This is a genomic window from Oceanococcus sp. HetDA_MAG_MS8, from assembly GCA_019192445.1.
Lineage (GTDB): Bacteria > Pseudomonadota > Gammaproteobacteria > Nevskiales > Oceanococcaceae > MS8.
Genome location: JAHCMK010000001.1, coordinates 403,186 through 460,856 on the forward strand (window position 1 = coordinate 403,186; position 57,671 = coordinate 460,856).

Consider the following 57,671-nt stretch of genomic DNA (forward strand, 5'->3'; position numbering starts at 1 on the left):
TGTTTTTATGGGCATGGGTGAACCCCTTGCCAACTTTGAGCATGTGGTTACGGCCATCCGCGTTCTGCTCGATGACCTGGGCTACGGCTTATCCAAACGGCGGGTCACGGTGAGCACCTCAGGACTCGTACCGTTCATGGATCGACTGCGCGGCAGTGTAGATACTGCTTTGGCCGTGTCATTACACGCGCCTACAGACAGCATCCGTGATGTCATTGTCCCGATCAATCGCAAGTACCCTCTGGCTGAGCTGATGGCGGCGTGCAAACGCTATACGGCGAATCGCGAGCGCCAAACCCACATCGTTTACGAGTACGTGATGCTCGATGGGGTCAATGACGGCAAGGCCGAGGCACTGGCGCTGGCCAAACTGCTGCGGGATATGCCGGCCAAGGTCAACCTGATCCCCTTCAACCCTTTCCCCGGCACGACTTACCAGCGCTCGGCTCCTCAGGTGGTGACTGAGTTTTCCCAAATTCTGCGTGAGCGCCGCATTGTGACCACCGTACGCAAGACCCGTGGTGATGACATTGCTGCGGCATGCGGCCAGTTGGTGGGTGAGGTCCGTAATCGGCAAAAACGTCGCCTGAGCGACATTCCTGTTGTTGTGCAGTGAGCATGTGGCGTTGCTGGCTTTTCCTGCTCGGCCTTTGCCTCAGCGCATGTGTGACCGAGGGTCCTCAGCTACCTGACCCTCGTCCCAAGGATGCTGCACGCTTGAATGCCGATCTGGGTTTCGGTTATCTCAGTCAAGAGCGTCCTGACATTGCCGCACTAAAGTTTGAGCGTGCCCTCGAACTAGACGTAAGCCTCGCCCCAGCGCACTACGGACGGGGACTTATCCTCCAGCGGCAAGGTGCGACCGTGGAAGCACGTAATGCCATGGATCAAGCTCGGCGTTACCTGGGTAAGGACGAGGCCAAGCTGCGCTTTAGTCTCGCCGATTGGTACTGCGACAACGACAGCCCGGACATCAGTCAACAACTGCTGGCCCGCGGCCTTGCTGATGCCCAGGCGGACGCTGTTCTGCGCTGGGGGCGGTGCTTGCAATCCCAGGGGAACATGGCGGCGGCGGAGGACGCTTTGCTGCGAGGCTTGCAACAACGACCTCAGTCGGCACAACTGGTACTGGGGTTGGTTGCAGTGACTGTCTACCAACAAGATTGGCTGCGCGCCAAAGACCTATTGGCACGCTATGAAGCTCTGGCACCTCTGACAGCGCAAAGTGCTGTACTCGGTCAGCAGATTCACCAGGCACTGGGGGAGATGGACCTGGTGCGAGAATACGCGCGGCGGGCCGAGGAGCTTAGTAGTGCTGGTGCTGGGTCTGGTCGCGAGGGGCGCCGCAATGGAGGGTCACGTGGCTACTGATCAGCACCCGCATGAAACTCCAGGACAGCTCTTGCTCCAGGCTCGCGAAACGCGTGGCCTGCGCATCGAGGATGCCGCGCGTTCCGCCAATCTATCCGTGAGTATGGCGCAGGCCCTGGAGAGCGATGATTACGCCGCGCTGGGCCAACCTGTATACGCGCGCGGCTACTATCGGCGCTACGCACGCGTGGTGGGCTGTGAAGCCGAAGAGGTCGTGCGTTGCTACGAAATCATCAATGAGGTGCCCTCCGCAGTTCCTCATATTCAACAGCGTCCTAGTATTCCCTACGGTGCCAAGACTGCGCGACCAGGCCTGCGTCTGCCGTGGTTGTGGGCGGTTTTGCTGTTGCTTCTTTTAGCCGGGATTGGGTGGCTGGGGTCTGGGTCGAACACCAAGGGCTCTACAGACCAGCCACCGGTGACCGCCGGCGTAACCACTGTGCCGAGCGCTGCGCCGGTCACTACGCCTGTTCCATTACCCGATCAAAGTGCGCAGAGACGCCCGCCAACCGCCGATCTCAGCCAACTCAAACTCAGTGAAGAGCTCAGCACAGCGCCGTCAGCTGAACCAGCGCAGTCCAGTGCAGATTTGACGAGTGCTCCCCCGGGACTATTGGAAATTCGTGTGGGACCACAAGCTGCGTGGATTGAAGTGCGTGATGCGCGTGACGAGCGCTTGGCTTACAGAGTGGCGCAGCCAGGCGAGCAATTGCGCCTGCAAGGCGAACCTCCGTATCGCATTAATCTCGGGCGCGCCCATACTCTGGAGCTCCGACTGGGCGGCAAAGTCGTCGATCTACAACCGGTTATCGACTCTGCGGCACGTGCTAGAGCTACCATAACCGAGGGTGGGAAATTGATAGCGCCATGAAGTACGCACACACTATTCATCGCCGTAAGTCCAGACAAATTCACGTCGGTTCTGTTCCGGTTGGAGGTGATGCGCCAATCAGCGTCCAAAGCATGACCAACACGGACACTGCAGATGTGGCGGCCACGGTGGCGCAAATTCGTGCTCTGCACAAAGCCGGAGCCGACATCGTGCGTGTCTCGGTCCCCACCATGGATGCTGCTGAGGCTTTCGGCAAGATTCGGGTGCAATCCCCAGTGCCATTGGTGGCCGATATCCACTTTAACTATAGAGTGGGTTTAGCGGCTGCTGAGCAAGGCGCGGATTGCTTACGCATTAACCCTGGAAATATCGGTTCCGAAAAGAAGGTGGCGGAAGTCATCGCGTGTGCGCGGCACCACAACATTCCCATTCGGGTGGGAGTCAATGCGGGGTCGCTGGAAGGGGACTTACAAGAAAAATACGGTGAGCCCACCCCCGAGGCTTTGGTGGAGTCGGCCTTTCGCCACATTGACATCCTCGATCGGCATGATTTTCAAGACTACAAAATCAGCCTCAAAGCCTCTGAAGTCTTCATGACTGTGGCGGCTTATCGCTTGCTGGCTGGGCAGATTGAGCAGCCCTTGCACTTGGGTATCACCGAAGCGGGTGGTCAACGTGCTGGTGCAGTCAAATCGGCCATCGGGCTGGGCATGCTCTTGGCCGAGGGAATTGGCGACACCATTCGAGTTTCGCTGGCAGCCGACCCTGTGGAAGAGATTAAAGTGGGCTGGGATATCTTGAAGAGTCTCAGTCTACGGACACGCGGAATCAATTTGATTGCCTGCCCGAGTTGTTCACGGCAAAACTTTGATGTGGTCAAAACCGTCAACGAGCTTGAGGCGCGGTTCGAGGATATTGATGAGGCCTTGGATGTGGCCGTCATTGGTTGTGTGGTGAATGGACCTGGCGAGGCGCGTGAGGCCGATATTGGCATTACCGGCGGCTACCCCAACACGGTTTTTCAGCACGGCGAAATTAGCGGCAAGCTTAAAAACGACGACTTAGTGATAGGACTGGAGGATCTGGTGCGCCGAGAAGTCGCACGCCGTCAATGCGGGAGCGATGATTCCTGATGGCACAACGTATTCGCGCATTGCGCGGTTTCCCAGACATTGGGCCTGAAGATACTCCTGGCTGGCGCCAGCTCGAAGATGCCTGCGCTCAGGTCCTAGACCGCTACGCTTTCGAGCAAATTCGACTGCCGATCCTAGAGGCAACGGAGCTTTTCGCCCGCAGCGTCGGCGAGGCCACGGACATCGTGGAAAAGGAGATGTTCAGCTTTGTGGATCGCGAGCGTCACTCTATGAGCTTGCGCCCGGAGGGGACCGCCAGCGCGGTGCGCTTGGGGATTGATCTGGGGTTGCTGCATAACGCTCAGCGCCGTCTGTGGTACATCGGTCCCATGTTTCGGCATGAACGCCCTCAAGCGGGGCGCTACCGGCAGTTCCATCAAATTGGCGTGGAGTGCTTCGGCATTGCAGGCCCCCTGGCAGACATCGAAGTCATCGCTCTGTCCGAGCAGCTTTTGCAGTCCGCAGGTGTTCGCTCGGCCGTGCAGCTTGAGATCAATACCTTGGGCAGTCAGGCTGCGCGCGCAGAGTATCGCGGCGCATTGCAGTCATGGTTGCAAGAACGATTCGATGACTTAGACGCCGATAGCCAATCTCGCGTTGAGCGAAATCCGCTGCGGGTCCTAGATTCTAAAGTTCCACAAACCCAGGCATTGTTAGTCGATGCGCCAAAGCTAGTGGATTACCTAGACGAAGACTCGCTCGCGCACCATCGCGCCGTGCTCGATGGCCTTGAGGCGCTGGGTATCGACTATGTGGAGAACCCGCGCTTAGTTCGTGGCCTGGACTACTACAACCATTGCGTTTTCGAGTGGACGACCACCGAGCTTGGCGCTCAAGGCACTGTATTAGCCGGTGGGCGCTATGACGGCTTGGTGGAGCAGCTCGGTGGCGGGCCGGTTCCGGCCTGCGGCTTTGCGATGGGCTTGGAGCGAGTTCTGCTGTTGCAAAAGGCTTTGGACGTCGCGCCGGTGCAGCGGCAGTTAGATATTTATATCTGCCACGAAGGTGTACTAGCGCAGCCAAGGGCGCTGACCATGGCCCAAGACCTACGAGCACTGGGGGCTAAGGTCTGCATCGATGGCGCCACGGGGCGACTGAAACCACAGCTCAAACGCGCTGCTCAGTCTGGTGCTGCCATGCGCGTCGTCATCAAAGATCAAACAGCCGATTGGTCGGTGTTGGAGTCAGAGCCAGCGCCTGCGCTCAGAGAATATTTTGCTAAGCAGGGAGTCGCAGGACCACCTGCCGCTTAGGTAATTTGTAAAAGGGTATTGTCATGGACATGGAACAAACGGATCAGGAACAGGTTGAGCAGCTCCAGAAGTGGTGGCGGGAGAACCGCTTGGCTTTACTGGGTGGGCTGGTTGTCGGTATCGGCGGCTTGCTTGGATGGGAGCAATTTCAAAACGCCCGTTCTCAGGGCGCTATGCAGGCCTCCCAAGCCTACGAAGCTGTGAACCAGGCGATTAGCAAGGCTGATGTGCAGGCTGCGGATGCCGCCTTGGAACAATTGCGCAATGAGCATGGTCAGTCGGTCTATGTCGCCCATGCTCATGCCGCCCGCGCCAGTTTGGCCGCGGACAACCAGAACTGGGAAGCAGCTATAGATCACCTTGAGCAAGCGCTGGCCAGCAAGCCCGGAAAAGCACTTGAAGCCGTGCTGAGCTTGCGCTTGGCACGGGCGCAATGGGCACAGGGTGATGCACAGGCCGCTCTGACAACGCTGGATGACGCGGAGTTGCCAAGCAGCGCCTCGGCATTGGCAGACGAGTTGCGCGGCGATATCGCCTACGCTCAGGGGGATACTGAAACGGCTCGCAGCGCTTGGGAAAGCGCCTTGGCTGCTGGCGGCCAGGCTACCGCAGGGGCCATCAGCAACAAACTGGCTCGGCTGGGTAGTAAGTCCTAATGCGTCTATCGCTGGTCGCTCTCATGAGCGTGCTGGCTTGCCTCGCTGCCTGTGCGAGCAAGCCACGCTTTGAACCGTCGCCACTCAAGAAGATTGCCGAGCCCGAGGTCGTACTAGATAGCGAATGGACGGCCAAGGTGGCTTCAGTGGGCATGTTCAACGCCCTGCGCCCTTTGGTTGCGGCGGGTCGGGTCTTTATTGGCGATCAAAAAGGTGGGGTCCACGCCTTTAACGCGCAAGGTGAGCCGCTGTGGTCGGTTGCTACTGGCTTAACCCTGGCTGCTGGTCCTGCTCTGGTCGACGGTCAGCTGATTTTCGGCAGCCGTGACGGAGATTTACTCTCCCTCGCCGCCCTGGATGGTGAAGAGCGCTGGCGCCTGCGTTTATCCAGCGAAATTTCCACGGTTCCCGCTGGTGACGCGGAGTTGCTCGCGGTGAAAAGTGAAGATGGCCGTATTCACGCGCTGGATCCTAGCGACGGCAGCACCTTATGGGTGGTCCCGTTAACCGTGCCATCGCTTACATGGCGGGGGAACGCCCCCCTGGAAGTGACAGCAGATGCGGTCATAGTCGGGACGTCGACTGGCCGCCTTAAGGCTCTTGCGCGGGCCGATGGGGCTCCATTATGGGAGCAGGTGATTGCGGAACCACGCGGCCGATCCGAAGTTCAACGCCTCGTTGACGTAGATGCTCAGCTACTGCTGGCTGGCCCAGTGATCGTTGCCATTAGCAGCGGCGGAAACCTTAGGGTATTGCGACGTGAAAACGGGCAAACCATTTGGGAGCGCGCTGTTGGTGGTTTTGTGGGTGCCGCGCTGGATGAGAACTGTCTGTACGTCGTCGATGGGGATGATGCTATTTCCTGCTTGGACCCACGTTCGGGAGCGGCGAGTTGGAGTCAAGAGCAACTGAGCTATCGCCGACTATCCAAACCCATGGCTTGGAAGGGCAATGTGTTAGTGGGCGACTACGACGGTTACGTGCACGTGCTCAGCGCGGCGGATGGAAGCATCGTCGGGCGTGGGCGCATGGATCGTGCAGGAATTCGCTGGCTGGGCGAGGGTCCAGACACCGGCTTACTCAGTTTGTCTTCACGCGGTAAGCTGCGGGCCTTCGATAGCGCCCCAGCGAATCGATAAGCACCAGAATACACATTCATGCATGCACCCTTGGTAGCCCTGGTCGGGCGCCCGAATGTTGGCAAGAGCACCCTGTTTAATCAGCTCACCCGCAGTCGGGATGCCCTGGTTGCCGATGAACCGGGATTAACGCGCGATCGGCGTTACGGTTTTGCGCGCTTGGGGGCAGGGCACATTATCCTCGTGGATACCGGCGGTATTGTCGTTGAGGCTGAGACGCAGTCTTTAGAGGCCGCTATCGTCAAGCAGAGCATGCTGGCCATTGAAGAGGCTGATCTGGTGCTGCTGGTGGTCGACGCGCGTAGCGGGCTAACCCCGGCCGATGAGTTTGTGGTGGCCGCCTTGCGCCAGCGCGGCCGGCGTGTGCTGCTTGTGGTGAACAAATCCGAGGGTTTAGACCTTGCCACTGCTGCCAGTGAGTTCTTCAGTTTGGGATTTGAAGGCCCAATCGCGACGGCGGCGGTCCATAAACAGGGTGTAGAACGCCTGCGTGATGCGATACAGGACTTGTTGCCGCAGGGCTGGGATCAAGGCTTAGACCAGGCGCCGGGTGCTGGCGATGATATCCGTCTAGCCCTGGTGGGCCGACCCAATGCGGGGAAGTCCACCCTGTTCAACCGTTTGCTACATGAAGAGCGCTCAATTGCTTCTGATGTTCCAGGGACGACCCGCGACACCGTCGAGGTGCCATTGACCTGGGAGGGGCAGCAATACACGCTCATAGATACCGCCGGGTTGCGGCGCCGTGGCCGAGTCCAGGAACGGATAGAAAAGTTTTCCGCCATCAAGACCTTGCAGGCGATTGAATCGGCGCATGTGGTGGTAATGCTGTTGGACGCGCGTGCTGAAGTGTCTGCGCAGGACGCCCGCATACTGTCTGAAATTGCGCATGCCGGAAAGAGCCTGGTGCTTGGCCTGAATAAGTGGGACGGCTTGAGCGCGGATGAGCGTGGACGGTTCGAGTCTGAGGTAGAGCGCAAGTTATCTTTTTGTGATTACGCTGCTGTGGTCCACCTCTCCGCTTTGCATGGCTCTGGGTTGGGCGAACTCATGCAGGCGGTGCATACCTCATCGCAGGTGGCCTTTGTCGATTTACCAACGCCGGCACTCACCGACACTCTTGCAGCCATGGTGCGCAAGCATGCTCCGCCCCAGCTCCATGGACGGCGGCCCAAACTTCGCTATGCCCACCAAGGTGGTAAGAATCCGCCGCGCATTGTCATTCATGGCAATCAAGCCGAGAAGGTGCCTGCGAGCTACAAGCGCTATCTGATCAATGGATTTCGTGAGGCTTTTGAGCTTTGGGGGACGCCATTGGCCCTGGAGTTTCGTTCAGGTTCCAACCCTTATGAAGATCGCCCCAATAAGCTCTCGGATCGGCAGATCAAAAAGCGCCAACGCATGATTCGGCATCGCAAGTCACGCGACAAATAATGTAGTCGACGTCGATATTGACGGCGTCATTATGCGTTTTAGGGGGCAAGAAATTACGACAGACGGCCGGTGTCGTAATCTTTAACCTAAGCTCAGACAATCCGAGGAGACACAGTCTATGCATGCTCATTCGCAGCATCAGGTATGGGACCTACTCATCTGTGGGGCGACGGTTTTCGATGGTTCACATCTTGAGCCTGAGCGCTGTGATGTTGCTATTCACGGCGGCCGCGTGGCGGCGATGGGCAAGGACCTCAACCGGGACAGAGCCCAAGAAGTCGTCGACGCGGAGGGCTTATGGCTACTTCCGGGGATGCTCGATATTCACACCCATTTGGACCTCGAGGTCGAGCTGGACCCCCGCTTACCTGAAGTGGTCCGGCATGGCACTACGACTGTGGTGATGAGCAATTGCTCCTTGGGCGTGGCATTTGGTGCCCAGCGTCGTAATGGGGAAGACCCCATCGTGGACTGCTTCGCCAGAGTCGAGAACGTGCCCAAGCCGGTTCTGAAGAAAGTCGTGGACCAAATTGATTGGCAGGACACCCAGGGGTATCTGGATCATTTTGAACGCTTGCCCCTGGGGCCCAATGTGGTTCCGCTGATTCCGCATTCAATGCTGCGGGCCGAAGTGATGGGATTGGCAGGCTCAGTAAGCCGACAGCCCACCGAGCTGGAACTCCAACGCATGGAGCAGCTCTTGGACAAAGCCATGCAACAAGGCTATGCCGGCTTTTCCACAGATGCCTTGCCGTTTCACTATTTATCCAACGACCCCCATCGTAAGGTCAAAATTCCGACCCAGTTTGGTAGCTACAAAGAACTGCGTCGTCTAACCAGTGTTGTGCGTCAGTACGACCGTGTTTGGCAAGCGACTCCCCCCAAAGACAGTCGTTTGCAAACCATGCGTAATTTCTTGCTGAGTAGCGGACGACTGTTCGGGCGGCCTTTGAAGACCACGGCAGTTGCGGCTATGGACGTGGTCTCCAACCGCAGTATTGCGCGGATGGCCTTGGTGCTCACCCGCTTGATTAATTCCGCCTTGCTCCAGGGTCGGTTTCGACTTCAAGCTTTGGCGGCCCCGTTCAAGGTGTATGCCGACGGCATCCATACGCCGCTGGCGGAAGAAACACCGGTGATGCGCGAACTCATCGAGCCAGATTTAGAAGATCGAGCAGGACGCATGGCTTTGTTAGAGGACCCGGCATACCGTGCCCGCTTTAAACGCGAGTGGTATGCCGATAAGCGTGGTGTTTCCCTGGCCAGGCTTAAGCGCATGCTCGGCATTATGGATGACACCCTCAGACGGGACTTGGCCGACATGATCCTGACCGATCGGCCTCACCCCCAGTGGCAGGGGCTGAGTTTGGCGGTGATCTACCAACGCTATCGAGACTGGAAAAAAACAGGCCTAGCGCAAGGAGAAGACGCCAAATTGTTCACCCTGTTGGGGGACGATATCCGCGATGACGCCGATTTCTTCATGGATATGTTGAAGGCCTTCGATACCGACTTGCGCTGGTACGTTGTGGCCGCGAACGACCGGCCCGCCATGCATCGAAAGCTGCTTTTTCACGATGCGATTTTCCCAGGGTTTAACGACTCAGGTGCTCATCTGACCAACATGGCTTATTACGACGGAAACCTGCGCGGCTTACAAGCCGCCCAGCCTCAAGGTTTGCGTGCTGTCGCGCGCTACGTAGAACGGATGTGTGCGGAGCCTGCAGACTTTTTTGGCTTGCCCGTGGGCCGTATTGCAGTAGGGGCCCAGGCTGACCTCGTGTTGTTAGATCCTGCACAGCTGGCTCAGTATGACAGCGAAGCAAATACCCAGCTTGTGCACCGCGCCGAGTTCGACCATGAGCAAATGGTGAATCGCTCGGATGATGTGGTACGCCGTGTATGGATTGCAGGTGAGGTGGCCTGGCAGGATGGCAGCTTTGGTCCGGCTTTGGGTCAGCAGTCCATGGGGCGTTGCTTCCGCGTGGGTGTGCAGACACCCCCGCAGCCCAGCGAAGTGACATCCAAGGCTGCCTGATTGGGGATTGCGCGCGTTGGGCCCGCCTAGATGGCGGGCCTGCGACGAACTTCTGTTAAGGGAAACCTGAGACCTGGCGACTATTCGTCGTGGCCGATTCGGGCGCGGGCCATACGATCGGCAATAACGTTGGTCGGTAAGCCGTCCTTATCAGACTCAGTAAACACCGTGGTGAGTGTCTGCCCGATATTATCCACGCGTTGATCCACGTCGGCTTCGGTCCAGCCAGATAGGTGTTCTCCGCATACGTTAATGATGCCGCCTGCGTTGATGACGTAGTCCGGTGCGTAGAGAATGCCGCGATCGAATAAGGCTTGGCCGTCTTCGTCACGCAATAACTGATTATTGGCGCCGCCGGCGACAATTTTCGCCTCGAGTTTTGGAATGCTCTCTGGGTTGAGCACGCCCCCCAGTGCACAAGGTGCGAATACCTCGGCGGGCACTTCCAAGATGGCGTCCACGCCGACGACTTCCGCGCCAGTTTGTTCGGCAATGGCGGCGCTGCGTTCCGCTGAAATATCAGCGATCGTGAGGCGCGCGCCTTGCGCCGCCAGGAGTTTGGCGAGATTGCCACCAACACCGCCCAGGCCCTGAATACTAATATGTCGACCATCAAGGTCACTGTGCCCATGGCGATGCGCCAAGGCGGCTTTAATGCCGGCCAGAATGCCGCGCGCGGTCTTGGGCGAGGGGTTGCCGCCAGCGGCTTGTTCGACGCCGGCTCCTACAGCACGGGGAAGTCCGGCCACATGTTTGGTGGATTGGGCGATGGCGGCCATGTCCGCTTCGGTGACACCGACGTCTTCCGCGGTAATGTACTGTCCGGCCAGCCCTTCAATGATGCGCCCAAAAGCCGCAAACAAAGCCGGAGATTTGTGCCGTGCAGGATCACCGATGATGACCGCTTTGCCTCCGCCTAGGGGCAGTTCAGCCATGGCATTTTTGTAGCTCATGCCGCGAGACAGGCGCAATACATCTGTAATGGCTTCACCAACCGCTTGGTAAGGCCACATTCGGCAGCCACCGGCGGCAGGGCCTAGACGTGTGGAGTGCATGGCAATAATGCAGCGCAATCCGGTTGCGGCATCCGTACCAAAGTGCACGACTTCGTGTTCGTCGAATTCAGGGTGGTCAAACATCAAATTTGCGGCGGTCTGTGATGATCAATGCGAACCAAAAAAGAAAGCGGCGCTGGTCGCCCAGTACCGCTTCTTGCTTCATATTGTGGCGAAAACGGGGCCGCGATGCGACCCCTCACTGGTCGATTCGACTTACTCGTCTGAGGTCATGCCCAACAAGCTGAGTAGGCTCACGAAGATGTTGTAAATACTCACGTAGAGCGAGATGGTGGCCGTGATGTAGTTCGTCTCACCACCATGCACAATCTCGCCGGTGTGATACACGATCACCGCGCTGGAGAACAGCATGAACAAGGCGCTGACGGCCATCGACAAGGCTGGGATCTGCAGAAAGATATTGGCGACCATGGCAATCATGGCTACGATGCCCAGCGCCAGTAAACTGGCCCCCCAATTGTTGAAACGCTTGCCAGAGGCCAAGGCGTAGGCGGATAGGCCCAAGAAGATCAGACCGGTCCCGCCGATGGCAGTAAGCACCAATTGCCCGCCGTTCGGAAGGAAGTTGAGGTAGGCATTCAGCATCGGGGCCAGGGTCAAGCCCATAAAGCCGGTAAACCCGAATACCGCAGCAAGGCCCCACACGCTGTTTTGCAGCTTATGCGTCAAAAACATGAGCCCGTAGGCGCCGATGAAAAATCCAAGAATGCCGATACCACCGAAGTTCATCTGCATACCAACGAAGGTACACAGCGCAGAGAAGAGCAGGGTCATCGACAGTAGCAAGTAGGTGTTGCGCAGCACCTGGTTTGTGGCCAGGACGCTGGAATTCGCCGCCGTCGCGTGGTTGTAAGGCGTTTGGCGTGCAGGTTGCATAGTCAATATCCTTGAGTCGTGTAATGGTGAAGGCAGTAGCGCTTGGACTATAGCCTGATCCTTGGAGTTCCGTGCAGGCTTAGGCTAAGCGCTTGCTGGTCTCGCTAGAATCGTCCAAATCGCGAGAGCGCAGCCGAGTGCGAATGCTATTGAGTACACCGCGGAGGTCCAAGCCGGCTTGGCTCAACAACTCTTCGCGTTCTCCATGTTCAATGAATTGGTCCGGTAGACCCAAATTCAAGACCCGAACCGCGTCGTGCTGGGATAACACCACCTCATTCACAGCGCTTCCCGCGCCGCCGCACACAGCGTTGTCCTCAAGGGTCACTAAGAGGTCACAGCGGTTACTCATATCCAAAATGAGTGCTTCATCCAAGGGTTTGATGAAGCGCATATCCACAACGTCGGCGTCCAACATATCTGCGGCTTGCAGCGCCACTTCAAGCAGGCTGCCAAAGCTCAGTATGGCGACCCGTGGGCGATGGTGACCCCGTGCCTCGCGTACAACCCGGGCTTTGCCCACCGTTAAGGGGCGGGGGAGCTCAGGCACACTGGCGCCTGGACCGCAGCCGCGTGGGTAACGAATGGCAGTAGGACCGGCATGGGTAATGCCAGTTTCCAACATCCGTGCGCACTCAGCTTCGTCAGACGGCGCCATCACAACCATATTCGGAATTGCCCGTAAGTACGATAAGTCGAAGACACCATGGTGGGTGGCGCCGTCGCCGCCGACCAGTCCGCCACGATCCACCGCAAAGGTCACCGGTAGGTTTTGTAAGGCCACATCGTGAATAAGCTGATCGTAGCCGCGCTGAAGGAAGGTGGAGTAGATGGCCACCACCGGATGTGCGCCCTCGCAGGCCATCCCCGCCGCCAAGGTCACTGCATGTTGTTCAGCGATGCCTACGTCGATGTAGCGGTCGGGGTGTTCTTGTGCAAAGCGCACCATTCCGGACCCTTCGCGCATGGCGGGGGTAATACCAAAGACTCGCGGGTTGCGTCGCGCAGCACCGCATAACCAATCGCCGAACACTTGTGAATATGCCGGAGGCTTAGGGCTGGTTGAGCGCGGCCGTTCGCCGGTCACCGGATCGAACTTCGTGACGGCATGCCAAGTAATCGGATCCGCTTCGGCCGGCTCGAAGCCTCGGCCTTTCACGGTAAGAACATGCACCAGCTGTGGGCCGCCTGCATCCTTGGCTGAGCGAAGTGCCTCTTCAAGAGCTTGTAAATCATGGCCATCTACAGGGCCGTTGTAATGCAAGCCCAAGGCACTGAAGAAGGTTTCAGCGTCGCTGTGGTGATCAACCTCGCGTTGCGCGCTGGGGCGCTGGAAGGCACTGTCACGCAGCGTTTGCGTGGGCGCGGCAGCTTGCAGCCGCTGCACCAGCCTTGCCGACATATCCCGCAGCCCGCCCACGTTTTCAGAAATGGACATGTCGTTGTCATTGAAAATCACCACCACATCTGCGCCGCAGGAGCCCAAATGGTTTAAGGCCTCGAAGGCCAGTCCAGCGGTCATGCCGCCATCGCCGATGACGGCAGCGCACGCGCGGGGAAGCCCCAAGGCTTTGCTGGCCATAGACATGCCAGCCGCTGCGCTTATGGATGTGGATGAGTGGCCTACGCCGAAGGTGTCGTACTCGCTCTCGGCTCTATTCGGGAACGGTGCCAATCCACCGAGTTTGCGAATAGTATCCAATGCACCGCGCCGGCCGGTGAGGATTTTATGTGGATAAGCTTGATGGCCAACATCCCAAACGATGCGGTCATTCGGAGTATCGAAGACGCGATGTAGGGCAATCGTGAGCTCCACAGCTCCGAGGTTTGCCCCGAAGTGCCCACCCACACGGCCCAGTGTTTCGACCAAGCAACGTCGCACTTCAGCCGCCAATTCGGGCATTTTCTCCGCGTCCATCGCGCGCAGATCTCGTGGATTGTAGATACGACCTAAAAGTTGGTAATGCGCGCTATTAGCAGCCATGAGTGCCCTTCATGGGAGATGTCTTCATTATGACAAATACGTGGTGCCCCGCCCAGTGGATTACGCCTAATGGATAAGAGACTTATGGCATGGCTATGTGTATAAAGCCGCGGAGATGAAATGCGGAGGCCCTTACGCCGCAAAGTCATGTGGCCCCAAATGTGCGCCCGAATGGGCTCAGTGCGAACGCCCTATAGCCCACTGCGCCAACTCCCTCAGCCTGCGGTCGTTCCCCGGCAGCTGAGGAAGGCTCTGGATGGCAGACTCAGCCAACTCAACGGCCAGAGCCCGGCTGGCGTCCACGCCTAGACAGGCCGGGTAGGTGGATTTATCCCTGGCCAGGTCCGCACCGGCGTTCTTGCCGAGGGTTTGCGTATCGGCTGTTTCGTCCAGAACATCGTCATAGACCTGATAGGCCAGCCCGAGATTGAGGGCGTAACGTTTAAGGTTGGCGCGGTCATCTTGGCTCGCTCCGGCGATAATGGCAACGCCTTCCAGGCAAACACCAATCAGGGCGCCGGTCTTGCGCCGGTGGATATTTTCCAGTGCCTCGACCGGGAGGTTTCGGCCTTCAGCTTGGAGGTCTAAGACTTGGCCGCCCACCATGCCTAGATGACCGATTGCTTTAGCCACTGCAAGGTTGAGATCCAGACGTTGCTGTGGGTCGATGGCCTGCAAAGCGGGTGCAGCCAGTAGATGCTCAAAAGCCAGGGCATGCAGAGCGTCCCCTGCTAGCACGCCCATGGCATCGTCCCAGAGCACGTGGACGGTAGGCTGACCCCGGCGTAGGGCATCGTCGTCCATGGCGGGGAGGTCATCGTGCACTAGGGAGTAGGCATGAATGAGCTCGATGGCGACAGCCAAGGGGTCGACCAGTGCGGGTGCAATGGACAAGGCTTCAGCAGCGGCGTAACACAGCGCAGCTCTATACCGTTTGCCGCCATTCAGCGCCGCGTGGCGCATCGCCTTATGCAATTCCTGTGGCTGGACGTCGACACCCGGAAGGGTGGTGTCGAGGCAATGCTGAATGCGCTCGGCATGTTGGCCCAGCCATGCGTCTAGATTCATTGCGGTTCGGCGGAAGCGTCCGTGACCTCGCCGCTAAGCTCGTCCAACTTAGACTGCGCCTGCGCGAGTAGCTTCTCACAAGCCTGGGCATGCTCTAAGCCTTGCTCGAAGGCTTGCATGGCCTCAGCCAGTGGAACATCTCCTTGCTCTAAGGTTTTGACCAAGCCTTCCAAGGCCGCAAGCTCGCTCTCGAAGCTTGCGGCATCACTTTTGGCTGAATCAGTTTGTTGCGTCATGCGCGGAAGTTTAGCAGGCGCGGCGGGCCAGGCATGGGCGGTGATTCGGTCGATGGTTTTTCACTACAGAATGGTGCCAGCAAGTGAGTGTTGGCATGGCTCTGACGGCGACGACACGAGGCTGGCCGATGCCGCTGGCATGCTCGCAGCTGGCGTTTGCGCCTGCGACGCGGGTGCCTAACGCAGACTCGGTGCCACGATTCCCGTTATATTTCGCCGCCATGTCCATGCTGCAAGAAAGTCCATGAGTCTGGATAACTCCTATGACGCGTCCGCGATTGAATTACTCGCCGGTCTCGAGCCCGTTCGCCGACGGCCTGGGATGTTCACCGACACCAGCCGCCCTAATCACCTTGCCCAAGAAGTCATCGACAATTCCGTCGACGAAGCACTGCAAGGCCATGCTAGTCAGATCTTGGTGGAAATCCACGCCGATGGTAGCTGCGCGGTGCAGGATGACGGTCGCGGCATGCCGGTGGATCTACATCCGGAAGAAGGAGTGCCCGGCGTTGAGGTGATTCTGACCAAGCTCCACGCGGGCGGAAAGTTTTCCGGGAAGAACTATCAGTTCTCAGGGGGCTTGCACGGCGTTGGGGTCAGCGTGGTGAACGCCTTGTCGGAAAAGCTTGAGGTCACAGTGTGGCGTGGCGCGCAGGTGCATCAAATGCGCTTTGCAGACGGGGAAAAGTCCAGCGATCTGGAAGTGATTGATAGCTGTGCCAAAAGCCGGAAGGGCACCCGCGTCCATTTCTGGCCAGACCCCAAATATTTCGACCAGCCAGCGTTCTCATTAGCCCGTCTGCGGCAAGCACTGAAGGCTAAAGCGGTTCTTCTTCCTGGCTTAAAAGTCACCCTGGTCGATCATATTCATGACGAGAAGGAGGAATGGCTTTATCAAGATGGGCTTGAGGCCTATTTGCAGTCCAGCCTGGAAGGTGCGGAATGCGTGCCTGATGCCCCCCTCAGTGGCAGCATGCAAAGTGAACATGAAGCGGCCGACTGGGCTGTACAGTGGTTGGCAGAAGGACACGATGTTGTTCAGGAAAGCTATGTCAACCTGGTGCCAACAGCGCAGGGTGGCACCCACGTCAACGGCTTACGCACAGGTTTGACGGAGTCCCTGCGAGAATATGCCGACACCCGCAATTTACTGCCGCGTGGCTTAAAGATCGCGCCAGAAGACATTTGGTCAGGGCTGTGTTTTGTGTTGTCGGTCAAACTGCGTGAACCGCAGTTCGCGGGGCAGACCAAAGAGCGCCTGTCCTCGCGGGAGTGCGCCGCTTTCGTCGCGGGCGTGGTCAAGGATTCAACCAGCCTGTGGCTGCACAAGCACCCGGAAACTGCGGATTCCATCGCGCAGAGAGTCATTGCCAAGGCGCAGAGCCGAATCCGCGCGGCCAAAGCGGTCACGCGAAAGAGAATCGTCAGCGGTCCAGCGCTCCCAGGGAAGCTGGCAGATTGCGTAAGCTCGGACCCCGCACGTACCGAACTGTTTTTGGTGGAGGGCGACTCCGCCGGCGGCTCTGCTAAACAAGCCCGCGACCGCGAGTTTCAGGCGATTTTGCCTTTGCGCGGAAAAATCATGAACACCTGGGAATTGGACGCACCGACGGCTTTGGGCTCTCAAGAGATCCACGATATATCCGTGGCATTGGGAATGGACGCCGGCAGCGAATCCTTATCGGGTTTGCGCTACGGCAAGATCTGCATCTTGGCGGATGCGGACTCTGATGGTCTGCACATCGCTACTTTGCTCTGTGCCTTATTTACCCGCCATTTCCGGCCATTGGTCGAGGCTGGGCATGTGTATGTCGCGATGCCACCCTTGTTTCGTATCGATGTGGGCAAAACCATCTTCTACGCCTTGGATGAGGCTGAGAAGCAGGGCGTGCTGGATCGTATTGAAGCGGAAAAGATGCGTGGCAAGGTCAGCGTCACGCGGTTTAAGGGCTTGGGTGAGATGAACCCATTGCAATTGCGCGAGACCACCATGGCCCCAGATACCCGCCGGCTGGTTCAGCTTCGGCTGGATACTGGCACCCCAGTAGAGCCCATGCTGGATATGTTGCTGGGCAAGAAGCGCGCGGCGGACCGACGAGCTTGGCTGGAAAACCGAGGTGCTGAAGCCAGCCCTACGGCTTAGGCCGCAGATCGATTTAGTGAAATCAGGCAGCGCTGCCTGGTCGCCAACAGATAGGAAATTGGGCTTATGGCCGTTAACGACATCCAAGAAAACGCCGAGCATGCTGCTCTGGCCAGCTTTGCCGAGAAGGCTTACCTGGACTATTCCATGTACGTCATCCTGGACCGGGCCCTGCCGCATTTAGGCGACGGGCTCAAGCCAGTGCAACGACGCATTGTGTTTGCTATGAGCGAGCTATCCTTGGGCAGCTCTGCCAAACCCAAGAAGTCGGCACGTACCGTGGGTGACGTCATCGGCAAGTACCATCCCCATGGGGACTCCGCTTGCTACGAGGCCATGGTGCTCATGGCGCAGCCCTTCTCCTGGCGCTACACCTTGGTCGATGGTCAAGGGAACTGGGGGGCACCTGATGATCCCAAGTCCTTTGCGGCCATGCGCTACACCGAGGCCAAGTTATCGCGCTATTCGGAGGTGCTCCTAGAAGAAATTAAGCGCGGTACTGTGGACTGGGCGCCAAACTTTGATGGCACCTTGGACGAGCCCATGGTGCTGCCCGCGCGCATGCCGAATGTGCTGCTCAACGGGGCTCAGGGCATTGCTGTAGGCATGGCTACCGATATCCCGCCGCATAACCTGCGGGAGGTTGCCAAGGCTTTGATTCATCTGCTCAAGCATCCGCAGGCGCGTTTGGATACCTTGATGCAGTACATTCCCGGCCCGGACTTTCCGACCGGAGCCGAGGTTGTCAGCAGCCGAGAGGAGCTGGTGAAGATGTACACCAGCGGTAACGGCAGTGTCCGGTTGCGTGCGCGCTACGAGCTTGAGGATGGGGATGTGGTCATTACCCACTTGCCCTGGCAGGTCGGTGGATCCAAGGTCCAAGAGCAGATTGCGGCCCAGATGCAGGCTAAAAAGCTGCCTTGGTTGGAAGATGTACGTGACGAGTCCGATCACGAGAACCCCACGCGAATCGTGTTGGTGACGCGCTCTAAGCGAGTCGATATTGACCAACTGATGAGCCATCTTTTTGCGACCACGGATTTAGAACGGAGTGTGCGGGTCAACCTGAATATGATCGGCACTGACGGTCGTCCGGGGGTCCGTTCACTCCAAGACATTCTTGAGCAGTGGCTAGATTGGCGTCGAGGCATTGTGCGCCGACGTTTGGAGTACCGACTCAAGGAAGTGCTGGACCGCCTGCATATTTTGGATGCCTTGCTCACGGCATTTCTCAATATTGACGAAGTCATCCACATCATTCGCACCGAGGAAGACCCCAAGGCCGAATTGATGGCGCGCTTTGGGCTATCAGAGATCCAGGCTGAGGCGGTACTGAACCTGCGCCTGCGGCATCTGATGAAGCTTGAGGAGATGAAGATTCGGGGCGAGCAGGATGCCTTGAATGAAGAGCGCAAGACCTTAGAGCATCAGCTAGGGAATGCGGAGGCGCTGCGCGAGCTGATGACCCAAGAGTTGCAAGAGGTGGCCAAGACCTACGGAGATGAGCGGCGCTCCCCCATTGTCGAGCGTGAACCTGCCAAAGCGCTAGACCAAGCGGCACTGGTGCCCTCGGAGCCCATCACAGTCGTGGTCTCCAAAGCCGGCTGGATCCGTGCTGCCAAGGGATACCTGAATGAACCTGAAGGCCTGTCCTTCCGCAGCGGCGATGAGTTTTTGGCGGCGAGTCGGGGGCGCAGTAATCAGATTCTTGCGTTGCTGGATGCCTCTGGCCGTAGCTACTCCATCCCGGCGCGCGGGCTACCCTCGGCGCGCGGGCAAGGAGAGCCCCTGACGGCGCAGCTGAACCCCACCGATGGTGCGGCTTTTGTGGATGTGCACTTAGGTCCAGCGGAAGAGTTTGTGGTGATCGGCAGCCGCGCAGGTTATGGCTTTATTACCAAGGTTGAAAACCTCCAAACTCGCAACAAAGCGGGTAAGGCTTTGTTGACCGTTCCCAAGGGCAGCCATGTCTTACCACTCTTGCGAGTCCCGCCGGGTGAGGTCAATGGGCGCCTGCTTGCCTGTGTTTCTGCTGAAGGGCGGCTACTCGTTTTTGCATTATCCGAGTTGCCTGAACTGGCTCGGGGTAAGGGCAATAAACTCATGGGGGTTCGCGGGGATGACAGCATTGCGCATTGGTTACTGCTGGCTCCAGAGCAGGGCCTGGTCATTCAGGCCGGGCGTCGTTCCTTCACGCTGAAAGCGGCCGACTTGGCCGCGTTTACCGGCAGCCGTGCTAGCCGAGGGAGCCTCCTACCACGGGGCTTGCAACGCGTCGACGCCTTAACGGCTTTGGGGGAGGCTGAATCAGCAGCGGCTCTTGACTCCGAGACTGACTGACCCCATACCGCTCTTAGATATCTAGGCACATTTAGAGCTGCAAACATGACACGCATCGCACTGTTTATCGGCACCAACCTCGCTGTGATTATGGTGGTTGGGGTTTTGTCCTCTTTGTTAGGAGTCGATCAGTACCTCACCCAGAACGGTCTCAACCTAGGGGCCTTACTGGTGTTTTGTGCCTTGTTTGGATTTACCGGGTCGTTTATCAGCTTGCTGCTGAGCAAGCCCATGGCAAAGATGACCACCGGTGCAAAGGTGATTGCCAAGCCGAGTAATGCGGCGGAGGCCTGGTTGCTACAAACCGTCGCCCGTCAGGCGAGGCAGCTGGGCGTGCAAACCCCTGAGGTTGCGGTGTACGACTCGCCGGATATGAACGCCTTTGCCACCGGTGCCAGCCGCAATAATGCTTTGGTTGCAGTGAGCACTGGGCTGCTGGCTCAGATGCAGCAAGACGAGGTCGAGGCGGTGCTGGGCCATGAAATGGCGCATGTGGCGAATGGCGACATGATTACCATGACATTGCTGCAGGGGGTGCTCAACACCTTTGTGCTGTTCTTGTCCCGCGTGGTTGGTTTCATGATTGATAAGGCCGTGTTTAGGAATGAGCGCGGAACGGGTATCGGCTATTTCCTCACCGTGATGGTGCTCCAGGTGCTGTTTGGCATCTTGGCTTCAGCCATCGTGGCTTGGTTCTCCCGTCGCCGTGAGTTTCGCGCCGATGCCGGCGGTGCGCATGTTGCCGGCCGTCGCAAAATGGTCGATGCACTTAAGCGCTTGCAGGGACGCAGCGAGCAGGCGCCTGGACAATTACCTGAGCAAATTGCCGCGTTTGGAATTGCTCCCAGTTTTGGGGCTTCTCTGCGTGCCCTGTTTGCGACGCATCCACCCTTGGAGCTGCGCATTCAAGCCCTGCAGGCCGCTGCCACGTCTTAAGAGGGCATGTGTTCCCCGTTGAACACAGGCCTTGCTGGCTTAGCCACTGAATGGGGTCGCTGCGAACTCGCGAGGACCGGACGCTAGGCTAGGTTGACGGTCGAGCGATGGTGGGTAGGCTGCTGCCTGGCGTGACTCACCTAGTCGTCGCCTGCTTTAGCCAGCGAGGATCAGGCCTAAGCAACCGCCTTAAATAAGATCGGGCTGGGGCGCCCAATGGCGCTACCAAAGGCCAAGTCTGCGCCCAGTTTTTCGGCATGCTGCTGCATGTTGGCGCTATCCACATCCAGCAGTATGCTGCGCGCCTTCTGGCTGTCCGCGGCGCGGAAAATGGCCTCCATCCCGATGGCAGCCGCTTGGGAGTCCTGTGCTTGGCGCATGAGTTGGGCCGAGACCGAAATGGAATGCGGCTTCAGCGCTTCCATGATGCTCATTGCCTCGAGGTTCAGGCCAACCTGATCAAGCAGCATTTCACAGCGCAGACTGCGCACCATTTGTTGCAGTCGGCGTGGGTCCGATTGCAGGGCTTGTATTTCCTGCAAACGAATGCTGATCAGTATTTGAATGGGGCTTGGGCCGGCGCTTTGCGTGAGGCTGAGGAGTTGCTCGGCTACGGTATTGTCGTTCTCCAGCAGACTTTTTGCGCTCAGCGGCAGAATGACCTCGGCTGGGGGCGTATCTGTCACCTGCGTCAAGGCTTTACGAACTTCCTCAATAAGCCAGATATCCAGTTCGGCTCGCCGCCCCAAGCGATCCACCACCGGCATAAAGTCATCGGCATCCAGCCAGAAGCCTTCTTCGTCCTCCAGATGCGGAATCACCCTAAAGACGCCGCCGTCAGCGGCATCGCCGCGGAGGCTTTGCGCATGCTCTGTAATCAGCTGGAATCGGTGCTGCTCAAAGCCGCTTTGAATGAGGGCATCCCACTGCGCGGCCGAATGGCTGCGCAAGCGCTGAGCACCATCGGCCGGATGGAGGAGTTGGAAGACGGCGGCGTCTAGGTCTTCTTCTCGATGGCCTGGCGCCACCGAAATTTCTTGGCTGTCCAGGAGCAGGCGCACGCGTTGGCCAGAGCAAAAAACCAGCGCGCTCTCCAGGCCTTGGACGAGTTGGACTTTACGCTGTGTGCTCAGGCCTTGAGCGGAGTACACCACATACTGGCCGGCCCCCTTATTCAGCAGATATTCCTGCTCTTCCAGCCTTTCGCTGATGCGACCCTCAACCTGCGCATAAAAATCCGCAAAGGCCTCAGTATCCGCAACATTCAGGCTGCCCTCCGCAGGCCGTGCCCGTAGGTACACCCAACGCGCTGGTGCTGTGAGTTGGGCTAAATGGGCGCGCATGTGTTCGCGCCTGGTTTGCGGCGGGGGCAATACAGTGGCGGGCTGCGCGCTCTGGGCTTGCTGCGCTTGCAGAAGAATCAAAGTTTCGGTCGCCCCATTCGTCTTGGCCGTGCTCAGAAGCAGCGATGTTGGTTGGGATCGACTAAGAAGTTCGCAGTGATGTTCACGGCAGTTGTCTGGCAGCTCATCCAAGGCCACTGGCGTACTCTGACTGCCCAAACGCAAAGAAATGGTGTTGGCGGGCTGGTTAGCCTGCGCCTGCAGCAGCGTCTGAGCGGCTGCATTGATGTGCCGGATGTTGCCATCGCGCCCAATAATCAGAGCAGCCATGGGTAGCTGATGCAGCCAGGTCTCGCCGGCTGCATTGTCTTTGGGTTGCGTGCCTTTTTGGGGCTGCATGCCACGCAGGCGTAACTCTCGGTTACTCTCCAACAGCTGATTCAAGGTCGCTGCAATACGGCCCCAATGGCCGGGTAAAGTCTCGTCGAAGTCGGGCAGGGGGTTGGCGCGATCTAGCTGGTTCCCCAGGCGCGACAAGGGGCGCGATAGTCGGATGCTGGCAATGAGCGTAAATAGGATCAAGCTCGCACTCAGAGCCGCTAGACCTGCCCACAATGGCATGTGTTCGCGTGGGTCGAAGGCAATGGGGGCCGTCGACGGTACGGGGTACATGAGGCTTAAGCGCCACGGAACACGTGGTAAAGCTTGGCTCACCACACACCAACTCGCTGTGCATTGGGCATGGCTGATGAGCTTCTGAGAGTCTATGGTGTGGGTGCTGAGACGCTGGCGGGCGCGGTCTTCACTGCCATCTATACCCCGTCGCAGCAGATCTTGGATGAGCTCAGGTTGGGGGTCATTCCGCTCACTATGCTGGCGCAGACTTTGTTCGTCATTGAGGTAAAGATGAGTGAGTATTTGGCTCCATTCCTGACGCTGTTGGCTCATGGATGCCAGGTTGCGACTGCTGAGCGACCGCCCTTCTGCGGAGGCGTGGAGAACCTCGCCAGCGGCATTACTAACGATCAGGCCATGCCGACTCGGTAGATCCTCGTAGATTAATGCCGTGGCAAAACTCAGTCGTAAGGTCCCCTGCCAGATGCCCTGGGCGTTGAAAACTGCCCGCGTACAACTAATGACGGGTTGCTGAGTTTGTAACTCACTTTCAACGCTAGACCATAAGCAACGCGTGGCGGCTAAGGTGGGTGCCAGGGCGTACCAGGCGGCCTGGGTGGGTACCCGTTCAATCTGTTGGCTCTGGGCACTACTGCGCCAGGCGCCATCGCTCAGAAAATAGTAACCCACCGGGCGCCTTGAGTTCGCTGGCCACCAGCCCACAGCGATTAAGCCGCTCTCGGCCAAAGGAGCCGCATCCTGCGCGAGGATGGTGTTAGGGGCGGGGCCGTTGGCGCGGTTACGGGCGGTGGCACTCAGCAGATCGGAAATCAGCTCAGCACTATTCAGGCGTGACTCCAGCAGCTGGGCAGCCGCCTGCAGCTCAGCCTGCTGTTGGTCTTGGGCTTCATTGAGCTGGTTGCTTAAATAAACCAGAAACCACCAGGCGGAAAGCCCGGCTAAGCCCAGCACCCAGCACAACACCCATACTGGCAACAGCCGAGGACCGCTGCCGTGGGTACTTGTGTTGAGCTTCTCGTCTACCAACTTACTCAGGCTCCCTTAGGCTGGAGACCAGATCATAGCGACACCGAAGACTTTACGGCGGCTGAGCCGAGCCCAACCCCTGGGTCTCAGGCGCTGCGGGGTGAATCTGGACGACCTGTCGGTTGTGGCGACGGCGGCGCAAGGCTGCTGCGGCTTCTGACTGAGGCCTAAGCAAGCGGGTAGGCTAGGGCGCTGGCAATGTGTTTGTGTCCCTGGCTTAAGCGCACAGTAACCGGCCCACCCGCTGCAGGGCGTTAACCAAATCCAGCACCTCGTCTTCGGTGTTGTAGGCGGAAAAACTAGCGCGTACGGTGCCGCGCACGCCCAGGCTGCGCAACAAAGGCATTGCGCAATGGTGGCCGGTACGCACTGCAATGCCGTTTTCATCCAGGAGGGTGGCGATATCTTGTTCGTGGGCACCATCCATAACAAACGACACCAGAGGAAGCGTGTGCTCCCTTGGGCCCAAAATACGAATTGATGGGATTTTCTCCATTCCATCTCGCGCCACATGCAGAATTTGGTCCTCATGCGCGCAAATGGCGTTTAAGTCCCATTCCTGCAGAAAGCGGATAGCCGCAGCCCAACCTATAAATCCGCTGATGTTGGGCGTGCCGGCCTCAAACTTCCAGGGTATATCTGCGTAGGTGCTTTGCTCGAAGGCGACCTCTTCAATCATGTCGCCCCCACCCATCCAGGGCGTCATGGCTTCAAGGAGCTCTGCTCGGCCCCAAAGCATGCCGGTCCCTGTGGGACCAAACATTTTATGACCAGAGCAACAGAAAAAGTCTGCGCCGAGCTCATTCAGGTCCAGGGGCTGGCGGACGGCAATTTGCGCCCCATCGACCAGGACCAGGGCTCCTTGAGCACGCGCGATCTGAATAAGCTCGGCAACCGGCAAAATGGTGCCGATGGCATTGGACGCGCCCGATATCGCCAGCAGTTTTGTGGCGGGGGTGATGGTGTCGCGCGCGACATCGAGGTCGATACGGCCATCGGGAGTCGCTGGGATAACGCGAAGCTGCGCCCCTGTTTGCTGGGTGACAATTTGCCAGGGGACGATATTGGCGTGATGCTCCAGCGCCGAAATGACAATATCGTCACCGGGCTTCAGGTGTCCACGTGCCCAACATTGGGCCACGATATTGATCGCTTCAGTGGTGCCTCGGGTGTACACCACCTCCCGCTCGGGGACACTGAACCAATTGGCTAACTCGGTGCGCGCGGCCTCGTAGGCGGTCGTTGCGCGGGCAGATAGGGTATGCAGCCCGCGATGGACGTTGGCTGTGTCGCGGTCGTCATACTGTCGAACGGCGTCCACAACAACTTGGGGCTTGAGTGTGGTCGCGGCATTATCGAAGTAGTGCAGCGGGTGGCCGTTCACTTCCTGACGCAGCGCCGGAAAGCAGCTGCGGAAGCTCTCCACATCAAAACTCATGCTGTTACCTCTGCAGCAAGCGCATCACCAAGATGCTGCATGGTCTGATTCAGCGCCGGTTCAATCGCTTGTTGTAGATCTTCAGGCCACTCGCTCAGCAGCGGCCGCGCAAAGCTCTCAAGTAATAGCTTGCGCGCAGTGAGCACATCCAAGCCTCGGCTGCGTAAGTAGTGCAGAGCGGTTTGGTCCAGCTCACCACAGGTTGCACCATGCGCACACTGGACCTGGTCGGCGAAGATTTCCAGCTCTGGGCGCATGTCTGCTGCCGCTTTGGCGCCAAGTAATAGACTTCGGCAAATCTGAGCGGAATCGCTGTGCTGTCCTTCCGGCGCGACATGCACCATGCCAATCGCCGAACGCCGAGCGCGTCCAGCAAGAGCATTGCGCAGGTCCAGGCGGCTGACCGTGTTCTCGGCGCCATGCTCAACCCGCATATCCAGAACGGCTTTACTGCGTCCTCCGAGCAAGGCCAGTCCGTTCCAGTGCACCTGTGCGCCCTCACTGCGGAGTTTGGCCACCACGCGATTGCGGTGCATACCCTGACCAAGAAGCAGTTCATGAACATGAACCTTGGCGTGCTGCTCAATCTCAAAGCTCCAGTTATCAAAAACTGTTGCAGACGGGCTCCATAACGGCAGGCGATAAATGCTGAGCTGGGCGTCGCGGTCGACTTTCCAGTGGATCTGCCGCTGACCTTGCTCGCTGGCATCACTCAGCAGCAAGACTTCTGCGTGGCAGCCTGCGGGGACTCTGAGCGTGTAAGCGTGCGCGGTCCAATCGACGCCCACCTGGGGTTGTAGCAAACTGCTTCCGGCTGGCAGTTGTATCTCGCCGGCGCCGAGATCCAGCGGGGCAAATCGCTGAGGTACGGGAATGGCGGCCAAGGCGGGCAGATCCACGGTAGCCGTTTCAGCGCGGTTGAGCCAGTCCATGACGGGGGTATAAGGCCAGCGTTCCTGCTGGCTGCGCTCGGCGAGCTCGGCTATGGCCTGACCAGACACGTTAGCTGCACTCATGCCGCTGCAGTTTGGAAGCGCGCATAGCCCTCGGCTTCGAGCTCTGCTGCCATTTCTGGGCCGCCACTGGCCTGAATTTTACCGTCCATCAAAATATGGATGCGATCAGGAACAATGTGCTCCAGCAGGCGTTGGAAGTGGGTGATCAACAACACGCTGCGTTCGGGGCTACGCAAGGAGTTCACCCCGCTAGCAACGATTCGGATGGCATCCACGTCCAAGCCGGAGTCGGTCTCATCCAAAATAGCGAGCTTGGGTTCAAGAACCAGCATTTGCAGAATTTCGTTGCGCTTTTTCTCGCCGCCTGAAAAACCTTCGTTCACACCACGCTTGAGCATATCCATCGGAATGTTCAGCGTTTCCGCAGCGCCGCGCACTTTGGTTAAGAGCTCGGTAGCGGAGGGTTCATCGCCACCGGCAGCCTTGGCACGTGCAGCAATGGCGGCCTTGAGCAGGTTCATATTGCTCACACCTGGAATCTCAACTGGGTACTGAAAGCCCAGAAACAAACCTGCCACCGCCCGCTCTTCTGGGTCCATGTCGAAGAGGTTCTCTCCCATGAACAGAGCGTCGCCAGCGGTTACGGTGTAATCATCTCGACCGGACAACACCTGCGCCAAGGTGCTCTTGCCGGAGCCATTGGGCCCCATCACAGCGTGCACCTGACCAGCCTCGAGCTGGAGTGACAAACCTTTAAGAATAGGGGTGTCCCCAACACTGACGTGGAGGTCGCGTATATCGAGCAGGGTGCTCATCCAACAGCTCCTTCTAAAGAGACAGAAAGTAGGGCCTGGGCCTCTACCGCAAATTCCATGGGCAGTTCGCGGAAAACATCTTTGCAAAAGCCATTCACAATCATGCTCACGGCTTCTTCTTCACCGATTCCGCGGCTGCGCAGATAGTGCAACTGGTCTTCACTGATGCGGCTTGTGGTGGCTTCATGTTCCAAGCGTGCACTGGGTTGACTGCACTCCAGCACCGGCAAGGTGTGGGCGCCGCAGGTAGAGCCTATGAGCAGAGAGTCGCACTGGGTGTAGTTCCGCGCATTTTCGGCGCGTGGCCCGACCCGGACTAAGCCGCGGTAGGTCTGGTTGCCATGGCCAGCGGAAATGCCTTTGGCAATGATGGTGGAGCGGGTATTGCGCCCCAGGTGGATCATCTTGGTGCCGGTGTCGGCCTGCTGCCGATGGTGGGACAGGGCGACCGAGTAGAACTCACCCACGGAGTCGTCGCCGCGTAAGATGCAGCTGGGATATTTCCAGGTGATAGCCGACCCGGTCTCGACCTGAGTCCAGGAGATATGACTGCGTGCCCCGCGGCAATCTCCGCGCTTGGTGACAAAGTTATAGATGCCACCCTTGCCGTTCTCGTCACCCGGGTACCAGTTCTGGACGGTGGAGTACTTAATAGAGGCATCATCTAAGGCGACCAGTTCGACAACTGCTGCGTGAAGCTGGTTCTCATCGCGCATCGGAGCTGTGCAGCCTTCCAAGTAGCTCACGCTTGCTCCATCCTCACAAACGATTAGTGTGCGCTCGAACTGGCCAGTGTTGCGTTCGTTGATCCGGAAGTAGGTGGACAGCTCCATAGGGCAGGTCACACCCTTGGGCACAAACACAAAGGAGCCGTCGGTAAACACCGCAGAGTTGAGGGCGGCATAAAAGTTATCGCCCGCGGGAACCACGGTTCCCAGGTATTTCTGCACTAGCTCTGGATGCTCCTGCACCGCTTCTGAAATCGAGCAGAAAATGACGCCAGCATCTTTGAGCTTGTCTTTGAAAGTGGTGGCGACCGAAACACTATCGAAAACCATGTCGACGGCTACCCCAGCAAGCGCTGCACGCTCGTGCACCGGAATGCCAAGTTTTTCGTAGGTTTCCAATAGTTTGGGATCAACCTCATCCAGGCTTTTGGGCGCATTGTCCCGTTTGGGGGCGGAGTAATAGCTGATCGCTTGATAGTCCACTTCGGGATAGTTCACGTTGGCCCATTTCGGAACGGGCATGGATTGCCAACGCGCAAAGGCCTTCAGCCGCCAATCTAACAGCCATTGGGGCTCATTCTTGCGTGCAGAAATCGCCCGAATGACGGACTCATCCAGGCCTGGTGGCAAGGTTTCGGAGTCAATCTCGGTCACGAATCCAGGCGCGTATTCACGGCGCCCAAGGACGGTGGAAAGCTCAGTTGGGACGTCGGTAGTCATGACAACTCCAGCAAGCTGGGAATGGGTGGGCGACAAAGGTCTGCAATAGATAGGCGCGCTAACTCCGCACGGATGCGGTGGTTGATCACAGCCCAATGCGGTCGCAGGCCACAGTGGCTCAGAAGTTCGCAGTCGTGATCAGCGCTCGTGCACGGAGCGATGCCCAAGGGTCCTTCCATGCACTCAACCACATCTAAAACCCGCGTTGCAGCAGCCGGTTTGGCCAAGCTGTAGCCGCCTTGGCTGCCCCGTGTAGACACGATGACACCAGCTTGAGCGAGACGTTTGAGCGCCTTGCTGGCCATCGGGAGATGGAGTTGACTACGTTCGGCCAAGGCCTGGGCAGAGACCGCCGATTGCTCACACTCGGCTAAGTGCGTAAGCAGCACCAAGGCGTAGTCCGTGAGTTTTGCGACGCGAAGCATGCTCAAATAGTACCAAAAAGGTACTCTTTGCCGCAAAAAAAAAGCGCAGCTCGGTGGCTGCGCTCTTAATGAAGCGGGTGCTCCGGCCAAATTACTCGGCGCGGCGGACCTCGACACGACGATTCTCGCGGCGTCCGGAGAAGGTGTCGTTGTCGGCTTCAGGAGCGTCGTCGCCGTAACCTTTGGAGACGATACGTCCACCCGAGACGCCTTGGTCGATGAGGTAACGGCGAACCGCAGCTGCGCGACGCTGAGACAAGTCTAGGTTGTAAAACTCATCGCCTTCGTCGCTGGCGTGGCCAGACACTTCAATACGACCAGAGCCGCCGACGAGGTCGTTGGCAATGGCGTCCAGGGTGTCCTGCGCTGCAAGGGTGAGCTCAACGCTATCGAACTCGAAGTACACACTGCCCAGAACTTCGCCACCAATGACGGCGCAACCGTCAGCGTCGACGGCTTCGTCGGCAGCTGGGGCTGGGCAATCCGGCATGCTTTGGGTGGGGACGACAGCGGGTGCGCAGCCAGTGCTGTCCACCACGGTGCCTGCTGGCGTATCCGGGCACAGGTCGGCGGCGTCATTCACGCCATCGGCGTCACTGTCGCTGGTGTCACCAACCACAGCCACCGCGGTGGCTTCGGGCTGTTCAGCAGCAGGCTTGCCACCGAATGGGATTTGATACCCCACCATGAACGTGGGCTCTAGGAAGAATTTTTTCTCGCCAAATGCGCTGGACTCTTCGTTGTCATGCAAGTCGGCATTCAGCAGGCCTTCGATGCGTAGATCACCAGGGCCGCCGAGGCGAATGCGATAACCCAGGCCAGCACCCAGTGCGAGAGCCGTGTAATCGTCGAAGGGGTGACCATCGCTTTGGGTCACACCCAAGCGAGCAATGCTGTACAGGGAGTCGGCAGACTCACCCAAGTAGGTTAGCAAGCTCAGACCTAAGCCGAACAGCTCGCCTTGGTCGAGATCGGAGTAGCGCAGGTCCAGTTCGATGTTCTTGTTTTCGCCCCAAGGCTTACCAATTGCGACGCTACCAACGAGGCCACCGTCGGTGCCACGTTCGCTGTCAGCGTCCAAATAGCCAATGCTTGGATTGATGTAATACCCCAGATCCCCATGGCCTGCGTAAGCCACGGCGGACATACCGGCCAAAATGGCCGTCCCCAGCAAGTGCCGCATGTTGCGTTTCCTCTGTGTTTGAATGTGTCGGTTCTTCCCGTGCCGCGAGTATAGCCGGGCAGCAATGCAGTGTCAGGTTGTTGTTTTTTCAGGAGCGAGCGTGAAGGGCTTCACGCCGTCGACCCAATGAACCTCTAATTGCTTCCCTTGCTTAGGCCACTGCTGCGCACGGGTGACCAGCTCTCCCTTATGGTAAACCAAGGTGTAGCCACGTTCGAGTACGGCGCGTGGGCTTAGCGCAGCCAAACGGGCACGGTGATTTTGCAAATGGCGCGCATGTGCGGCCAAGCCCTGCGTGTGGGCTCGCAGCAAGGCCTGCTTAAGGTGTTTGAGCTTGAGGGTCTTGTCGCGAATCATCGCCTGCGGCTGGCGCAGCATCAGACGATGTTGAAGCGTGTTGATCTGTGCAGTGGCTAGTTGTAGCCGGCGGCTCTGGGCTTGGATCAAGCGGTCGCGGGCCTCGTCCAACCGCTGTGTGGTGAGGTCCAGTCGCCGCTGTGGTGACTGGCGCTGAAGCTGAGCATTGAGAGTAGCGAGTCGGTCCTGCTTCTGCCGGACCATGGCCTTGAGCAGGGCATTCAAGCGTATTTTGTAATCCTGCAGGCGGCGCATATCCGTGCGTCGATCTGGGCTAAGCAATTCTGCGGCAGCAGTGGGCGTCGCGGCTCTGAGGCTAGCCACACAGTCAGCAATGCTGAGATCGGTTTCGTGCCCCACAGCGCTCACCACCGGGCAGGGCGAGGCGGCAATCGCGCGGGCCAAGGTCTCGTGATTAAAGGCCTGCAAGTCTTCTAATGACCCGCCGCCGCGCGTGATCAAGATGACATCGAGGCTAGGGTCTGCCCCTGCTTCTGCCAGCGCATCCACCAGCTCATCCACTGCACGCGCGCCCTGCACGGAGCTGGGGAACAGGCGGACTTGCATAAAGGGGTCACGGCGGCGCAGGGTGACCAAAACATCTTGCAAAGCTGCAGCTTCAGGCGAGGAAATAATCCCAATGCGCCGAATCTGTTTAGGCAGAGCCGGTTTGCGCTCTGCGGCGAATAGCCCTTCTTGCTCGAGTTTGCGCTTGAGCCTTGCGAAGGCGGCTGCTAAAGCACCCTCCCCAGCAGGCTGAACGGACTGAACAATGAGCTGAAAGTCGCCGCGGGGTGCGTATATCGCTAACTTGCCCTGGACCAATACTTGCTCGCCTTCGGCGACGGTTTGACCGCGTATGGCGTGCCTAAACCAGGCGCAGCGCAGCTGGCCATCGGCATCTTTGAGCGCAAAATAGCGATGGCCTGAACGCGGCTGGCTGAGTCCGCTGACTTCTCCTTCCACCCGTACCAGCCCGAAATGGCCGTCCAGACGGTGTTGTACTAGGCCCAGTAGTTCACTGACCTGGAAGGGCGTTTTGCTAGAGGTATCGGCATCTTGCATAGGCGAAGTTATACTACGAGATTCCCTTACATAGTTCGGAATGCCTTATGCGCGTGGTGCAGGAAGCCCTCACATTTGACGATGTCCTGCTGCTCCCCGCCTACTCGGAATTTCTTCCGCGGCAGGTGAGCTTGGAGACTCGGTTAACCCGGGAGCTCAAACTGAACATCCCCTTCTTGTCCGCCGCCATGGACACCGTCACCGAGGGTCGCCTCGCGATTGCTCTGGCGCAAGAAGGTGGGATTGGCATTGTGCACAAGAATATGACCCCTGCGGCCCAAGCCGCAGAGGTGCGCAAGGTCAAGAAGTTCGAGTCCGGCGTGATCAAGGACCCAATTACCGTTGTTCCCAGCATGACCATTGGCGAAGTGCTGGCGCTTACGCGTGCGAACCAGATCTCCGGTGTGCCCGTTGTCGATGGTCGAGACTTAGTCGGCATTGTGACCAGTCGGGACTTGCGCTTTGAAACTCGTTTAGATGCGCCGGTGTCCTCCATCATGACGCCGAAGGAACGGCTGGTGACGGTGCAGGAAGGCGCTAGCAAGGAAGAGGTTCGCGCGCTTCTCCACGAACATCGCATTGAGAAAGTGCTGGTGGTGAACCCCGCATTCGAGCTGCGTGGAATGATCACGGTGAAGGACATCCAAAAGTCCAGCGATTTTCCGCATGCGGCCAAAGACGCGCAGGAACGCTTGCTGGTCGGTGCCGCCGTGAGCACGGCCGGTGATAGTGCTGAGCGAGTCGAGGCCCTCGTTAAAGCGGGAGTGGATGTCATTGTCGTAGATACCGCGCATGGTCACTCCAAAGGCGTCATCGATCGCGTGCGTGCCATTAAAACGGAGTACCCCAGCCTGCAGGTGATTGGCGGCAATATCGCCACCGGAGATGCGGCATTGGCATTAGCCGAAGCCGGTGCTGACGCCGTGAAAGTGGGCATCGGCCCCGGTTCCATTTGCACCACCCGAATCGTTGCCGGCGTGGGTGTGCCGCAGATTACGGCGATTGCCAACGTTGCCGAAGCTCTAAAAGACAAGGGCATTCCTTTGATTGCTGATGGCGGCATTCGATACTCCGGTGACGTGGCTAAGGCCATTGCTGCTGGGGCACATAGCGTCATGGTGGGCAGCTTGCTCGCGGGCACCAAAGAAGCGCCGGGCGACGTGGAGCTGTACCAAGGGCGGTCCTACAAGTCTTATCGTGGGATGGGCTCCATCGGTGCCATGGGCCAAAGCGAAGGGTCTAAAGATCGTTACTTCCAAGAAACGACGGAAGACGTAGAAAAGCTGGTGCCAGAAGGTATTGAAGGCCGCGTGCCTTACAAGGGGCCGCTGGCGGCGATCGTCCATCAAATGATTGGTGGGCTACGTTCCAGCATGGGCTACACAGGAAACGCCACCATTGACAGCATGCGTGCCAACGCCTGCTTTGCACGGGTAACCAACGCCGGTGTGCGGGAGTCACATGTGCATGATGTGTCCATCGTCAAGGAAGCCCCTAACTACCGCATGGAGTCCTAAGCGAATGCGCGACATTCATGCGGATCGCATCCTGATCTTGGATTTCGGCTCGCAACTGACGCAGCTGATTGCTCGCCGGGTTCGTGAAGCCGGTGTATACAGTGAAATCCACCCCTGGGATATGGATCCTCAGGCTGTGCTGGATTTCGCCCCCAGCGGCATCATTCTGTCTGGCGGGCCAGAATCCACTACCGTGGATGATGCGCCTACTGTGGCGCAGCAGGTCTTCGACTTGCAGGTGCCGGTGCTCGGTATTTGCTATGGCATGCAAGCCATGGCGCGACATTTCGGCGGTAGTGTCGAAGGCGGCCACACCCAAGAGTTTGGTTATGCCTCGGTGACGGCTACGGCCTCCAGTGCGTTATTTAGAGACATTGAAGACCGCGTTGATGGCGCAGGCTCGGGCATTCTGGACGTGTGGATGAGCCACGGCGACCGCGTCACGGCACTGCCGGCCGAGTTCGAAGGCATCGGCTGTACGCATGATTTGCCACTAGCGGCTATGCAACACCGTGAGCGGCCATTGTTTGGGCTGCAATTTCACCCCGAAGTGACGCATACCAAGCAAGGCGCGCGCATTCTGCATCGCTTTGTGCGGGAAATCTGTGCCTGTGATGGCTCGTGGACTGCTGGCAACATCATTCACGATGCAGTGCTCCGCGTGCGCGAGCAGGTGGGCGATAAGCAAGTGCTGCTGGGTTTATCTGGCGGCGTGGACTCATCGGTTGTTGCCGCACTGCTGCATAAAGCCATCGGTGACCGCCTCACCTGTGTTTTTGTCGATAACGGCCTGTTGCGGCTGAATGAGGCGGAGCAGGTGATGCAAACCTTTGGTCGCCATCTGGGCGTCAAAGTCATCCTGGCCGATGCCCGTGAGCGCTTCATGCAGGCCTTGGAAGGAGAGAGCGACCCAGAGGCCAAACGCAAAATTATTGGGCGCACCTTCATCGAAGTCTTCGACGAAGAGGCTGCCAAGATTCCCGGCGTTGAGTTCCTGGCTCAGGGCACAATCTACCCGGATGTGATCGAGTCGGCGGGTGCCAGTACTGGCAAAGCGCATGTGATCAAGTCACATCACAATGTCGGTGGCCTGCCCGAGCATATGAAGCTCAAACTGGTGGAGCCCTTACGAGAACTGTTCAAGGATGAGGTTCGCAAAATTGGCCTAGACCTAGGGCTGCCAGCGGAGCTGGTTCAACGGCATCCCTTCCCAGGGCCTGGTTTGGGTGTGCGTATCCTGGGCGAAGTCAGTTCCCAAGCGGCCGACACCTTGCGCCTGGCCGATGATATTTTTATTGCTGAGCTGCGTAAGGCCGGGTTGTACGACAAAGTCTCCCAGGCCTTCGCCGTATGGCTGCCCGTGCAGTCTGTTGGTGTCACCGGAGACGGTCGCCGCTATGCCCCCATTATCGCCTTGCGTGCCGTTGAAACGGTGGACTTTATGACGGCGCATTGGGCCCACTTGCCCTATGAGCTACTCGATACCTGTGCACGGCGCATCGTCAATGAAGTGCCTGGTATTTCTCGCGTGGTGTACGACATTAGCGGCAAGCCGCCGGCCACCATTGAATGGGAATAGTCCTTGCTGAGCAGCGGGCCTTCAATTGCGCGTTGTAGGGATATAAGCGAGAACTAAAGCGCGCCACGATTTGGTAAAGACGCCCTGCGGATCATGGCTGCTATAGGCCAGATGACGGCTGCGTGGAGTTAAACCAGCCGCACAAAGGCAAAAATGCTCAGCATGGCAATGCCGAATGCGATTTTTGCCGCCGTGCCGAGAATGAGGCCAACAGTGGCACCCACACCCGCATTGCCAGCTTGTTGCAGGTTTCGGCCACTGGATAGCTCGCCAATCATGGCGCCAATAAAGGGTCCGAGAATGAGGCCGATGATGCCGAAGAAGATGCCAACAAAGGCGCCGAGTATGGACATCCACACCGCTTTTTGCGACGCGCCGAACTTTTTGGCCCCCAGCGCCCCGGCAATAAAATCGGCAATCTGCGCAGCAGCCCCCAATAGCGCGAGGATGGTGAGCGTCCAAAAGCCCACATGGTAGAAATCTTCCATCCAAGCGGCCATCCACAGCCCGGCGAAAAGTAAGGGCGGGCCGGGAATGGCAGGGAAGACCAAGCCCACGATGCCCGTGGCAATAATGCCGAGGGCCAGCAGCCACAAGCCTATGTTGGCCAGTAATTCAGCGGTCACGCTGGCGAAACTCCGAAGTTGCGATAATGCCTATTGTCGCAATTTGTTAGGTCCATGACTGCTGCTTGCATATGGCATCGCCCGTGAATACCGTTGACGAAACCTGGATGCGCCGGGCCCTGGCCTGTGCGCAGGCTGCTGAAGAATTGGGCGAAGTGCCGGTGGGCGCGGTGTTGGTCGACGCGCAGGGCGAGTTATTGGCAGCGACGGGAAACTCTCCAGTTCGCGATTGCGACCCAACAGCGCACGCCGAAGTGTGTTGTTTGCGTGCCGCAGGGCAGGTGGCAAAGAACTATCGCTTTCCCGGAAGCACACTCTATGTGACCTTGGAGCCCTGCATTATGTGCGCGGGTGCCATCATCCATGCTCGGGTAGGTCGGGTGGTGTTTGGGGCTTATGACCCCAAGGCTGGCGCTGCAGGCTCACATAATGATGTGTTGCTGCGTGCTGGGTTGAATCATCAGCCGTTGGTGGAGGGTGGCCTCTTAGAGCCAGAGTGTTCGGCGCTGTTACGCAATTTTTTTCGGCGGCGACGCAAGGGCTAGGTCGATAGGCGTGGTCCTGCACCTAGCCTTAGCAGGAGGTGCTCACAATCCCGGCGTTTTTCACGCTCATCAAGTGCTCTGGCGAAGGTAAGCGCACTGCCTCTTCGGCTATTGATCGCACGGAGTCGCCACGTTTCGGCACCAAATAAAAAGGCCAGCCTCGAAGGCTGGCCTCATCACCCCTGCCGTGGGTTTAGAACATTTCCGAGCTGTCCGGAATATCGGGCTGCCCATCTTCGTTACGGGTTGGAATATGGTCGCCCGTGATCATCTGCGCATAGCTCATGCCAGGACCGACCATGGGGTACACACTCGCGTCGCCGTCAATGATCACCTCGAGGAAGGCAGGGCCATCGTAGGCAATAAACTCGGCGATCACTGTGGGCAATTCGGCTTTGTCTGAGACACGTTTTGCGAACTGAAACCCATCGGCTTCGGCAGCTTTGATGAAATCTTTGGAATGCAAAGACTTGTCCGATGCGGAGAGCCGGCCTTTAAAGAATAGCTTCTGCCATTGGCGCACCATTCCATCGCCATAGTTATTGAGCACGACGACTTTGATCGGCAGGCCATAGGTGGTCACGGTTTCCAGTTCGCCCAGGTTCATCCGAATGGAGGCGTCGCCGTCGATGTCGATAACCAGAGCGTCGGGCTGCGCAAATTGCGCGCCGACTGCGGCTGGTAGGCCAAAGCCCATGGTGCCCATGGAGCCAGAGGTCAGCCACAAGCGGGGGCGAGCAAAGTCGAAATATTGTGCAGCCCACATTTGGTGTTGGCCCACGCCAGTGGACACAATCGCTTGGCCTTTGGTGATGTTGTTGATTTCCTCAATCACCTGCATAGGCTGAATGGTGCTGGAGTCCCTGTCGTAGTTCAGGCCATAGGTGGCCTTGAGCTCCGCAATGTGTTGCGTCCAGTCGCTCAGGTCCTGCGCCGGAATGTTGGCTTGCCCATACTCCAGCAGGGCAGCCAAGGCGGGTTTGAGCAAACCTACATAATGCCAATCCGCACGCTTGACCTTGTGGATTTCCGACTCGTCGATATCGAAATGGGCAATGGCACGCGCATTGGGCGCAAACAGCTTTGGTACGCCGGCGACACGGTCGTCAAAGCGCGCTCCCACACAAATCAGGAAATCACAATCATCGACTGCATAGTTGGCGCTCGCCGTTCCATGCATGCCCAACATGTGTAGGCAGCGGGCCTCACGCGTATCGTAGGCTCCCAGCCCCATTAAGGTGGTGGTGACGGGAATGTCATAGTGTTCAGCAAGGGCTTTGAGCTCGGCCGCTGCATCGGCGTGAATCACCCCGCCCCCGGCGTAGATCAGCGGTCGCCGCGCGGCTTTGAGCAGGTCAAAAAAGCGGACGGCTTGCACCTGAGAGAGTTTGCGCCCGCTCACCGCAGCCATGCGTTGCCGATATCCAGGGATAGGCAGGCGTTCGAAGCCGTTGAACTCACCCTCCCAATTCTGCACATCTTTAGGAATATCCACGACCACAGGACCTGGGCGGCCTGTGCGTGCAATTTCAAAAGCGGTACGTACGGTGGATTCGAGTTTTAAGGGGTCAGTCACCAAGAACACATGCTTGGCGGCCGCGCCCATGATGTTGGACACAGGTGCTTCCTGGAAACCATCCGTGCCAATGGCGGCGGTCGGAACTTGACCACAAATCACAACAATGGGGATGGAGTCGGCCATGCAGTCACGCACGGGCGTGACAGTATTTGTGGCGCCTGGGCCGGAGGTCACCATGGCGACGCCCACACGCCCGCTGGCGCGCGCATAGCCTGCGGCCATGAATGCTGCGCCTTGCTCGTTGGCAGGCACAATCAAGGGCATAGGAGCGGGCTTATCGGCGGCTTCTGCCAATTTATTGAAGCGAAACACCGCATCGTAGGTCGGCAGGATAGCGCCGCCGCTGTACCCGAAGATGGTGTCAACACCCTCATCGGCCATGACTTGGACGATGATATCCGCACCGCTCATGCGCTCGCCGGCGCGTGGATGGGGGGCTTGGGGGCGTTGATCGTGATCGGAAGTCATGACGGGTCCTATCCGCAGCGAGTGCCAGGCTGGGCACGGTCCTAAAGAGCCGTGTAGGATACCGCACTGCGCGGCCGAGCCGGGGAGGTTTGGCCCAAGTTTTATTGCGCTGCACGGATGCCTGCGCTACCGTGGCGTGTTATTTCGCCCCAACACATCAAGACGATCGGCCTATGCGCCACATTATTTCAATTCTCATGGCCAACGAGGCCGGTGCATTGTCCCGCGTTGCAGGGCTGGTGTCCGCTCGCGGCTACAACATCGAGTCGCTGAACGTTGCGCCCACACAAGACGCAACAGTGTCTCGCCTGACAATGGTGACGGTGGGCTCTGATGAGGTCATTGACCAAATCAATAAGCAGCTACGCAAGCTGGTCGACGTCGTGGATTTGGCCGATCTCACCGAAGGCGCGCACATCGAACGCGAAGTGTTACTGCTGAAGTTGGAACTTCCGCTGACAGCGGTCGCTGAAGCCTTAGAGCTGTGTACGACTTTGGGCGCTCAGGCTTTAGATGACACGCCAGCGAGCTTTACTGTTGAGATGACTGGGGCTTCTGGCGAGTTGGACGATGCCATTGCGCGCCTGAGCGCCTTTGGTCCCATTATTGAGGTGGTGCGCTCCGGCGCCGCCGCCGTAACCTGCGGTACTGATGGGCTGAAAACGCCCGACTAAACAGTGACCGACCCTATCCATTAGCAAGACTGGTAATGCTATGAGCTTGAATGTGTATTACGACAAAGACGCCGACCTCAGCCTAATTAAAGGCCGTAAGGTGGCGATCATCGGTTATGGCTCTCAAGGCCATGCCCACGCTCTGAACCTCAAGGATTCCGGCGTTGACGTCGTCGTAGGCTTGCGCGCAGGCTCTTCTTCGGCGCGTAAGGCCGAAGCGGGTGGTCTGGCCGTGGCTACGGTGGCCGAGGCCGTCGCGAGCGCCGATGTGGTGATGATGCTGACCCCGGACGAGTTCCAAGCGCAGCTCTACGCCGAGGAAATTGCGCCCAACCTCAAGCAGGGTGCAGCTTTGGCCTTTGCGCACGGTTTCGCTATTCACTACAACCAAATCGTGCCGCGTGCGGATCTGGATGTGATCATGATCGCGCCTAAAGCGCCTGGCCATACGGTGCGCTCCGAGTTCGCCAAGGGCGGCGGTATTCCGGATCTGATTGCCATCCATCAAAACGCGTCCGGCCAGGCTAAAGAGTTGGCTCTGAGCTACGCTTCGGCCATCGGTGGCGGGCGTACCGGCATCATTGAAACCAGCTTCAAAGACGAAACTGAAACCGACTTGTTTGGTGAACAGGCTGTACTCTGCGGCGGCGCTGTAGAGCTGGTGAAAGCTGGTTTTGAAACCCTGGTCGACGCTGGCTACGCGCCAGAAATGGCGTATTTCGAATGTCTGCACGAGCTCAAGCTCATTGTTGACCTCATGTATGAAGGCGGTATCGCCAACATGAACTACTCCATCTCCAACAACGCGGAGTATGGGGAATACGTCACCGGGCCACAGGTTATTAATGATGAGTCACGCAAGGCCATGAAACAGGCCTTACTGGATATTCAAACGGGTAAATACGCCAAAGCCTTCATCAGCGAAGGTATGACCAATTACCCCGAAATGACAGCCATGCGTCGCCTGAATGCAGCGCATCCCATCGAGCAGGTGGGCGGGAAGCTGCGTGCGATGATGCCCTGGATTCAGGCCAACAAGTTGGTCGACAAAGAGCACAACTAAGGGTACGGCCCTCGCGGCCTACCCACTGAGACCTTTGCTCACAACGCCGTCCTTACCAGGGCGGCGTTTTTTTTGGGCATGCGTTTTACAATGCCGAGCATGTTTATCAATCTGAGCTGGCCTTTTGAGCGCTGAACTGGACACTGAAGAACGCCCACAACGTCCGCGTAAAGGGTTTTACCTACTGCCGAACCTGTTTACCACGGCCACTTTATTCGGCGGTTTTTATGCCATCGTGGCCGGTATGCGTGGTCGCTTTTCTGACGCTGCCCTGGGCATCTTTGCAGCCATGGTGGCCGATGCCTTAGATGGACGCGTGGCTCGGCTTACGAATACCCAATCCAGTTTCGGCAAAGAGTACGACAGCCTCGCCGATCTGGTGGCCTTTGGTTTGGCGGCAAGCTTGGTTATGTATCTGTTCAGCTTGCAGTATTTGATCGGGGATATGAGCCTGGGTGGCAAGCTGGGTTGGTTGGCTGCTTTCGTTTATGTGGCTTGTGCCGCACTGCGCCTGGCTCGGTTTAACGTCAACGCTGCGCTAGACGGCGGTAAAGGCGACTTTTTTGGTTTGCCTTCGCCCTCAGCCGCCGCTTTGATGGCCGGCTTCGTCTGGGTGGCAGATGATTTTGAGATTGCAGGGGAGATTCTGCGCTGGCCGGCGTTATTCATCACGCTGGCTGCTGCCGTGCTGATGGTGTCGAACGTGCGCTATCCCAGCTTCAAGCAAATCAAAGTGGCAGAGCGTGTGCCCTTTGTGTATTTGCTGATCATGCTCTTGGTCTTTGTGCTCATTGCCTTCGACCCCCCACGGGTTCTGGGCGGCATGTTTTTGGCCTATGTGGCCTCGGGCCCGGTGCTGTGGTTACTGTCCGGGCGCAAAATTCGGCGCAAAGCCTGAATCTAAGGCATAGCTTGTGCATAATGCAGGACATGATGTCAGTGAACACCACCGCCGCAATAGTGCTAGCCAAGGGCTGGCTTACGGCGTTGCGTGTGCGACTGCTTCTGCCCTGCGGGGCATAGCAGATGACGGCCGGGTGGGGCCCAAACCACCGCTACCCATGAATTTTTCGCACACCCTGCATGAACAGGTGTTCGTATGACTGACCAATTGATTATTTTTGATACTACCTTGCGCGACGGCGAGCAAAGCCCCGGCGCGTCTATGACCCGTGACGAAAAGGTACGCATCGCCAAGGCTCTGGAAAAGATGCGTGTTGACGTCATCGAGGCGGGTTTTGCCATCGCCTCGCCAGGTGACTTCGAGAGCGTCAAGGCGGTTGCCGAAGCGGTGTCCGAGTCCACCGTATGTTCCTTGGCGCGTGCCAGTGTCAAGGATATTGACGCGGCGGCCCAAGCCCTAGAACCAGCGCAACGTCGGCGTATCCATACCTTTATTGCAACCTCTCCCATCCACATGTCCAAGAAGCTCAATATGAGCCCGGATCAAGTGGTTGAGGCCGCAGTGGCTGCTGTGAAGCACGCCCGCCAATACACGGACGATGTGGAGTTCTCGCCGGAAGACGCCGGACGATCCGAGCCGGACTTTCTGTGCCGAATTCTGGAAGCAGTGATTGACGCGGGCGCTGGCACCATCAACATTCCCGATACGGTGGGCTATACCTTGCCGCATATGTTCGGGAAGTTGATTGCAGATTTGCGCGAACGCATTCCCAACAGCGATAGGGCGGTGTTCTCGGTGCATTGCCATAACGATTTAGGCATGGCGGTTGCCAACTCATTGGCTGCTGTGCAAGCCGGCGCCCGTCAGGTGGAGTGCACCATAAACGGCTTGGGGGAGCGCGCTGGCAATGCCGCCTTGGAAGAAATCGCCATGGCCGTGCGTACTCGCCAAGATGTGTTTAACTGCAATCACGGTTTGGACACCACGCAGATCATGCAGGCTAGCCGCTTAGTGAGTGCCATCACCGGTTTTCCAGTCCAGCCCAACAAGGCCATTGTTGGTGCCAATGCTTTCGCGCACGAATCAGGAATCCACCAAGATGGTGTGATTAAAAATCGTGAGACCTACGAGATCATGCAGGCCAGCGATGTGGGTTGGGCAGCGCAGCACATTGTGCTGGGCAAGCATTCCGGGCGTAACGCCTTTCGCACTCGCTGCGAAGAGCTGGGCATCGAGTTCGATGGGCCCGATGAACTCAACCAGGCCTTTGCCCGTTTTAAGGTGCTGGCAGATCAAAAGCATGAAATCTTTGATGAGGATTTGCATGCTTTGGTATCGGATGTGGCTCAAACCCAAGAGCGCATCAACCTGCATGAACTCACCGTAACCTCTGCGACGGGTTCACGGCCGACGGCTGATTTGGCGCTGCAAGTTGATGGTGAAGTGATCCGTGCTCAAGCCCAGGGCGACGGTTCGGTGGACGCAAGCTTCAAGGCCATCGAACAGATCATCGATAGCGGATGCCAGCTGATGTTGTTCAGTGTGAATGCCATTAGTCAGGGTACCGATGCGCAGGGCGAAACCACTGTGCGCCTGGGCCGGGACGGCAAGGTGGTCAATGGCCAGGGTGCGGACGTAGATGTAGTCGTGGCCGCAGCCAAAGCCTACGTGAACGCCCTGAACCGCCTGGATCAGCTCGGTGTTCGGATTCATCCCCAAGTGGGTGAAACCATCTAATCGATGGCTGTAGCCGAGCGCCATTATCAAGCATTGGGGTTACGCCGCTGGATACGCGAATCCAGCGGCGACTCTCTTATGGCACAGGACGAGCAGGTATCGGCTTCCTCACCGCCAGAGCCTGTATCGAGGGTGCAGGAGCGCGCTGCAAGCCCCACTCCAATGGTTCCTGAGACTGCCGCGGAGAGCAGGCCTGTTGCCCCGCAGGTCGATCTGAGCGTGGAGGGCTCCGCATGGGACCGCCATGCACCGCAGGAACAAGCCCCCCCGAAGACCCCGCCAACTCAAAGCACACAGACTGTCATGGCCGCTGACCCCGACTTAAATGCCCGCATCGCTCAGATGGACTGGTCCACGCTGCGTGCTGAGCTCAAGCGGCGTAGTCGCCCACCCGCAACCCAGGGGGTGTTTGGCGTCGGCGAAGAATCTGCGGATTTATTCGTCATCGGAGAGGCCCCTGGTGCCGATGAGGATCGGTTGGGGGAGCCTTTTGTAGGCCGGGCAGGCAAGCTTTTGGATGCGATGCTGGGGGCCATACAGCACGATCGCGCACGTAACGTATATATCGCAAATATCTGCAAATTTCGCCCGCCTAATAACCGTGACCCTCGCCCGGAAGAGATCAGCGAGGATATTCCTATCTTGCTGCGGCAGATTGAACTGGTGCAGCCTAAATTGCTTCTGGCCGTCGGGCGCATTGCCGCGCAAACTTTGTTGGAGTCCACTGCGCCCATCGGCAAGCTGCGTGGCAAAGTCCACCAGCATGCGGCGAGCACCAAGCCTTTGGTCGTTACCTACCATCCTGCGTATTTGTTACGGAGTCCCTTGCAAAAGGCAAAGGCGTGGGACGACCTCAAGATTGTTCGAGATCATCTGCGCGATCGCTCATGATGCTCAGGCCTCTGCAGGCCACAGACCGGCAGTCTATTGCCGCTTTAGAGCAGGCAGCGCAGGTTTTCCCCTGGACACTGGAGCATATCGCAGCGATCCCTTCCAACATCGATGTGGGCTGGGTGATTGAGAGCCAGCAGCAGCTTGTTGCCTGGTTGGCGGCCAGAATCATTGCCGATGAGGCCGAAATCCTGAACATGGCGGTCTTGCCCAGTCGGCGGCAGCAGGGCCTAGGACGTCAATTGCTGCACACCTTGCTCGCCCAGGCCGATGATTCAGGGGTGGAGCGAGTCTTTTTAGAGGTACGCCACAGCAACCGGGCTGCGCAGGCCTTGTACCGAAGTAGTGGCTTTGTGCAGTGCGGTTTGCGCAAAGACTACTACCGCTTAGGGCCCAGTAGCCGCGAGGATGCCCTGTTGATGCAGCGGCTGCGGTCTAGGTCTGGATAATGCCTAACGCTGTTCGACCTGATGCGCGATCCACCAGCTGAAGTTTGGAAACCATCGGCGTAGCGCCAAGGCGATGCGGGTCATGAGGGAGGGAAAGACCCAAAAACGTCCATTGGCGAGGGCTTTATCGATAGCGTCTAAGACCTTCTCGGGAGGAATTGGCGGCACCAAGTTAAAGAGCTTGGGCCATACCGTGTCCCGCGCTTGATCTAGAAGCGGGGTGTTCACCGCAGGCGGGCACACGCAGACCATCTGCACCCCGCGTCCTCGAGTTTCATGATGAAGCACTTCGGTGTAAGCCACCGTGGCGAACTTAGACGCGTTATAGGCCCCGATATAGATCGCGGGTATCCAGCCGGCGAGGGAGGCGAAGGACACAAAGCTGCCGCGCCCTCTCGCTAACATCTTGGGTAAGGTGGCCTGTGCCAGGTTGATGAGGCCGCCGTAGTTGATGTCCATGATCTTCTTTTGCAAAGCGAGGGGCTGTTCCAGCGCTTCGCCCAAAGGCATGATGGCGGCAGCCGACCAAACCTGATCGACCGGCCCCCATTCCTCTTCCAAGGCATCCACGGCTTGGCTCACCGCATCTGCATCACTCACGTCGACCTGAGTCACCCGCACTCGATCGTCCTTGGCATAGCTGGATAAAGGCTCAATATTGAGATCCCAGGCTGCGACCCTTTGTCCGCGCCCGAGTGCCCGCTGTAGAGCGAGATGGCCCATGCCACTAGCCGCCCCTGTGATGAGCACGATGGCCCCTTGAGTCATGATGTGTCCCCTGTTGCTCAGCAGCATCGCAGCAATGATCCGACTGCCGGCGGCCGAAGGCCTCTGCCAGTCGCACCAGACTATTACGCGTGCATGCCTAAGAAAGACACCAGTGTAATGGAGCGCAGGCGACCATGGCGGCTACAGACTTGTCGTCAGCGTCCGGTGTTATTGCGTGGAATCGCGTTTGGGGCTCCACTGCTTGGCCGCTTTTAGCAGTGCGCGAGTGTGTTCGGGCAATAAGCTACCACCACCGGCGTATCTCGCTCGTGTGTAGTGCTGCATGATGCGCTGGGCTTCCGCATCCCAGACGCCGGCCTGCTTCAAGTCCGCTTCCATTTGTAGGGGGCCGCCTCGCTGCGGGTTGTAATCCAGGCCAGCGCGAGAGAAGAGGGCGGTGCGAACCTGCACTAAGGGGTCCGCCGGCGGGCGTCGACGATGGGCCCGGGTCATTTGGGCGAGCAACATCGCGGTAAACAGGGCGACGCAGGCAATGAGGGCGTAGAGCATGGTTTGTAGGTCATCCATGCCAAAGCGACGCAGGAACTGGCGTTGCAGTTCAGGGCCGTAAGCCAGAATACTGCGATTCCAACCGGCTTCAACACGGTCCCAGGCGAGCTGCCAGCGTGCCACCCAGTCCCGATCGCCCACTTGGCTTCGGGCTAAACGCGGTAATAAATCGCTGTCACCCAGGGCGGCGCCCAAACCATATTCGATGCGCTCCGGAGCAATGGCAGCGGTGGGGTCTATGCGGATCCAGCCCCGTTGCGGTTGCCAAACCTCGGCCCAGGCATGCGCATCGGATTGGCGCACAATCAGGTAGTCGCCATTGATTTCCCCGCCCTGGTAGCCGGTGACGATGCGCGCGGGTATGCCAGCCATACGCATCATGACCACGAAGCTGGCCGCGTAATGTTCACAAAACCCGGCTTGTGTCTCAAAGACAAAGGCATCAACCCGATCCCCGCCTCTTAACAACGGCGGCTCCAGGGTGTAGCGAAATGGCGCTTGAGAGAAGTATTGCAGCGCGGCCTCTATCACTCCCTCGGGTTGGCGGTTTTGCTGCTTCCAGGATGCCACTAAGGCTTGTGTGCGGGGGTTTTGCTCCGCATCCAAACGGGTCATCAGGCGTTGTCGCCAACTCACCAAGTCCGCTTGACGAATACTTTGAGTGGCGGAGCGCAGGCGGACCAATCGCGCATCCATGATGGCGTTGCGGCTCTGCAGCACATAATCACTGGCTAAACTCAAATCCCGAGGATAGGGAGCCAGCGGTGTCTCCAGGGCAGGCACAAAGCTTCGTCCATGCGCTTCCAGCTGAATTTCATAATTCACACTGGGGCCGCGTGCGACTATTTCTGGGCGGGGCAGGCTGTGGTTCTCCGGCCGGCTGGTCCAGCGATAGCCATCAAACTCGTCAAGAACGGGGCCTCGCCAGTAGCGGTCGCGACGGGCTGGTAGTTGCTCCGGATTATCGAAACGCACCCGGAAGGCCACCGCATCGGACTGGCTGAGTTTGGAGATGCTGCCGAATTGCAGGGTGTCGGACAGTCCGGAGCGTGCGTGAGAGTCCTGAGGTAGACCCCATAGCGGCCCGGGTATGCGTGGAAACAGGACAAACAGTAGCAGCATCAGGGGGAGCGCTTTCAAAGCCAGCGTGCCGCCGACTTTCAGGTTTGACCGAAGCGGTAGCAGGGCTTGAGGGTGCTGCAGGTCTAGCAGCGCAGCAGTCGTGAGAACGACGCCAGCGATGAGCCACATCAGCCAGACCAGATCTTGATGGGCGAGCAGCTGACTGAGCAAAAGCAGATAACCGAGGTAGACCAACAAGCGACAATCGCGTCGTGTCCGTGTCTCCAGCAGCTTCATAGCTGCCATGGCAACCAGTAGGGATGAGCCAGGCTCTAGGCCATTGACGGTGCCATAGTCCAAAACCAAGCCAACAACAACGGCTCCAGCCAGGGGCAGGCGTAGCCCTATCGATGGCAGCCGTAGAGCGCGTCTAGCGATGATGATTCGCCAGGCAGCGGCGGCCACAACCACTGGAATGCACCACAAGGGCATATCGAAAAGATGGGGCAAAGAGAGTAAGCCCAGCAGGAGCACAATGCGGGTCACCCGGGGGGCGCTGAGCCAGTCCTGAGTTTCAGCCGACATGGTCAAACTCGGCCAAGCGCTTAAGGCCTGCAATTTGGTGGGCAGGACCCATGTCAGGACTGAGCTCGCTGCCTGGGAGGGCTAGGCCATAAGGCTGGTTCTGAGCCCCAAGGTCGAGCATCCAGCGGCACATAATTTGGAGCCGCTCTTCGATATCGCCATAGCCACGTGTCATGTCCCATTCGACCCACACCGTGTCTTGTATGGGCTCTTCAAACAATTTGCTGTTGAGCTGGTCGAAGTTGGCCAAGCTGCGCCAATAAATATGTCTGGGCGAATCCCCGCGCGCATATTGGCGAACGCCGGCCAAGTCTTCTTCACCCGGAGTGCTGCGCTGGCCATGACTTGCATGATGTTGTGCGGGTGGCATGGGAGGGGCTAGCGGCGCAGGGGTTGGGAATACCCATTGCTCGGCATCTAAGTGAATCCAGCTCCAGGCCCGAAATAAACCCAGTGGCCAATCGGTGCTGAGTGCAAAGCGTGGTGGCTGCATGCGCCCACGCTGTTGAGGGCGCCAATACAAAGTAGCGTGGGCGGCCTGCGCACAATCGACGGTACAGGCCTCAACCTTGGCTTGGCGGTCCTGGGAGAGGGTGATGGCCATGCGCGTTTTGCGACTGAGATTGGTCAGCGCCACAGGTTGCTCTGCATTTTCGCCGGCAAACACCGGGTTGGCCGGGCGCAGCTGCACCTGCAACGAAAGGAGATTGGCGTGGGTTTCATGCATCACCACAAAGCCAATGGCTGCAAGCCAGAATGCTAGGGCGAAGCCCAAGGCGTTGGAGTAGTTCATGGCTGCCAGCAGGATGACCAATGTCATGCTTGCGAAGATCCAGCCGGCGGGCGTCGGCAGTATGTAAATACGGCGGCGGTTGAGCTGCACTGGGCCGGCTTTACGGGGATGATGCCGCTCCATCCATTGGTCGGCCCGGCGTTGCCAAGCGGCTTGCACACTGCGGCGGAGGAATTTCAACATCAACGGCAGCTTTTACGGTACGGACTTTGTGGTGGCACAGGGCGTCGTGACTCGGTCCGACCGCCTCGGCTATCGAGTCTGGAGACGCTTTGCCGAAAAAGGCGACAAAGCATGCTGCTCATGCCCAGTGTGCGCAAGCCCTAAGGAACCGCAACATCGTTGATGAGGTGGGTTGCCAGTGCGGCACCGCCGTGATGGTCTCCCTGACTTTGACTGGACTGGAGGCGATGGGTTGCACAAGGCACAAACACGGCTTGTACATCCTCTGGCAACACCATGTCACGGTTGTTCAGCCAGGCCCAGCTTTGTGCCGCTCGGCACATCGCAATCCCAGCCCGCGGCGATAATCCAAGGCGGATGTCGCTGTGGTTGCGCGATGCATCTAACAGCGCGTGCACATAGGCCGCCAAAGCTGGGCGTAGCGCAACCTTAGCGACCGCCGTTTGCGCTTCAGCAAGGCTCTGGGCATCCAATAAGGGCTGGAGTTCTTCGAGCATCCCTCGGCGGCTGCGGCCTTCGAGTAGGGCGCGTTCGTCCTCGGCACTGGGGTATCCCAGAGAGAGTCGCAGCAAAAATCTGTCGAGTTGAGATTCTGGGAGCGCAAAGGTGCCGATTTGATCCAAAGGGTTCTGTGTGGCAATGACAAAAAAGGGGTGGGGTAGAGCGCGAGTCACTCCATCACCTGTGACTGCTTGCTCTTCCATCGCTTCTAGCAGTGCGCTTTGGGTTTTGGGACTGGCTCGGTTGAGCTCGTCGGCGAGCAATACCTGACTGAATATAGGGCCGTTTTGCCAGCGGAAGGCGGATGCTTCACGATCAAAAATGGACACACCCAGGATGTCAGCCGGAAGCAAGTCGCTGGTGAATTGCACCCGGCTGTAGTCCAGGCCGCAGACCCGCGCAAGTGTTTGGGCCAAGGTGGTTTTGCCGACGCCAGGCACATCCTCAATCAGTAGATGGCCCTTGGCGAGCAAGCAGGTAAAGGCCAGCTTCAGTTGCTCTGGTTTACCGAGAATGATGTGTTGAGTTGCACGCAATGCCTCCTGCACGCGCGTCTGTAAAGAGGTTTTCATTCGCTCATTGTGGGTGCGCGTCGGAGAACTGTCCATGTCACAATTTCCTGCATGAAATATTCCGCACCGCTTCTTGCATGTGGAGTCGTGCAAGAAGATAGGAAATCCAGTTCATGAATACTCGCAAGCGCTTAGAACTTCACCAAGCTTTGCGTCATGCCCAAAGTTTTGAAGAATGGCGGCCGGTGGCTGAAGCCTGGGATGAAGCCAGTGGCGCTGCTGCCTGGCGTCGAGACGATGCCTCACCGGATTACGACTACCGGTTGGTACGTTCCCGCGTAGAGTCGCTGCGCCGCCTGCGCCAGCGTAATGACGCCCGCGGCATGGTCCATGAGCTACGTCAGGGTCTGCATTGGAACCTGGGCAATATGGGGAATGCAGCCCTGTACGGCCCCAGCTTGCTCGGTACCAAACACCTGATCGAAACCTACTTGGATGAAGTGACCTCAGCGATGCGCTGGCTCACCGAGGGGAGCTTCCCTGGCGTACGCAAGAGCGTTAAACGTGAGCTATTCCAGGCCCTGGGCCAAGCTTATGGCCGCAGTGCGCTGATGTTGTCAGGGGGTGCGACCCTAGGGCTCTTCCACGTGGGAGTAGTTCGGACTTTATATTTGCATGACCTATTACCCGAGATTTTGTCCGGGTCCAGTGCGGGCGCTGTGGTCGGTATGGCGGTATCGGCCCAAGACAAGGCTTCGGCAGAAGCGTTGTTGGACCCCCACAATATTTACGTGGACAACTGGGGGCTGTTGCCCTTGTTTGAGGCCTGGCGCCGTGGGGCGCTGATGGATCAAAACAAGCTCAGACGCGGTATTGCCGAAAACATTCCGGACGTCACCTTCGAGGAGGCCTACGCTGCGTCTGGCTATGCCATGAACATTACGGTGAGTCCGGTGGCCGAGAATCAGCCGCCGCGGTTGCTCAACCACTTGACCTTCCCCTACCTCTTCGTGCGTGAGGCCGTGCTGGCGTCCTGTGCTGTGCCCTTCTTGTTCCCGCCGGTACAGATGGCTACACGGAATATGCAAGGACAGCGCGAGGCCTACATGCCCAGTTTGCGCTGGGCGGATGGTTCGCTGAAGTCGGATCTGCCGCGAATGCGCCTGCGTCGGCTGTTCAATGTGAACCACTTTATCGTCAGCCAAACCAACCCTCATGTACTGCCATTCATGCACAGCTCGGACCCGCAGGCCAAGGGGTTAACCAACGCCGTGCGCCATGCGCTCTACGACACTGTTCAGATGGGCGCGCGGAACTTGTTGCACTTGGGGCGGGCTGCAGTACCGGCTGGGGCGCAGCGCCTGCGTCAGGGCATAGACGACTTGCATGGGATTTTGGCCCAAGACTATCGAGGCAATATCACCATCTTGCCGCAGCTGGATCTGCGTAATTATGCGCGGGTGGTGCGCAACCCTAGCGACGCCGATGTGCTGAGAATGATTCGCCAAGGCGAGCGTGCGACGTGGCCGCGCCTGCGCATGGTGCATGATCAAACGATCATTAGCCGAACCATTCGAGACTGTCAGCAACGCCTCGATGGTCAGTCCTCCTCTTCAAACAGCCAACTCGCAACGGCATGATTCAAATCTTTACCACCGGCGGCACCATCGACAAGGTTTATTTTGATGCCTTGTCAGAATTTCAAATTGGCAACCCTCAAGTCGGACGCGTTTTGGCCGATGCTGGTGTGGCAGATGACTACGCGGTGCAGTCTTTGCTCCGTAAAGACTCTTTAGAACTCAGCGACAATGACCGGGCGCAGCTCCGCGATGCTGTGCATGCCTGCGCGGCTAGCAAAGTGCTCATCACACACGGCACCGACACCATGGTGGAGACCGGTCTTGCACTCAGCGGGATTGCCGGCAAAACCATTGTTCTGGTGGGAGCCATGCAGCCGGCAGGGCTGCGTGTGACCGATGCCGAGTTCAACATTGGTTTTGCCTGGGCGGCTCTGCAAACCCTCTCCGAGGGGGTTTACATCGCCATGAATGGCCGCATTTTTGACCCACACAAGGCGCGGAAGAATCGTGATGCCCATCGTTTTGAACTGGCTGAGTAGATGGGTGCATTGCAAGCGTGGAGGCCTGCATTAATTGCAGGGCTGAGCATCTTGCCTGAAGGGCGACAGTCGCCGACGTGGGAGTGGCTGGCAGTGGTGACGTGCTTGGAGTGCGTCTAAGTCTTCGCCCCTCCGGTATCTAAGGTTGTGGCGCTGCGTCTTCTTCGCAGTGCATATTGCATTGCCCAGTCACCCAAACACGATTTCTTGCTTGCCATGAGCGACTCTGATTTTAGTACTGCCCAACCACGGGCCCAAGGACGGGGGCGCAAATTGCTGGGCGCGGGCATGCGCACCGTGGGGCGGAGAATGGGTCGACTGATTGGCGCAGATGGAACGCAGACCTGGCTAAAGATCGGAGAAGACTGGTTCCAAACGCTATCCGAGCTTCGCGGCGCCGCCATGAAGTTGGGCCAACTGGCGTCGCAATATGCAGACGTGCTGCCACCCGCTCTGGCCGAGCAGCTCAGTCGGTTACAGGCCCAGGCGCAGCCCGTGTCTTGGAGCGAGCTAGAGCCGGTTTTGCTGGCGCGTTGGACTCAAACGCAGGCTGGACTGGTGGCCACCATTGATTCGCAGCCCATTGGGGTTGCCTCCATTGGGCAAGTTCACCGGGCTGTGCTCAAAGATGGTCGTCAGGTGGCGGTCAAGATTCAGTATCCGGGCGTGGCCAATGCCATTGACAAAGATGTGGACAACCTACGCCGCTTGCTCAAGCTTGGTGGCATGTTGCCGCTAGCGCCGCAGCTATTGGATCAGCTTCTGGTCGAGGTTCGTGACCGCTTGGCGGATGAAGTGGACTATGCCGGCGAGGCGCAGCGCCTAGCGCGGTTCCGCCAGCCAGCGGAGCAATTCGGAATTTGCGTGCCTGCGGGCATTGATGAGTTGCAGGCCGAGGGCGTGCTGGTTAGCAGCTTTGAGACCGGGGCGACTTTGCAAGAGGCCGCGCAATGGTCGCAGGAATTGCGTGACGATATTGGCGGTCGTCTGATTGACTGGATGTTTCACCAAATTGGAGTACTGCAAGAAGTTCATGCAGACCCACATCCAGGGAATTACGCCTTCCGCGAGGATGGCAGCGTGGTGCTGTACGACTTCGGCTGCACCCGGCCCATTGATGCGCGTTATGTAGACCACTTCCAGCGGATGACGCGCATTAGCCTGCAACGAGACTGGGAGGCTATGCACGCCGAGTTGGCAAGGATTGGCAGCCTGGCTGAGAAAGATCAAGGCCTCACTCCGGAACTGCAACGCTTGTATCGCGACTGCACAGAGCCAGTTCTATCTGTGTTGGAAGACCCTTGCTACGACTATGCCGATGGGCAGATCATCACCGACTTGCGCGCCGTGGCACGCCGAGAAGTTCGGCAGATGGCGAAGTTCTCGCCGCAGGTGGAATTGGCATTTGTGGCCCGTGCCCTGAGCGGTAATTACTGGTTGCTACGCGGCCTGAGAGTCCGCCAAGCATTGCTCCCCAAATTTGAAGCCTTTGCGGCACAGGCGGCTTGATGGCCGCTCTGGGCGGGGTTAGTCGTCCTTGCTCAACTGCTCTATGGCCTGGGTAAAGTCTGCCGAGGCGTAAAAGCCTTCCAAGTTCTCGCGCACAACGGGCTCCAACAGCTTCTTGCGCTTCAGGGCCTTCACCACCACCGGTACAAAGCGCTTGGCGTCGCGGCGCAGCATGCCGTCGTCAATACCGATTTCATCGAGCAACTCCGCTAAGGTGAGTGCGCCAAGCTCATCCATCACGGCTTGGACCCCGGCATCGAGCAAGGTGGCGAAATAGCGGGTTTGGCGAAACTCCCGCCAGTATTCATAGCCCACAACGAACATCTCTTCGATATCCAAGCTGTTGGCAAAGCCGCGTATGGACGCCACCGAGCGCTTCTTATTCTCGTGCCAAATATCGAGGATGGCCTCGCGAATTTGGTCACTCTCCAATGCGTTGAGCAAAAAGCTCTCACTCATGCGCAAACTGGCTTCGGTTTGTTTTTGAATAAAGCCGCGCAGGTTTTCTTCCAGCATTTGGCCCAGCTCCGGACGGGCCCGGTCCATCATCTTTTTGCCAATCTTGAAAGCAGAGTCTGCACCAGGGAGCTTGCGTGACATTTCGCTGCCCCGTTTGGCGTAATCCCGAAGCGCATGCTGCAGCAGTTCAGAGATCATGGACGCGAACACTGGGTTGGCCACCAAGTGCTTGGCCAAGGCCTCATGCAGCGCTTCCAGCTCCAGCACCTTGTCGAGGATTTCCTCGAACTGGTCATCCGGAATCAACTCTTCCAGTTTGGTGTCGTTGTGCACCTTATGCCGGTAAACCAGTCGGGCCACGTCACCCACCAATTCTGGGATGACTGCGCCTAGCTCCAGATCAATGGCGTATTGCTTGGCCGCAATTTGCACGTCTTTGGTCTTGACCACGTCTTTGAGGCGCAGTCGTGGTGCCAAACCCATGAAGCGGTCAATCTGCATATCGATTTGGGCCTCGAGTGCCTTACCCTCGAGTTGGCTCAGTACCCAATTTACGTGGGCATCGAGCAAGATTTGAGCAGCATCCATGACAGTGTGTCCCCAACGATTTCAATCTGCGCCGCAGCGTAGCACTGACAGCGGCTTAACAGGGTCTGAGGACGAAGCCGCCCTCAGACCCTGTGCAAGAAAATCCTGATTCAGCGGGCATTGACACCGGGAGCAAAACCTATCGCGCCGCCCACTTTATGTCCCCGCAGGCAGAAAGCGGTTAATGGGTACCCGGCGCCCGCCCATTAGCCGATGGCTGAGGCTAGGCGCAGATGTCTCCGTGCGATATCTGCCAAGGGGGTGTAGCCCTAGGCCGGAGCAAGCTCAGCGCTCTTCGGAGCTTTATTCGGAAGCGACAAGCGGAAGATCTTGCGCACCACGCTTGTGAACTGCTTGCGGAAGGGGCCTTCGTTATAGGGCAGGCCGTAACGCTCGCAAATCTCTTTAACCTCCGTACTCATCTCCGCGTAACGGCTGCCAGGAATCGTGGGGAAGAGGTGGTGCTCGATCTGGTGGCTGAGGTGGCCACTGAGAATATGAAACCAGCGGCCTCCGCTGATGTTGGCCGACCCCAACAGCTGCCGGTAGTACCAATGTCCGCGGCTTTCGCCTTCCAATTCCGCTTTTTCAAATTCGTGCGTGCCCTCGGGAAAGTGCCCACAGAAGATGATGCTAAAAGTCCACAGATTGCGAATGAGGTTGGCCACCGCGTTGCCTGCGAGGACGGGCAAAAAGAAGGGGCCGGCGAGAAGTGGAAACAAGCCGTAGTCTTTGAGTGCCTGGCGGCCGATTTTCTTGCGAATGGCTTTGAGCATGGGGCGCTTTTCTTTCCAGTTCCATTGCCCATGACGCAGCTTCTCGGTTTCCAAGTCGTGCAGGGCTACGCCGTACTCGAAGAACAGGGCCAGTAATGTGGCGTACAGCGGGTTGAGGATGTAACCCGGATGCCAAGGCTGGGCTTCACTCATACGCAGCACGCCGTAGCCAATGTCGCGGTCCACCTCGCGCACGTTGGTGAAGGTGTGGTGCATGTAGTTATGCGAATGTCGCCATTGGTCGGCCGGGCAGGCGGTATCCCACTCAAAGCTCTGGCCCTTCAGTTCAGGGTCGCCGGTCCAGTCGTATTGGCCGTGCATGATGTTGTGGCCAATTTCCATGTTGTCCAATATCTTGGCAATGCCCAGGCTCAGCGTTCCGGCCACCCAGGCCGGCGGGAATACACTGAACATCAATAAGGCTCGGCCGCCATATTCCAGCCGGGTATGCAGGCGAATAATCTTTTTAATGTGAGCGACGTCGCGTTCGCCCAAGTCGGCTTGCACCCGCTCGCGCAGGGCATCGAGTTCTTTGCCGAAGGCGTCGAGCTGGGCTGGGCTGAGAGGCGTTTGGAGGGCTGTTGTGTGCTGAGTCATGCGTCTCTCCTTGATTTATAGGTTGATTTGAACGTCGCCGACGGGAGCGGATACGCAAAGGCGGATCTCTTCCTCACCATGGGCGGAAAGGCTGCCGTCGCGCAGGTCGCGGACTTGGCCTTGAGTTTTGCGACAGGTACAGCTGGCGCATATACCCATCCGGCACCCGAACTCGGGGTTGAGGCCGTTGGCTTCTGCGATTTCCAGCAAGCTTTGCCCGCGGGCGGTGGCCTTGACTTGGCTGCGGGAAAACTCCACCGCAGATGTTTTGCTAGAGGTGCCGGTGGAGCGAAGGGCAAGGCCGAAGCTTTCGCTTTGTACGCTGCGCGGGTTGGTTTTGTGTGCCCCTAGTTTGTGAACAGCCGTGCGCAAGGACTCCGGGCCACAAACCATAATGTGCTGCCGCTCCTTGGCAACGCTCAGTGCTTGAATATGGCGGCGATGAAAATGCCCGGCCCAGGGCTTCGATGTGCTCGGCTTCAGCGCCGTATTGATGGGTTGCCAGCGCACAGCGGGGTTCTCTTGCAGCTGTTTCAGCAAGGGCTCCCCAGGAATGTCCTGCTCGTTACGGTTGTAGTGCAGCAAGCTAACTCTTGCGATGCCCTGAGCCGCAGCAAAAGCCGCCAGGCTCAGGTTGGGGGCTAAGCCCGTTCCGCCGCTGACCAGGACCAAGTGATCAATTTCGCCAGCAATCTCTGGCAACACATAATCACCGGCGGCTTGCCCCACCATGATGGGTTGACCGATGTCGAGGCCCTGTTGCAACTGGCCCGTCCACAGACCTTGGTCTTGAATGCGAATGGCAAAGTGCAACTCACCGGCTCCCGCGAAGGGCGTGCAAGCAGGCGAAAAGGGTCGTTTCACCCAGCGACCATCAATTTGCTGGCCCAGCTGTAGGTATTGCCCGGCCTGGAAGCCTTGGAAGTCGGAGCCGACACTAAGACTGAGCTCCACCACATTGGCTGATCTTTGTTGAATGCGTGTCACCTGGCCCATGCCTGGAAGTGGCCCGCGTTGCATCAGAGCTTGCAGCCGAATAGGGCCATGCGGCGTGGTGATGGCGCTGAGAAGCTTCGATGTCAAAGATGATGAAGTCATGGATGCCTTCAGGAAGTGAACAACTGTGCACAATCCTGAGGGCTCTTGATTCCAATGTCAACAAGTGTACACAAAATAGTTTCAAGCGTAGGGGGAGTGGGGCCTAGGCCCTAAATGGACTGTGAACGTTGCTGGCTCTTGTGGCGGGCTTTGTCTACACTTCGGCCATGAGCGAGAACCCTGTAAAGCCCAAGCGCCGGCCCCGCGGTGACACCCGTCGCGCACTCATTGATGGCGCCTTTAAACTTCTGGATGGGCAAAAAAGCTTCGCCGGCTTGTCACAGCGTGAACTGACGCGCGCCGTGGGTATCGTCCCCACCGCGTTTTACCGGCATTTCGAATCCATGGATGCCTTGGGCGAAGCGCTGGTAGAGGAAGCTTTTCGCGGCTTGCGTCAGATACTCGCCGATGTGCGTAATGATCTGAGCACGGCCGATCACCCCGTAGGCACGGTGATGAAGTCTTTAATCAAGCATGTTCGCGCTCACCGCGCGCGCTTTCGCTTTATTGCCGCCGAGCGCTTCGCTGGGGGAGGGGTGGTGCGCGATGCCATTCGGCGGGAGATTCGCTTGGTGCACGCGGAGCTGGCCATTGAGCTGGCCAGGTTCCCTTACCTACGCGAGTGGCCGGTAGAAGACCTGCACATGATCTCCAGCCTCATGATCAACAGCATGGTGGCTGTGGCGGAAGAAATTCTGGAGCGTAAGCCCAGCGATAAGGCGGGTGAAAAGGAATTGGTGCAGTTAGCGGAGAAACAGCTGCGGCTCATCTTGTTGGCAGTTCCTGCGTGGAAACCTCAAAACAGCTCGCACACAGCAAAGCGCGGTGCCGATCTGATCCAGCCGGCCGTATAGGCGCGAAAACAGCACCCACGAGTAGGGGCGGGCCGTGCTCATTGGGGAATGCCAGCGCGGGCCGGTTTCTTAACTGCCGAGCCCGCGACTATAGGCTGTCTGGACCTAATTCAGGGCCTTAGAGAACACCAGCCAACAGTACCAAGGTGCCACCAATTTCGCCCACGATCAGCAGCATCATGTAAACGCTGATGATTTTGCCAGGGATGGTCATGGAGCCTAAGCGGTGCGGGCGTTCGAGCTGGTTGTCGGTGTCCTGCAGCCAGCCATGCACTGCGTAGGCAAAGACGGCGCTGGCAAACCACAGAATAGGGATGGCGACGGCAGCCAGATTCACCCCGGCGGACCAGCGGCTGTGCAGGGCAAGCTGCTGTAGAACCAGGCAGGCAAAGGCATACATCAACGCGGTGCGATGGCAAATATCCACATAGGTGGGGGCCTGTGCATTCTCGCTGCGCATCATGTGCCAATACTTCCAGATGCCGGTGAGCATGCCGACCAGCAAAAACACACCGGCGGAGACCAGGGCAAAGTGATCAGCGCTGGGAAGATGATTCATGCGGATTTTCTCGTTGACGATGGTGAAGACGAAGACGCATTTAGCGCAGCATTGTTTTTGGCGGCAGCGAGGCCCAAGTCTCGGCCGCGACGATCATAAACCGGCCGGTTGGCCCAGTTTTGTTGATCCCAGTATTGCTGCATGATCCAGGGCAGGCGCGGTATCCAGAACCCGGACCCGGCTTTGGCTGTGGTCGGCGCGGCAGTGGGGATGTTGATATCGGCATAGACAATGCCCGGTCCTTCCTGGGTGCGGCGCATGGCCAAGACCTCGCCCTGGGCATTCACGATTTGCGTAGCGCCCACAAAATGCGTGCGATAGGGCAGTGAGAGCTTAGTGCCGGCCAGCAGTCGAAAACGCCCTTCAAAGTGGCCGCAATGGCTGGCCTGGATCACCGGCACCTGCAAATGGCGGGCAAAGACGGATGGAGCCGTTTCACTGAGCTTGGCATTGCGCCGCGCCAGGCCGCGCAGCAGCAGACTGTTGGGCCCCAGGCCCGGCCAGTTGAGGGGCAGGGTCCACCAGTGAGTTCCGGTAATCACCCATTGCACGCGACCGACCATGCGGCGCAGGGTTTGCTGACGAATCAGCTCCCAGCACATAGCCGCACCGGCCGTTCCCAACTCGGTATCCCAGACACCGGCATCTTGGCCGCCCCGGTAAAAGGCGTTCTCCCACATGGTGGGCAGATCCTTGTCGTGGGTATGGACCTGCTGCTTCGGCTCGACCAGCACATAGCGATTCATGATCTCGTCGCCGGCCTGTTGCAGCAGGGAGCCGCCAATCCAGATCTGATGACGCTGGGCCAGTGCTCGCAGCAGATCAACGGCGGCGTTCTGCTCCCCCAACACCGCCGCATAGGGGCGATCATCCGGGGTGATGGCACTGGTGAAGAACTCGGGCAGGGCCACGATGCGGGCGCCCTTGGCGGCGGCCTCCTGCACCATTTTTTCTACCAG

49 protein-coding genes (2 of these 49 only partly in view) are annotated in these 57,671 nt (G+C 58.3%); 25 read left to right on the forward strand and 24 right to left on the reverse strand.

What is annotated here, in order from left to right; all coding sequences use genetic code 11:
* From rlmN to KI787_01630, 9 genes are all read left to right on the forward strand, one after another.
* Positions 1-616, forward strand: the 3' portion of a protein-coding gene (gene rlmN, locus KI787_01590; GenBank protein MBV6628623.1) for a 23S rRNA (adenine(2503)-C(2))-methyltransferase RlmN. 482 nt of this gene lie to the left of the window's left edge; 616 of the gene's 1,098 nt are visible here — the last part of the coding sequence; its start codon lies off the left edge, out of view; the stop codon is at positions 614-616.
* 50 nt (positions 617-666) lie between these two features.
* Positions 667-1,371: a hypothetical protein gene (locus KI787_01595; GenBank protein MBV6628624.1), complete on the forward strand. Its 705-nt coding sequence runs from the start codon at positions 667-669 to the stop codon at positions 1,369-1,371.
* Positions 1,361-2,242 carry a DUF4115 domain-containing protein gene (locus tag KI787_01600; protein ID MBV6628625.1) on the forward strand — a complete coding sequence of 294 codons (882 nt, stop codon included), beginning with the start codon at positions 1,361-1,363 and terminating at the stop codon, positions 2,240-2,242. Before KI787_01595 ends, KI787_01600 begins: the two co-directional genes overlap by 11 nt.
* The gene (gene ispG, locus KI787_01605) at positions 2,239-3,336 is read left to right on the forward strand and encodes a flavodoxin-dependent (E)-4-hydroxy-3-methylbut-2-enyl-diphosphate synthase (protein MBV6628626.1); all 1,098 of its coding nucleotides are present in this window, start codon (positions 2,239-2,241) and stop codon (positions 3,334-3,336) included. The genes KI787_01600 and ispG overlap by 4 nt, the downstream gene beginning before the upstream one ends.
* Positions 3,336-4,589: a histidine--tRNA ligase gene (gene hisS, locus KI787_01610; GenBank protein MBV6628627.1), complete on the forward strand. Its 1,254-nt coding sequence runs from the start codon at positions 3,336-3,338 to the stop codon at positions 4,587-4,589. The genes ispG and hisS overlap by 1 nt, the downstream gene beginning before the upstream one ends.
* Positions 4,590-4,612: 23 nt before the next feature.
* A complete protein-coding gene (locus KI787_01615; GenBank protein MBV6628628.1) occupies positions 4,613-5,245 on the forward strand; it encodes a tetratricopeptide repeat protein in 633 nt (210 codons plus the stop codon).
* A gap of 23 nt (positions 5,246-5,268) precedes the next feature.
* The gene (gene bamB, locus KI787_01620) at positions 5,269-6,384 is read left to right on the forward strand and encodes an outer membrane protein assembly factor BamB (protein MBV6628629.1); all 1,116 of its coding nucleotides are present in this window, start codon (positions 5,269-5,271) and stop codon (positions 6,382-6,384) included.
* Positions 6,385-6,402: 18 nt separating this feature from the next.
* Positions 6,403-7,818 carry a ribosome biogenesis GTPase Der gene (der, locus tag KI787_01625; GenBank protein ID MBV6628630.1) on the forward strand — a complete coding sequence of 472 codons (1,416 nt, stop codon included), beginning with the start codon at positions 6,403-6,405 and terminating at the stop codon, positions 7,816-7,818.
* A gap of 118 nt (positions 7,819-7,936) precedes the next feature.
* Complete coding sequence (locus KI787_01630; GenBank protein ID MBV6628631.1) at positions 7,937-9,856, forward strand: amidohydrolase family protein; 1,920 nt, start codon at positions 7,937-7,939, stop codon at positions 9,854-9,856.
* Between the two features lie 80 nt (positions 9,857-9,936).
* On the opposite strand, the gene KI787_01635 is transcribed toward KI787_01630, so the two are convergent.
* The 5 genes from KI787_01635 to xseB form a co-directional block, all read right to left on the reverse strand.
* The gene (locus tag KI787_01635) at positions 9,937-10,995 is read right to left on the reverse strand and encodes a Glu/Leu/Phe/Val dehydrogenase (protein ID MBV6628632.1); all 1,059 of its coding nucleotides are present in this window, start codon (positions 10,993-10,995) and stop codon (positions 9,937-9,939) included.
* A 132-nt stretch (positions 10,996-11,127) separates the two neighbouring features.
* On the reverse strand, positions 11,128-11,808 hold the full coding sequence (locus KI787_01640) for a Bax inhibitor-1/YccA family protein (protein ID MBV6628633.1): 681 nt from the start codon (positions 11,806-11,808) through the stop codon (positions 11,128-11,130).
* 79 nt (positions 11,809-11,887) lie between these two features.
* Entirely contained in the window at positions 11,888-13,792 is a 1,905-nt protein-coding gene (gene dxs / locus KI787_01645) for a 1-deoxy-D-xylulose-5-phosphate synthase (GenBank protein MBV6628634.1), read from the reverse strand.
* A gap of 177 nt (positions 13,793-13,969) precedes the next feature.
* Complete coding sequence (locus KI787_01650; GenBank protein ID MBV6628635.1) at positions 13,970-14,860, reverse strand: polyprenyl synthetase family protein; 891 nt, start codon at positions 14,858-14,860, stop codon at positions 13,970-13,972.
* Entirely contained in the window at positions 14,857-15,096 is a 240-nt protein-coding gene (gene xseB / locus KI787_01655; GenBank protein ID MBV6628636.1) for an exodeoxyribonuclease VII small subunit, read from the reverse strand. The genes KI787_01650 and xseB overlap by 4 nt, the downstream gene beginning before the upstream one ends.
* Before the next feature lie 250 nt (positions 15,097-15,346).
* Between xseB and parE the strand changes: the two genes are divergently transcribed.
* The 3 genes from parE (at position 15,347) to htpX (ending at position 20,515) form a co-directional block, all read left to right on the forward strand.
* Positions 15,347-17,239, forward strand: coding sequence for a DNA topoisomerase IV subunit B (parE, locus tag KI787_01660; GenBank protein MBV6628637.1), 1,893 nt, complete (start codon positions 15,347-15,349; stop codon positions 17,237-17,239).
* Positions 17,240-17,305: 66 nt separating this feature from the next.
* Positions 17,306-19,579, forward strand: coding sequence for a DNA topoisomerase IV subunit A (gene parC, locus KI787_01665; protein MBV6628638.1), 2,274 nt, complete (start codon positions 17,306-17,308; stop codon positions 19,577-19,579).
* A gap of 45 nt (positions 19,580-19,624) precedes the next feature.
* Positions 19,625-20,515, forward strand: coding sequence for a protease HtpX (htpX, locus tag KI787_01670; GenBank protein MBV6628639.1), 891 nt, complete (start codon positions 19,625-19,627; stop codon positions 20,513-20,515).
* A 176-nt stretch (positions 20,516-20,691) separates the two neighbouring features.
* Here htpX and KI787_01675 read toward each other — a convergent pair whose 3' ends face one another.
* From KI787_01675 to xseA, 8 genes are all read right to left on the reverse strand, one after another.
* Entirely contained in the window at positions 20,692-23,520 is a 2,829-nt protein-coding gene (locus KI787_01675) for an EAL domain-containing protein (GenBank protein MBV6628640.1), read from the reverse strand.
* Between the two features lie 217 nt (positions 23,521-23,737).
* Entirely contained in the window at positions 23,738-24,958 is a 1,221-nt protein-coding gene (locus KI787_01680; GenBank protein MBV6628641.1) for a SufS family cysteine desulfurase, read from the reverse strand.
* The gene (locus tag KI787_01685; GenBank protein MBV6628642.1) at positions 24,955-25,974 is read right to left on the reverse strand and encodes a SufD family Fe-S cluster assembly protein; all 1,020 of its coding nucleotides are present in this window, start codon (positions 25,972-25,974) and stop codon (positions 24,955-24,957) included. Before KI787_01685 ends, KI787_01680 begins: the two co-directional genes overlap by 4 nt.
* A complete protein-coding gene (sufC, locus tag KI787_01690; GenBank protein ID MBV6628643.1) occupies positions 25,971-26,720 on the reverse strand; it encodes a Fe-S cluster assembly ATPase SufC in 750 nt (249 codons plus the stop codon). The genes KI787_01685 and sufC overlap by 4 nt, the downstream gene beginning before the upstream one ends.
* Positions 26,721-26,725: 5 nt before the next feature.
* The gene (gene sufB, locus KI787_01695) at positions 26,726-28,177 is read right to left on the reverse strand and encodes a Fe-S cluster assembly protein SufB (protein MBV6628644.1); all 1,452 of its coding nucleotides are present in this window, start codon (positions 28,175-28,177) and stop codon (positions 26,726-26,728) included.
* On the reverse strand, positions 28,174-28,602 hold the full coding sequence (locus KI787_01700; GenBank protein MBV6628645.1) for an SUF system Fe-S cluster assembly regulator: 429 nt from the start codon (positions 28,600-28,602) through the stop codon (positions 28,174-28,176). Before KI787_01700 ends, sufB begins: the two co-directional genes overlap by 4 nt.
* A gap of 91 nt (positions 28,603-28,693) precedes the next feature.
* Positions 28,694-29,785: an OmpA family protein gene (locus tag KI787_01705; GenBank protein MBV6628646.1), complete on the reverse strand. Its 1,092-nt coding sequence runs from the start codon at positions 29,783-29,785 to the stop codon at positions 28,694-28,696.
* A 72-nt stretch (positions 29,786-29,857) separates the two neighbouring features.
* Positions 29,858-31,207, reverse strand: a complete 1,350-nt coding sequence (gene xseA / locus KI787_01710) for an exodeoxyribonuclease VII large subunit (GenBank protein MBV6628647.1) — start codon at positions 31,205-31,207, stop codon at positions 29,858-29,860.
* Positions 31,208-31,254: 47 nt separating this feature from the next.
* Here xseA and guaB point away from each other — a divergent pair, with 47 nt between their 5' ends.
* Both guaB and guaA read left to right on the forward strand, forming a co-directional pair.
* Positions 31,255-32,724 carry an IMP dehydrogenase gene (gene guaB, locus KI787_01715; protein MBV6628648.1) on the forward strand — a complete coding sequence of 490 codons (1,470 nt, stop codon included), beginning with the start codon at positions 31,255-31,257 and terminating at the stop codon, positions 32,722-32,724.
* Between the two features lie 4 nt (positions 32,725-32,728).
* A complete protein-coding gene (gene guaA / locus KI787_01720; GenBank protein ID MBV6628649.1) occupies positions 32,729-34,303 on the forward strand; it encodes a glutamine-hydrolyzing GMP synthase in 1,575 nt (524 codons plus the stop codon).
* A gap of 128 nt (positions 34,304-34,431) precedes the next feature.
* On the opposite strand, the gene KI787_01725 is transcribed toward guaA, so the two are convergent.
* The gene (locus KI787_01725) at positions 34,432-34,905 is read right to left on the reverse strand and encodes a DUF456 domain-containing protein (protein ID MBV6628650.1); all 474 of its coding nucleotides are present in this window, start codon (positions 34,903-34,905) and stop codon (positions 34,432-34,434) included.
* Between the two features lie 95 nt (positions 34,906-35,000).
* Here KI787_01725 and tadA point away from each other — a divergent pair, with 95 nt between their 5' ends.
* Complete coding sequence (tadA, locus tag KI787_01730; protein MBV6628651.1) at positions 35,001-35,474, forward strand: tRNA adenosine(34) deaminase TadA; 474 nt, start codon at positions 35,001-35,003, stop codon at positions 35,472-35,474.
* A 193-nt stretch (positions 35,475-35,667) separates the two neighbouring features.
* Here tadA and ilvB read toward each other — a convergent pair whose 3' ends face one another.
* Positions 35,668-37,521, reverse strand: coding sequence for a biosynthetic-type acetolactate synthase large subunit (gene ilvB, locus KI787_01735; protein ID MBV6628652.1), 1,854 nt, complete (start codon positions 37,519-37,521; stop codon positions 35,668-35,670).
* A gap of 173 nt (positions 37,522-37,694) precedes the next feature.
* Here ilvB and ilvN point away from each other — a divergent pair, with 173 nt between their 5' ends.
* From ilvN to rimI, 6 genes are all read left to right on the forward strand, one after another.
* Positions 37,695-38,195 (forward strand): acetolactate synthase small subunit, encoded by a 501-nt coding sequence (gene ilvN, locus KI787_01740; protein MBV6628653.1) that lies wholly within the window; start codon positions 37,695-37,697, stop codon positions 38,193-38,195.
* Positions 38,196-38,241: 46 nt separating this feature from the next.
* Positions 38,242-39,258, forward strand: coding sequence for a ketol-acid reductoisomerase (gene ilvC, locus KI787_01745; GenBank protein ID MBV6628654.1), 1,017 nt, complete (start codon positions 38,242-38,244; stop codon positions 39,256-39,258).
* 136 nt (positions 39,259-39,394) lie between these two features.
* On the forward strand, positions 39,395-40,156 hold the full coding sequence (pssA, locus tag KI787_01750) for a CDP-diacylglycerol--serine O-phosphatidyltransferase (GenBank protein ID MBV6628655.1): 762 nt from the start codon (positions 39,395-39,397) through the stop codon (positions 40,154-40,156).
* 201 nt (positions 40,157-40,357) lie between these two features.
* Complete coding sequence (locus KI787_01755; GenBank protein MBV6628656.1) at positions 40,358-41,899, forward strand: 2-isopropylmalate synthase; 1,542 nt, start codon at positions 40,358-40,360, stop codon at positions 41,897-41,899.
* Positions 41,900-41,977: 78 nt separating this feature from the next.
* Positions 41,978-42,790: a uracil-DNA glycosylase gene (locus tag KI787_01760; GenBank protein ID MBV6628657.1), complete on the forward strand. Its 813-nt coding sequence runs from the start codon at positions 41,978-41,980 to the stop codon at positions 42,788-42,790.
* Positions 42,787-43,239, forward strand: coding sequence for a ribosomal protein S18-alanine N-acetyltransferase (rimI, locus tag KI787_01765; protein ID MBV6628658.1), 453 nt, complete (start codon positions 42,787-42,789; stop codon positions 43,237-43,239). The genes KI787_01760 and rimI overlap by 4 nt, the downstream gene beginning before the upstream one ends.
* 3 nt (positions 43,240-43,242) lie before the next feature.
* On the opposite strand, the gene KI787_01770 is transcribed toward rimI, so the two are convergent.
* From KI787_01770 to KI787_01785, 4 genes are all read right to left on the reverse strand, one after another.
* On the reverse strand, positions 43,243-44,007 hold the full coding sequence (locus KI787_01770; GenBank protein ID MBV6628659.1) for an SDR family NAD(P)-dependent oxidoreductase: 765 nt from the start codon (positions 44,005-44,007) through the stop codon (positions 43,243-43,245).
* A 168-nt stretch (positions 44,008-44,175) separates the two neighbouring features.
* Complete coding sequence (locus tag KI787_01775) at positions 44,176-46,164, reverse strand: DUF3488 domain-containing transglutaminase family protein (GenBank protein MBV6628660.1); 1,989 nt, start codon at positions 46,162-46,164, stop codon at positions 44,176-44,178.
* Positions 46,154-47,140: a DUF58 domain-containing protein gene (locus KI787_01780; protein ID MBV6628661.1), complete on the reverse strand. Its 987-nt coding sequence runs from the start codon at positions 47,138-47,140 to the stop codon at positions 46,154-46,156. Before KI787_01780 ends, KI787_01775 begins: the two co-directional genes overlap by 11 nt.
* 140 nt (positions 47,141-47,280) lie before the next feature.
* Positions 47,281-48,213 carry a MoxR family ATPase gene (locus KI787_01785; protein ID MBV6628662.1) on the reverse strand — a complete coding sequence of 311 codons (933 nt, stop codon included), beginning with the start codon at positions 48,211-48,213 and terminating at the stop codon, positions 47,281-47,283.
* 113 nt (positions 48,214-48,326) lie between these two features.
* On the opposite strand from KI787_01785, the gene KI787_01790 reads away from it, so the two are divergent.
* The 3 genes from KI787_01790 to KI787_01800 all read left to right on the forward strand — a co-directional run bounded on the left by KI787_01790 (position 48,327) and on the right by KI787_01800 (position 51,781).
* Complete coding sequence (locus tag KI787_01790; GenBank protein ID MBV6628663.1) at positions 48,327-49,793, forward strand: DUF3336 domain-containing protein; 1,467 nt, start codon at positions 48,327-48,329, stop codon at positions 49,791-49,793.
* Entirely contained in the window at positions 49,790-50,272 is a 483-nt protein-coding gene (locus KI787_01795; GenBank protein MBV6628664.1) for an asparaginase, read from the forward strand. Before KI787_01790 ends, KI787_01795 begins: the two co-directional genes overlap by 4 nt.
* Positions 50,273-50,488: 216 nt before the next feature.
* Positions 50,489-51,781: an AarF/ABC1/UbiB kinase family protein gene (locus KI787_01800; GenBank protein ID MBV6628665.1), complete on the forward strand. Its 1,293-nt coding sequence runs from the start codon at positions 50,489-50,491 to the stop codon at positions 51,779-51,781.
* A gap of 18 nt (positions 51,782-51,799) precedes the next feature.
* Here KI787_01800 and KI787_01805 read toward each other — a convergent pair whose 3' ends face one another.
* The 3 genes from KI787_01805 to KI787_01815 form a co-directional block, all read right to left on the reverse strand.
* Positions 51,800-52,828, reverse strand: coding sequence for a hypothetical protein (locus KI787_01805; protein MBV6628666.1), 1,029 nt, complete (start codon positions 52,826-52,828; stop codon positions 51,800-51,802).
* Between the two features lie 269 nt (positions 52,829-53,097).
* The gene (locus tag KI787_01810) at positions 53,098-54,201 is read right to left on the reverse strand and encodes an acyl-CoA desaturase (GenBank protein MBV6628667.1); all 1,104 of its coding nucleotides are present in this window, start codon (positions 54,199-54,201) and stop codon (positions 53,098-53,100) included.
* Between the two features lie 15 nt (positions 54,202-54,216).
* Positions 54,217-55,299: an iron-sulfur cluster-binding domain-containing protein gene (locus tag KI787_01815; protein ID MBV6628668.1), complete on the reverse strand. Its 1,083-nt coding sequence runs from the start codon at positions 55,297-55,299 to the stop codon at positions 54,217-54,219.
* 167 nt (positions 55,300-55,466) lie between these two features.
* On the opposite strand from KI787_01815, the gene KI787_01820 reads away from it, so the two are divergent.
* Positions 55,467-56,153, forward strand: coding sequence for a TetR family transcriptional regulator (locus tag KI787_01820; GenBank protein ID MBV6628669.1), 687 nt, complete (start codon positions 55,467-55,469; stop codon positions 56,151-56,153).
* A gap of 118 nt (positions 56,154-56,271) precedes the next feature.
* On the opposite strand, the gene KI787_01825 is transcribed toward KI787_01820, so the two are convergent.
* On the reverse strand, positions 56,272-56,712 hold the full coding sequence (locus KI787_01825; protein MBV6628670.1) for a hypothetical protein: 441 nt from the start codon (positions 56,710-56,712) through the stop codon (positions 56,272-56,274).
* Positions 56,709-57,671 carry the 3' portion of a carbon-nitrogen hydrolase family protein gene (locus tag KI787_01830; GenBank protein MBV6628671.1) on the reverse strand. Its footprint extends 66 nt past the window's final position, so only the last 963 of its 1,029 coding nucleotides appear in the window; its start codon lies off the right edge, out of view; the stop codon is at positions 56,709-56,711. The genes KI787_01825 and KI787_01830 overlap by 4 nt, the downstream gene beginning before the upstream one ends.

Bases quoted from the DNA above. Each gene is read 5' to 3' on its own strand.
- ispG (MBV6628626.1), top strand. From the start codon at position 2,239: ATGAAGTACGCACACACTATTCATCGCCGTAAGTCCAGACAAATTCAC.
- hisS (MBV6628627.1), top strand. From the start codon at position 3,336: ATGGCACAACGTATTCGCGCATTGCGCGGTTTCCCAGACATTGGGCCT.
- KI787_01615 (MBV6628628.1), top strand. From the start codon at position 4,613: ATGGACATGGAACAAACGGATCAGGAACAGGTTGAGCAGCTCCAGAAG.
- bamB (MBV6628629.1), top strand. From the start codon at position 5,269: ATGAGCGTGCTGGCTTGCCTCGCTGCCTGTGCGAGCAAGCCACGCTTT.
- der (MBV6628630.1), top strand. From the start codon at position 6,403: ATGCATGCACCCTTGGTAGCCCTGGTCGGGCGCCCGAATGTTGGCAAG.
- KI787_01630 (MBV6628631.1), top strand. From the start codon at position 7,937: ATGCATGCTCATTCGCAGCATCAGGTATGGGACCTACTCATCTGTGGG.
- KI787_01635 (MBV6628632.1), bottom strand. From the start codon at position 10,995: ATGTTTGACCACCCTGAATTCGACGAACACGAAGTCGTGCACTTTGGT.
- KI787_01640 (MBV6628633.1), bottom strand. From the start codon at position 11,808: ATGCAACCTGCACGCCAAACGCCTTACAACCACGCGACGGCGGCGAAT.
- dxs (MBV6628634.1), bottom strand. From the start codon at position 13,792: ATGGCTGCTAATAGCGCGCATTACCAACTTTTAGGTCGTATCTACAAT.
- KI787_01650 (MBV6628635.1), bottom strand. From the start codon at position 14,860: ATGAATCTAGACGCATGGCTGGGCCAACATGCCGAGCGCATTCAGCAT.
- xseB (MBV6628636.1), bottom strand. From the start codon at position 15,096: ATGACGCAACAAACTGATTCAGCCAAAAGTGATGCCGCAAGCTTCGAG.
- parC (MBV6628638.1), top strand. From the start codon at position 17,306: ATGGCCGTTAACGACATCCAAGAAAACGCCGAGCATGCTGCTCTGGCC.
- htpX (MBV6628639.1), top strand. From the start codon at position 19,625: ATGACACGCATCGCACTGTTTATCGGCACCAACCTCGCTGTGATTATG.
- KI787_01680 (MBV6628641.1), bottom strand. From the start codon at position 24,958: ATGAGTTTTGATGTGGAGAGCTTCCGCAGCTGCTTTCCGGCGCTGCGT.
- KI787_01685 (MBV6628642.1), bottom strand. From the start codon at position 25,974: ATGAGTGCAGCTAACGTGTCTGGTCAGGCCATAGCCGAGCTCGCCGAG.
- sufB (MBV6628644.1), bottom strand. From the start codon at position 28,177: ATGACTACCGACGTCCCAACTGAGCTTTCCACCGTCCTTGGGCGCCGT.
- KI787_01700 (MBV6628645.1), bottom strand. From the start codon at position 28,602: ATGCTTCGCGTCGCAAAACTCACGGACTACGCCTTGGTGCTGCTTACG.
- KI787_01705 (MBV6628646.1), bottom strand. From the start codon at position 29,785: ATGCGGCACTTGCTGGGGACGGCCATTTTGGCCGGTATGTCCGCCGTG.
- xseA (MBV6628647.1), bottom strand. From the start codon at position 31,207: ATGCAAGATGCCGATACCTCTAGCAAAACGCCCTTCCAGGTCAGTGAA.
- guaB (MBV6628648.1), top strand. From the start codon at position 31,255: ATGCGCGTGGTGCAGGAAGCCCTCACATTTGACGATGTCCTGCTGCTC.
- guaA (MBV6628649.1), top strand. From the start codon at position 32,729: ATGCGCGACATTCATGCGGATCGCATCCTGATCTTGGATTTCGGCTCG.
- tadA (MBV6628651.1), top strand. From the start codon at position 35,001: ATGGCATCGCCCGTGAATACCGTTGACGAAACCTGGATGCGCCGGGCC.
- ilvB (MBV6628652.1), bottom strand. From the start codon at position 37,521: ATGACTTCCGATCACGATCAACGCCCCCAAGCCCCCCATCCACGCGCC.
- ilvN (MBV6628653.1), top strand. From the start codon at position 37,695: ATGCGCCACATTATTTCAATTCTCATGGCCAACGAGGCCGGTGCATTG.
- KI787_01755 (MBV6628656.1), top strand. From the start codon at position 40,358: ATGACTGACCAATTGATTATTTTTGATACTACCTTGCGCGACGGCGAG.
- KI787_01760 (MBV6628657.1), top strand. From the start codon at position 41,978: ATGGCACAGGACGAGCAGGTATCGGCTTCCTCACCGCCAGAGCCTGTA.
- rimI (MBV6628658.1), top strand. From the start codon at position 42,787: ATGATGCTCAGGCCTCTGCAGGCCACAGACCGGCAGTCTATTGCCGCT.
- KI787_01770 (MBV6628659.1), bottom strand. From the start codon at position 44,007: ATGACTCAAGGGGCCATCGTGCTCATCACAGGGGCGGCTAGTGGCATG.
- KI787_01775 (MBV6628660.1), bottom strand. From the start codon at position 46,164: ATGTCGGCTGAAACTCAGGACTGGCTCAGCGCCCCCCGGGTGACCCGC.
- KI787_01780 (MBV6628661.1), bottom strand. From the start codon at position 47,140: ATGTTGAAATTCCTCCGCCGCAGTGTGCAAGCCGCTTGGCAACGCCGG.
- KI787_01785 (MBV6628662.1), bottom strand. From the start codon at position 48,213: ATGAAAACCTCTTTACAGACGCGCGTGCAGGAGGCATTGCGTGCAACT.
- KI787_01790 (MBV6628663.1), top strand. From the start codon at position 48,327: ATGAATACTCGCAAGCGCTTAGAACTTCACCAAGCTTTGCGTCATGCC.
- KI787_01795 (MBV6628664.1), top strand. From the start codon at position 49,790: ATGATTCAAATCTTTACCACCGGCGGCACCATCGACAAGGTTTATTTT.
- KI787_01800 (MBV6628665.1), top strand. From the start codon at position 50,489: ATGAGCGACTCTGATTTTAGTACTGCCCAACCACGGGCCCAAGGACGG.
- KI787_01805 (MBV6628666.1), bottom strand. From the start codon at position 52,828: ATGGATGCTGCTCAAATCTTGCTCGATGCCCACGTAAATTGGGTACTG.
- KI787_01810 (MBV6628667.1), bottom strand. From the start codon at position 54,201: ATGACTCAGCACACAACAGCCCTCCAAACGCCTCTCAGCCCAGCCCAG.
- KI787_01815 (MBV6628668.1), bottom strand. From the start codon at position 55,299: ATGACTTCATCATCTTTGACATCGAAGCTTCTCAGCGCCATCACCACG.
- KI787_01820 (MBV6628669.1), top strand. From the start codon at position 55,467: ATGAGCGAGAACCCTGTAAAGCCCAAGCGCCGGCCCCGCGGTGACACC.
- KI787_01825 (MBV6628670.1), bottom strand. From the start codon at position 56,712: ATGAATCATCTTCCCAGCGCTGATCACTTTGCCCTGGTCTCCGCCGGT.